The 54,897-nt window shown below is 72.9% G+C and carries 56 protein-coding genes (1 of these 56 only partly in view); 37 read left to right on the top strand and 19 right to left on the bottom strand.

Features of this window, described 5'->3' with window-relative positions; all coding sequences use genetic code 11:
• Nucleotides 1–1,226 carry the 5' portion of an alanine racemase gene (locus HPT28_RS10010; RefSeq protein ID WP_219090648.1) on the bottom strand. Its footprint begins 55 nt before the window's first position, so only the first 1,226 of its 1,281 coding nucleotides appear in the window; the start codon lies at nucleotides 1,224–1,226; the stop codon falls past the left edge of the window.
• 121 nt (nucleotides 1,227–1,347) lie between these two features.
• On the opposite strand from HPT28_RS10010, the gene HPT28_RS10005 reads away from it, so the two are divergent.
• From HPT28_RS10005 to HPT28_RS09920, 18 genes are all read left to right on the top strand, one after another.
• Entirely contained in the window at nucleotides 1,348–2,310 is a 963-nt protein-coding gene (locus HPT28_RS10005) for a serine protease (protein WP_219090647.1), read from the top strand.
• A 131-nt stretch (nucleotides 2,311–2,441) separates the two neighbouring features.
• Nucleotides 2,442–4,091: a hypothetical protein gene (locus HPT28_RS10000; RefSeq protein ID WP_219090646.1), complete on the top strand. Its 1,650-nt coding sequence runs from the start codon at nucleotides 2,442–2,444 to the stop codon at nucleotides 4,089–4,091.
• Nucleotides 4,088–4,522 carry a hypothetical protein gene (locus HPT28_RS09995; RefSeq protein ID WP_219090645.1) on the top strand — a complete coding sequence of 145 codons (435 nt, stop codon included), beginning with the start codon at nucleotides 4,088–4,090 and terminating at the stop codon, nucleotides 4,520–4,522. Before HPT28_RS10000 ends, HPT28_RS09995 begins: the two co-directional genes overlap by 4 nt.
• A gap of 10 nt (nucleotides 4,523–4,532) precedes the next feature.
• On the top strand, nucleotides 4,533–5,519 hold the full coding sequence (locus HPT28_RS09990) for a hypothetical protein (protein ID WP_219090644.1): 987 nt from the start codon (nucleotides 4,533–4,535) through the stop codon (nucleotides 5,517–5,519).
• Entirely contained in the window at nucleotides 5,494–6,912 is a 1,419-nt protein-coding gene (locus HPT28_RS09985; protein WP_219090643.1) for an Nramp family divalent metal transporter, read from the top strand. Before HPT28_RS09990 ends, HPT28_RS09985 begins: the two co-directional genes overlap by 26 nt.
• A gap of 111 nt (nucleotides 6,913–7,023) precedes the next feature.
• Complete coding sequence (locus HPT28_RS09980) at nucleotides 7,024–7,992, top strand: zinc ribbon domain-containing protein (protein ID WP_308119148.1); 969 nt, start codon at nucleotides 7,024–7,026, stop codon at nucleotides 7,990–7,992.
• A gap of 202 nt (nucleotides 7,993–8,194) precedes the next feature.
• Nucleotides 8,195–8,905 carry a Flp pilus assembly protein CpaB gene (cpaB, locus tag HPT28_RS09975; protein WP_219090642.1) on the top strand — a complete coding sequence of 237 codons (711 nt, stop codon included), beginning with the start codon at nucleotides 8,195–8,197 and terminating at the stop codon, nucleotides 8,903–8,905.
• Between the two features lie 8 nt (nucleotides 8,906–8,913).
• The gene (locus tag HPT28_RS09970; protein ID WP_219090641.1) at nucleotides 8,914–10,251 is read left to right on the top strand and encodes an AAA family ATPase; all 1,338 of its coding nucleotides are present in this window, start codon (nucleotides 8,914–8,916) and stop codon (nucleotides 10,249–10,251) included.
• A 120-nt stretch (nucleotides 10,252–10,371) separates the two neighbouring features.
• Nucleotides 10,372–10,704 carry a TadE/TadG family type IV pilus assembly protein gene (locus HPT28_RS09965; protein WP_308119147.1) on the top strand — a complete coding sequence of 111 codons (333 nt, stop codon included), beginning with the start codon at nucleotides 10,372–10,374 and terminating at the stop codon, nucleotides 10,702–10,704.
• On the top strand, nucleotides 10,701–11,099 hold the full coding sequence (locus HPT28_RS09960) for a TadE/TadG family type IV pilus assembly protein (RefSeq protein WP_219090640.1): 399 nt from the start codon (nucleotides 10,701–10,703) through the stop codon (nucleotides 11,097–11,099). The genes HPT28_RS09965 and HPT28_RS09960 overlap by 4 nt, the downstream gene beginning before the upstream one ends.
• Nucleotides 11,100–11,135: 36 nt before the next feature.
• Nucleotides 11,136–12,473 (top strand): CpaF family protein, encoded by a 1,338-nt coding sequence (locus HPT28_RS09955; RefSeq protein ID WP_219090639.1) that lies wholly within the window; start codon nucleotides 11,136–11,138, stop codon nucleotides 12,471–12,473.
• 10 nt (nucleotides 12,474–12,483) lie between these two features.
• On the top strand, nucleotides 12,484–13,422 hold the full coding sequence (locus HPT28_RS09950; protein ID WP_219090638.1) for a type II secretion system F family protein: 939 nt from the start codon (nucleotides 12,484–12,486) through the stop codon (nucleotides 13,420–13,422).
• 12 nt (nucleotides 13,423–13,434) lie between these two features.
• Nucleotides 13,435–14,322, top strand: a complete 888-nt coding sequence (locus HPT28_RS09945; protein WP_219090637.1) for a DUF5936 domain-containing protein — start codon at nucleotides 13,435–13,437, stop codon at nucleotides 14,320–14,322.
• 270 nt (nucleotides 14,323–14,592) lie between these two features.
• Nucleotides 14,593–14,772, top strand: a complete 180-nt coding sequence (locus tag HPT28_RS09940; protein WP_219090636.1) for a Flp family type IVb pilin — start codon at nucleotides 14,593–14,595, stop codon at nucleotides 14,770–14,772.
• Nucleotides 14,773–14,783: 11 nt separating this feature from the next.
• Nucleotides 14,784–15,374, top strand: a complete 591-nt coding sequence (locus tag HPT28_RS09935) for a pilus assembly protein TadG-related protein (RefSeq protein WP_219090635.1) — start codon at nucleotides 14,784–14,786, stop codon at nucleotides 15,372–15,374.
• 89 nt (nucleotides 15,375–15,463) lie between these two features.
• The gene (locus HPT28_RS09930) at nucleotides 15,464–15,994 is read left to right on the top strand and encodes a hypothetical protein (RefSeq protein WP_257578351.1); all 531 of its coding nucleotides are present in this window, start codon (nucleotides 15,464–15,466) and stop codon (nucleotides 15,992–15,994) included.
• Between the two features lie 4 nt (nucleotides 15,995–15,998).
• A complete protein-coding gene (locus HPT28_RS09925) occupies nucleotides 15,999–16,613 on the top strand; it encodes an OmpA family protein (protein WP_219090633.1) in 615 nt (204 codons plus the stop codon).
• 334 nt (nucleotides 16,614–16,947) lie between these two features.
• Nucleotides 16,948–17,274 carry a helix-turn-helix transcriptional regulator gene (locus tag HPT28_RS09920; RefSeq protein ID WP_219090632.1) on the top strand — a complete coding sequence of 109 codons (327 nt, stop codon included), beginning with the start codon at nucleotides 16,948–16,950 and terminating at the stop codon, nucleotides 17,272–17,274.
• Nucleotides 17,275–17,608: 334 nt separating this feature from the next.
• On the opposite strand, the gene HPT28_RS09915 is transcribed toward HPT28_RS09920, so the two are convergent.
• The gene (locus tag HPT28_RS09915; protein WP_219090631.1) at nucleotides 17,609–17,956 is read right to left on the bottom strand and encodes a hypothetical protein; all 348 of its coding nucleotides are present in this window, start codon (nucleotides 17,954–17,956) and stop codon (nucleotides 17,609–17,611) included.
• 237 nt (nucleotides 17,957–18,193) lie between these two features.
• Here HPT28_RS09915 and HPT28_RS09910 point away from each other — a divergent pair, with 237 nt between their 5' ends.
• The 3 genes from HPT28_RS09910 to HPT28_RS09900 all read left to right on the top strand — a co-directional run bounded on the left by HPT28_RS09910 (nucleotide 18,194) and on the right by HPT28_RS09900 (nucleotide 20,290).
• Nucleotides 18,194–18,757, top strand: coding sequence for an isochorismatase family protein (locus tag HPT28_RS09910; RefSeq protein ID WP_219090630.1), 564 nt, complete (start codon nucleotides 18,194–18,196; stop codon nucleotides 18,755–18,757).
• A 170-nt stretch (nucleotides 18,758–18,927) separates the two neighbouring features.
• Nucleotides 18,928–19,698, top strand: coding sequence for an SDR family oxidoreductase (locus tag HPT28_RS09905; protein ID WP_219090629.1), 771 nt, complete (start codon nucleotides 18,928–18,930; stop codon nucleotides 19,696–19,698).
• Nucleotides 19,699–19,819: 121 nt separating this feature from the next.
• Nucleotides 19,820–20,290, top strand: a complete 471-nt coding sequence (locus tag HPT28_RS09900) for a GNAT family N-acetyltransferase (RefSeq protein WP_306824604.1) — start codon at nucleotides 19,820–19,822, stop codon at nucleotides 20,288–20,290.
• On the opposite strand, the gene HPT28_RS09895 is transcribed toward HPT28_RS09900, so the two are convergent.
• Nucleotides 20,283–21,140: an alpha/beta fold hydrolase gene (locus HPT28_RS09895; protein ID WP_219090628.1), complete on the bottom strand. Its 858-nt coding sequence runs from the start codon at nucleotides 21,138–21,140 to the stop codon at nucleotides 20,283–20,285. The two genes, HPT28_RS09900 and HPT28_RS09895, sit on opposite strands and share 8 nt — an antisense overlap.
• Before the next feature lie 41 nt (nucleotides 21,141–21,181).
• Nucleotides 21,182–21,637: an Lrp/AsnC family transcriptional regulator gene (locus tag HPT28_RS09890; protein WP_219090627.1), complete on the bottom strand. Its 456-nt coding sequence runs from the start codon at nucleotides 21,635–21,637 to the stop codon at nucleotides 21,182–21,184.
• 93 nt (nucleotides 21,638–21,730) lie between these two features.
• On the opposite strand from HPT28_RS09890, the gene HPT28_RS09885 reads away from it, so the two are divergent.
• Nucleotides 21,731–22,273 carry a rhodanese-like domain-containing protein gene (locus tag HPT28_RS09885; protein WP_374226946.1) on the top strand — a complete coding sequence of 181 codons (543 nt, stop codon included), beginning with the start codon at nucleotides 21,731–21,733 and terminating at the stop codon, nucleotides 22,271–22,273.
• 30 nt (nucleotides 22,274–22,303) lie between these two features.
• Here HPT28_RS09885 and HPT28_RS09880 read toward each other — a convergent pair whose 3' ends face one another.
• Nucleotides 22,304–22,759, bottom strand: a complete 456-nt coding sequence (locus tag HPT28_RS09880; RefSeq protein WP_219090625.1) for a hypothetical protein — start codon at nucleotides 22,757–22,759, stop codon at nucleotides 22,304–22,306.
• 262 nt (nucleotides 22,760–23,021) lie between these two features.
• A complete protein-coding gene (locus HPT28_RS09875; protein WP_219090624.1) occupies nucleotides 23,022–23,405 on the bottom strand; it encodes a hypothetical protein in 384 nt (127 codons plus the stop codon).
• Between the two features lie 296 nt (nucleotides 23,406–23,701).
• Between HPT28_RS09875 and HPT28_RS09870 the strand changes: the two genes are divergently transcribed.
• The gene (locus HPT28_RS09870) at nucleotides 23,702–23,989 is read left to right on the top strand and encodes a plasmid stabilization protein (RefSeq protein ID WP_219090623.1); all 288 of its coding nucleotides are present in this window, start codon (nucleotides 23,702–23,704) and stop codon (nucleotides 23,987–23,989) included.
• 610 nt (nucleotides 23,990–24,599) lie between these two features.
• On the opposite strand, the gene HPT28_RS09865 is transcribed toward HPT28_RS09870, so the two are convergent.
• Both HPT28_RS09865 and HPT28_RS09860 read right to left on the bottom strand, forming a co-directional pair.
• Nucleotides 24,600–25,100, bottom strand: coding sequence for a GNAT family N-acetyltransferase (locus tag HPT28_RS09865; protein ID WP_308119146.1), 501 nt, complete (start codon nucleotides 25,098–25,100; stop codon nucleotides 24,600–24,602).
• 92 nt (nucleotides 25,101–25,192) lie between these two features.
• Nucleotides 25,193–25,561 (bottom strand): DUF192 domain-containing protein, encoded by a 369-nt coding sequence (locus HPT28_RS09860; RefSeq protein WP_257578358.1) that lies wholly within the window; start codon nucleotides 25,559–25,561, stop codon nucleotides 25,193–25,195.
• A 252-nt stretch (nucleotides 25,562–25,813) separates the two neighbouring features.
• Here HPT28_RS09860 and HPT28_RS09855 point away from each other — a divergent pair, with 252 nt between their 5' ends.
• On the top strand, nucleotides 25,814–26,542 hold the full coding sequence (locus HPT28_RS09855) for an A24 family peptidase (RefSeq protein WP_219090620.1): 729 nt from the start codon (nucleotides 25,814–25,816) through the stop codon (nucleotides 26,540–26,542).
• 191 nt (nucleotides 26,543–26,733) lie between these two features.
• Here the strand turns inward: HPT28_RS09855 and mgrA are convergent, their stop codons facing one another.
• The gene (gene mgrA / locus HPT28_RS09850) at nucleotides 26,734–27,798 is read right to left on the bottom strand and encodes an L-glyceraldehyde 3-phosphate reductase (protein ID WP_219090619.1); all 1,065 of its coding nucleotides are present in this window, start codon (nucleotides 27,796–27,798) and stop codon (nucleotides 26,734–26,736) included.
• A 124-nt stretch (nucleotides 27,799–27,922) separates the two neighbouring features.
• On the opposite strand from mgrA, the gene HPT28_RS09845 reads away from it, so the two are divergent.
• The 4 genes from HPT28_RS09845 (at nucleotide 27,923) to HPT28_RS09830 (ending at nucleotide 33,254) form a co-directional block, all read left to right on the top strand.
• The gene (locus HPT28_RS09845) at nucleotides 27,923–28,690 is read left to right on the top strand and encodes an isoprenyl transferase (RefSeq protein ID WP_219090618.1); all 768 of its coding nucleotides are present in this window, start codon (nucleotides 27,923–27,925) and stop codon (nucleotides 28,688–28,690) included.
• A 364-nt stretch (nucleotides 28,691–29,054) separates the two neighbouring features.
• A complete protein-coding gene (locus tag HPT28_RS09840; protein WP_219090617.1) occupies nucleotides 29,055–30,386 on the top strand; it encodes a PhoH family protein in 1,332 nt (443 codons plus the stop codon).
• A gap of 496 nt (nucleotides 30,387–30,882) precedes the next feature.
• Nucleotides 30,883–31,599: a transglycosylase SLT domain-containing protein gene (locus HPT28_RS09835; RefSeq protein WP_308119145.1), complete on the top strand. Its 717-nt coding sequence runs from the start codon at nucleotides 30,883–30,885 to the stop codon at nucleotides 31,597–31,599.
• A gap of 236 nt (nucleotides 31,600–31,835) precedes the next feature.
• Nucleotides 31,836–33,254 (top strand): AI-2E family transporter, encoded by a 1,419-nt coding sequence (locus HPT28_RS09830; protein WP_219090615.1) that lies wholly within the window; start codon nucleotides 31,836–31,838, stop codon nucleotides 33,252–33,254.
• Nucleotides 33,255–33,305: 51 nt separating this feature from the next.
• Here the strand turns inward: HPT28_RS09830 and HPT28_RS09825 are convergent, their stop codons facing one another.
• Nucleotides 33,306–35,093 carry an alpha/beta-hydrolase family protein gene (locus HPT28_RS09825; protein ID WP_219090614.1) on the bottom strand — a complete coding sequence of 596 codons (1,788 nt, stop codon included), beginning with the start codon at nucleotides 35,091–35,093 and terminating at the stop codon, nucleotides 33,306–33,308.
• Nucleotides 35,094–35,364: 271 nt separating this feature from the next.
• Here HPT28_RS09825 and HPT28_RS09820 point away from each other — a divergent pair, with 271 nt between their 5' ends.
• Genes HPT28_RS09820 through HPT28_RS09810 form a run of 3 tightly spaced genes read left to right on the top strand, consistent with a single transcriptional unit; the run spans nucleotide 35,365 to nucleotide 38,986 of the window.
• Nucleotides 35,365–35,889 carry a PadR family transcriptional regulator gene (locus HPT28_RS09820; RefSeq protein WP_219090613.1) on the top strand — a complete coding sequence of 175 codons (525 nt, stop codon included), beginning with the start codon at nucleotides 35,365–35,367 and terminating at the stop codon, nucleotides 35,887–35,889.
• Entirely contained in the window at nucleotides 35,886–36,599 is a 714-nt protein-coding gene (locus HPT28_RS09815; protein ID WP_219090612.1) for an ABC transporter ATP-binding protein, read from the top strand. Before HPT28_RS09820 ends, HPT28_RS09815 begins: the two co-directional genes overlap by 4 nt.
• Nucleotides 36,596–38,986: an FtsX-like permease family protein gene (locus HPT28_RS09810; protein ID WP_219090611.1), complete on the top strand. Its 2,391-nt coding sequence runs from the start codon at nucleotides 36,596–36,598 to the stop codon at nucleotides 38,984–38,986. The genes HPT28_RS09815 and HPT28_RS09810 overlap by 4 nt, the downstream gene beginning before the upstream one ends.
• 96 nt (nucleotides 38,987–39,082) lie before the next feature.
• On the opposite strand, the gene HPT28_RS09805 is transcribed toward HPT28_RS09810, so the two are convergent.
• Nucleotides 39,083–40,045: a hydrogen peroxide-inducible genes activator gene (locus HPT28_RS09805; protein ID WP_219090610.1), complete on the bottom strand. Its 963-nt coding sequence runs from the start codon at nucleotides 40,043–40,045 to the stop codon at nucleotides 39,083–39,085.
• Nucleotides 40,046–40,229: 184 nt separating this feature from the next.
• Here HPT28_RS09805 and HPT28_RS09800 point away from each other — a divergent pair, with 184 nt between their 5' ends.
• Entirely contained in the window at nucleotides 40,230–40,784 is a 555-nt protein-coding gene (locus tag HPT28_RS09800; RefSeq protein ID WP_219090609.1) for a peroxiredoxin, read from the top strand.
• 37 nt (nucleotides 40,785–40,821) lie between these two features.
• Complete coding sequence (locus tag HPT28_RS09795; RefSeq protein ID WP_219090608.1) at nucleotides 40,822–41,358, top strand: alkyl hydroperoxide reductase; 537 nt, start codon at nucleotides 40,822–40,824, stop codon at nucleotides 41,356–41,358.
• 70 nt (nucleotides 41,359–41,428) lie between these two features.
• Here HPT28_RS09795 and HPT28_RS09790 read toward each other — a convergent pair whose 3' ends face one another.
• The 4 genes from HPT28_RS09790 to HPT28_RS09775 all read right to left on the bottom strand — a co-directional run bounded on the left by HPT28_RS09790 (nucleotide 41,429) and on the right by HPT28_RS09775 (nucleotide 48,084).
• Complete coding sequence (locus HPT28_RS09790; RefSeq protein ID WP_219090607.1) at nucleotides 41,429–43,540, bottom strand: ATP-binding SpoIIE family protein phosphatase; 2,112 nt, start codon at nucleotides 43,538–43,540, stop codon at nucleotides 41,429–41,431.
• 539 nt (nucleotides 43,541–44,079) lie between these two features.
• A complete protein-coding gene (locus tag HPT28_RS09785) occupies nucleotides 44,080–44,796 on the bottom strand; it encodes a DUF402 domain-containing protein (protein WP_219090606.1) in 717 nt (238 codons plus the stop codon).
• Nucleotides 44,797–44,870: 74 nt separating this feature from the next.
• Nucleotides 44,871–46,256: an aspartate ammonia-lyase gene (locus tag HPT28_RS09780; RefSeq protein WP_219090605.1), complete on the bottom strand. Its 1,386-nt coding sequence runs from the start codon at nucleotides 46,254–46,256 to the stop codon at nucleotides 44,871–44,873.
• Nucleotides 46,257–46,389: 133 nt separating this feature from the next.
• Nucleotides 46,390–48,084: a fumarate hydratase gene (locus HPT28_RS09775; protein WP_219090604.1), complete on the bottom strand. Its 1,695-nt coding sequence runs from the start codon at nucleotides 48,082–48,084 to the stop codon at nucleotides 46,390–46,392.
• A 176-nt stretch (nucleotides 48,085–48,260) separates the two neighbouring features.
• On the opposite strand from HPT28_RS09775, the gene HPT28_RS09770 reads away from it, so the two are divergent.
• Both HPT28_RS09770 and HPT28_RS09765 read left to right on the top strand, forming a co-directional pair.
• Nucleotides 48,261–49,004 (top strand): DUF1707 domain-containing protein, encoded by a 744-nt coding sequence (locus HPT28_RS09770; protein WP_219090603.1) that lies wholly within the window; start codon nucleotides 48,261–48,263, stop codon nucleotides 49,002–49,004.
• A 122-nt stretch (nucleotides 49,005–49,126) separates the two neighbouring features.
• A complete protein-coding gene (locus tag HPT28_RS09765; protein WP_219090602.1) occupies nucleotides 49,127–49,498 on the top strand; it encodes a WhiB family transcriptional regulator in 372 nt (123 codons plus the stop codon).
• A gap of 40 nt (nucleotides 49,499–49,538) precedes the next feature.
• On the opposite strand, the gene glpX is transcribed toward HPT28_RS09765, so the two are convergent.
• Nucleotides 49,539–50,570 carry a class II fructose-bisphosphatase gene (gene glpX / locus HPT28_RS09760; protein WP_219090601.1) on the bottom strand — a complete coding sequence of 344 codons (1,032 nt, stop codon included), beginning with the start codon at nucleotides 50,568–50,570 and terminating at the stop codon, nucleotides 49,539–49,541.
• A 171-nt stretch (nucleotides 50,571–50,741) separates the two neighbouring features.
• On the opposite strand from glpX, the gene HPT28_RS09755 reads away from it, so the two are divergent.
• Nucleotides 50,742–51,311 (top strand): DUF4245 domain-containing protein, encoded by a 570-nt coding sequence (locus HPT28_RS09755; RefSeq protein ID WP_219090600.1) that lies wholly within the window; start codon nucleotides 50,742–50,744, stop codon nucleotides 51,309–51,311.
• A 97-nt stretch (nucleotides 51,312–51,408) separates the two neighbouring features.
• Here HPT28_RS09755 and HPT28_RS09750 read toward each other — a convergent pair whose 3' ends face one another.
• From HPT28_RS09750 to xseA, 3 genes are all read right to left on the bottom strand, one after another.
• Nucleotides 51,409–52,002 carry a malonic semialdehyde reductase gene (locus HPT28_RS09750; protein ID WP_219090599.1) on the bottom strand — a complete coding sequence of 198 codons (594 nt, stop codon included), beginning with the start codon at nucleotides 52,000–52,002 and terminating at the stop codon, nucleotides 51,409–51,411.
• Nucleotides 52,003–52,091: 89 nt separating this feature from the next.
• Nucleotides 52,092–52,394: an exodeoxyribonuclease VII small subunit gene (locus HPT28_RS09745; protein WP_219090598.1), complete on the bottom strand. Its 303-nt coding sequence runs from the start codon at nucleotides 52,392–52,394 to the stop codon at nucleotides 52,092–52,094.
• Between the two features lie 59 nt (nucleotides 52,395–52,453).
• Complete coding sequence (gene xseA / locus HPT28_RS09740) at nucleotides 52,454–53,668, bottom strand: exodeoxyribonuclease VII large subunit (RefSeq protein WP_219090597.1); 1,215 nt, start codon at nucleotides 53,666–53,668, stop codon at nucleotides 52,454–52,456.
• Nucleotides 53,669–53,804: 136 nt separating this feature from the next.
• Between xseA and HPT28_RS09735 the strand changes: the two genes are divergently transcribed.
• Nucleotides 53,805–54,785 carry a 4-hydroxy-3-methylbut-2-enyl diphosphate reductase gene (locus tag HPT28_RS09735; RefSeq protein ID WP_219090596.1) on the top strand — a complete coding sequence of 327 codons (981 nt, stop codon included), beginning with the start codon at nucleotides 53,805–53,807 and terminating at the stop codon, nucleotides 54,783–54,785.
• Nucleotides 54,786–54,897 lie beyond the last annotated feature (112 nt).

The raw sequence follows: 54,897 nt of genomic DNA, 5'->3' as shown, positions 1-54,897 counted from the left end.
ATGAGCTGCCACTTGTCGAAGACCGTGCACGGGTGGGACATGCCGAGCCCCACCCAGTCGCCCACGGCCAGCTCGGTGCCCTCCGCCACCCGCAGCCAGGCGTGCTGGTCCGACAGGGCCGTCACCGTCAGCCCGTCCGCCGGGCGCACCGCCCCGGTGTCCCCGTCGCGCACCAGCATCGGCCGGGGGAGGTGCAGGTCGTGCGCCGCGTCCCGCTTGCCGGCGTTGACGAACGCCTGTCCCGGCTCCGGACACGAGACGACCTGGGTCCACAGGGTGAAGGCAGCCCGCAGCCCGCCCTCGTCCGGCACCCGGTTGAACGGCGTCAGGACGCGGTAGTGCTCGTCGTCGTGCGACACGTACGCGCCCGAGCGCAGCAGCTTCACCACCGGGACCGACAGCGGCTGCCCGAACTCCTCCAGGACATCGGCCACCGCGTCGAACCAGGCGCTGCCGCCGGCACTGACCAGGACCTCGTCCACGCCCTCGAAGAGGCCGAGCCCGTCGAGGTACTGCGCGAGCGCCGTCAGCCGCCGCATCCACGCCGTCACCGACGCCACGTCCGGCTCCGGCATCTCGCCCTCGTACCCCGCGACGCCGACGAGCCGCAGGGCGGAGGACGCCGCGGCCGCCCGCGCCACCTCCACGCCCTCGGACTCCCGGCGCACGCCGGTGCGCGCACCGTCCGCCGCGCCCAGCTCGACGACGACATCGAGCCGCCGTCCGGCGCCGGCCTCGCGCAGCGCGGCCTCCATCAGCTCCACGCCCCGGACCGAGTCCACGTAGCAGACGAGCCGGAACTCCGGGGCGGCGGCGAGCTCACGCGCGACCCAGCGCAGCCCGGCCGCGTCCACGAGCTGGTTGGCCAGGAACACCCGCCGCACCCCGAAAGCCCGGCACACGCGCGCCTGCGCGACCGTCGCCACCGTGATGCCCCACGCCCCGCGCTCCAGCTGCCGGGCGAACAGCTGCGGTGCCATCGACGTCTTGCCGTGCGGCGCGAAGGCCAGCCCGTGGCGCTCGGTGTAGTGCTGCAGAGCGGCCAGGTTGTGTTCCAGCGCCTCGGCCGAGAGCGCCAGCACGGGGGTGCTGAAGCCGCCGTGGAAAAGGTTCCTCCGCTCCTCCGCCAGCGCCCCGACCGTCAGCCCCTCGGCGTCCGGCGGCAAGCCCTTGAACCGATGGTCGACGACATCGTCCCGCAGCGCCTTCAACCCGAAATCCACCATTCGGAAAGCCTACTCGCGGCCATCGTCACCGGTTCGGCCCAGTGGGGCGTGCCCACGCGTAACCCGTCGGCGGCGGCCCAGTTCCCCGTAACAGGGAGCAGGCCGGCATGGGAGACGGGCGATGACGCGTTCCGCACAGCCACGGAGTTCCGCGCGGGCCTGGTGTCCCGTGCGGGCCTGGTGTCCCCGGAAGCCGAGTCGGCGGCCCGGGCGCCTCGGCACCGCGGGCGGCGCGCTCCTGTGCGTCGCCGTCACCGCCCTCGGCGCCGCGCCCGTTCCCGCCGCGATCGGCCCCGGGTACACTCCGGCCGGCCCCGGGTCCTTTGGGCCGCCCCCGCCGGCCCCCGACTCGCCGGGCGGGCTCGCCGGAACCGTCGCCCTCAGCAACTGCTCGGGCGCCGTCGTCCGCCTGCCCCGCTCCCGCCCCGCCGACCCCGCCCTCGTCCTCACCAACGGCCACTGCCTGCCGGGGCCGGTGCCCCAGCCCGGTGAGGCGCGCGCCGACGAGCCCGCCCACCGCACCGTCACACTGCTGGACGTCGACGGGGACGCCCTGGGCGCCCTGCGTGCCGACCGGCTCCTCTACGCCACCGTCACCGGCACCGACGTCGCCGTCTACCGGCTCGCCTCCACCTACGGCGAGATCCGCGCCCGCCACGGCGCCGTCCCGCGCACCCTGGCCGCCCGGCGGCCCGCCCCCGGAACCGCCATCGAGATCCCGGCCGGCTACTGGAAGCACGTCTACCGCTGCGCGATCGACGGCTTCGTCCCGCTGCTGCGCGAAGGCCGCTGGACCATGGCGGACTCCATCCGCTACACCCCCGAGTGCGCCACCGTCGGCGGCACCTCCGGCGCTCCCGTCGTCAACCGCGACACCGGCCGGGTCGTCGGCGTCAACAGCACCGGAAACGACGAGGGCGGTCGCTGCACGGTGCACAACCCCTGCGAGATCGGCGCCGACGGCACGGTCACCGTGCGGCAGGGCACCAACTACGGCCAGCAGACCAGCGTCCTCACCCGTTGCTTCCGCCCCGGCGGCACCCTCGACCTCGACGCCCCCGGCTGCTCCCTGCCCCGGCCGTAGGCCGGCGCCTGGGAGCGGGGCGCATGCGCTTCTCCGTACGCCGGTTGACACCCCTGTGCGCCCCTGCACACCTGATCCTCTGTGACTAAGGTCATACGCAGTCAACTCGGGGGACGAGTCGGGGGACGCGTATGACGATTCCTGCCCAGGACACCGGTGACGGCGCCCAGCCCGCCGACACCCCACGTCGCCACGTCCACACCGAAGCCACCCGGCTGCTCTCCGGCGGCGTGTACCTCGACCACGCGTTCCGCACCAAGGTGATCGACGAGCTCGTCGCCCACGAGGACCGCCCCGTGCCGCCCTCACTCGGCGTGGACGTCGTCTCGGTGCTCCACCACGCCCTGCGCGCCCGGTCCCAGGAGATCGGCAAGGCCGTCGGGGTGCTCGTCGTCTGGGCCCTGTTCCTCGCCCTGACGATCGGCCTCGGCCGCACCGCCTCCGGCACCGTGGCCGACCTCGGGGCCTCACCGCTGGGTTTCTTCACCGTCTGGCCGCTGTTCTTCGCCCTGATCGGTCTGCTGTTGCTCCTCACCCGGCAGCCGCAGACGTCCAAGGCGCGGGTCGGGCGCCTGCTCGGCTGGCTGTTGATGGCCCTGTACGTCGTCACGGTGTTCCTGGCCGCGGTCACCGGGGACCCGACGGCCTGGGCCGGCCTGCTGTTGCCCTTCGCCCTGGCCCTGCCGCTGTGGGCCCAGCAGGTCGACCTCATGTCGCTCCTGCGCCGCGAGCTGACCGGCGAGGGGTTCCGCACCGCGCCGCCGCCCCGGCTCCCGGCGAGCGACCGGTACCGGCGTATCGAGGCGGCCATCACCGAGGAACAGCACTCACCGCTGACCGTCTACGACCCCTTCGAACCGTTCCTCGGCGCCGGGCTCCCGCACAACCCGTGGTCCCTCGCCCTGGAGCTCAAGCGGCAGCCCGGCAGCACGTCCAAGGAGCCGCTCACCCCACGCCAGGTCGTCGACCTCATCACCCCGCGGCTGACCGCCCTGCGGGACGCCGCCGGCGCCCGGCACAGCATGGACCGGATGCGCTCACTGGAGATCGAGGAGTTCGTCTACCTGCCCGGCGGCGTCGCCCGCCCGGCGGTCTCCCGGCAGGCCGAGCACATCCGCGAACACCTCGACGTCGCCGTCGACGAGGGCGGCGAGGGCCGCAGGTACTTCCTCCGCGTGCGCATCGGCGCCTGGCACGAGCAGGTCGTCGTCTCCGTCCTCGTCCGCGTCCACACCCAGGGCGGGATGCTGGTGCTGGAGGTCGTCCCGCACGTGCTGACCCCGGTGCGCAGGTCCTTCACGCGCATCGACGAACTGGCCGACCCGGCGCGCAACGACAACCGCCGGTCCGCCGTACGGGCCCTGGGGGACACCCCGACCGCCCTCTACGAGAGCCTGCGCACCCTCGGCTCCGCGCTCGCGAGCGCGTTCCGGCTGTGGATGCGCAAGCCGCACCTGTCCGTCTCCGACGGCCCGAAGACGTCCATCCGCGAGCTCGGCAGTACCCCGAAGCTCTCCCTCTTCCAGGAGATGGACGTCAGCCGCTACATCAAGACCGTGCAGGACCGGATCGCCAGCGGGGTCCGGGACGCCCTGCGCGCCTCCGGCTTCCAGACGGACGAGTTCCAGCAGCAGATCGTCCAGGTCTCCCAGGGCGGCGTCTACATCGGGGAGATGAGCGGCGGCGCCGTCGCCTCGGGCACGGGTGCCAAGGCCCGCGCCACCAAGTCCACCCTCACGCAGAAGTCCACCGAACCAGCGGCACGGGAGAGCAGCGCATGAACGGGGAAGCCGAGCGGGAGCCGACACCGGAGCCGCGGAACGTCCGGGTCTCCGGGGGCGTCTACGTCGGGAACATGAGCGGCGGCGCCGTCGCCGCCGGAGACGGCGCCCAGGCCGTCAACGACTCGCCGGGAGCCGTCGTCTCCTCCGGCGAGCACGCCCAGAACCAGGCGGGTCAGCAGGTTCTCACCGCGAGCCCCGAACTCCTGGCCGCCGTCCACGACCTGCGCCGGGACCTGCCCATGCTCGCCCCCGAGGCCGAGGGCGTGGCCGAGGTGGGGGAGAGCCTCGCGGAGCTGGAGCGCACCGGCCAGGCCGAACGCGAACGGCTCGGCCGCCTCCGCGAGCTGCTGCGTTCCGGCGGCAGCGCTGTGGCCGCCCTCGCCGCCGCGGCCCCCGTCGTCCAGGCCGTCCAGGCCCTGCTCGGCTGAGCGGGCAGCCGTGGCGTACTGGGACGAGGAACGCGGAACCTGGGTCACCGAGCCCGGGCCCGAGCCCCGGCCAGGGGCCGAACCCCGGTTCTCCGGTGGGCAGCCGCCGCCGATGCCGTCCGTGCCACCCGCGCGGCCCGCGGCGCCGCCGTCGCGCCCGCCCGGCCGCTCCGCGGAGCCCGCGGCGCCGGAACAGCCCGCCGAGACGCCCGCGGGCCGGGGCGAGCATCCGGTCGAGCCACCCGCCGGGCCGTCGGCGCAGCCGCCGCCGGTCGGCCCGTCGGTCGAGCTCGGTGAGCCCGAGCCTGTCGGCGCGCGGCCCGCACGGGGGCGGCGGGCACCGGTCGTGGCCGGGGTCATCGTCCTCGCCGTGCTGCTCGCCGTCGGCGGGGCCGTGTGGCTCGCGCGGGCCACCGGGAGCGAGGAGGACGAGCGGGACGACGCCCGGCCCCCGCGCCCGTCCACGACTTCCCCCTCCCCCTCCAACCCGTCCGACCCCGCCCCTTCGACGACTCCGCCCACGTCCTCGCCGCCGCCCTCCGGGGCCTCGGCCCCGCTTCCGGAGGGCTGGGAGTGGTTCCGCGACGTCCGCTTCGACGTGGCCGCCCCCGAGACGTGGCAGCTGCGGCGGGACGGGTTCAGCACCTTCATCGGCACCCCCGGTGAGCGCAGTCGCATCCAGGTGTTCACCCTGGGGTGGGACTCGCCGCAGGAGTCGATGGACGAGGCCCGCGCCATCGCCGAGCGGTTCGAGGGCTACGAGCGGGATGAGTCCGGGCTCGTGACGCCCAGCCGTGCCGACAGCGTGCTGCACGCCTACCGGTACGAGCACGACGAGTTCGGCCCCCGGATCAGCTTCGACGAGCGCTTCACCGCCGACAACGGCGCGCCCTACAGCCTCGTCACCTCCGGGCCCGTCGGCGAGAGCACCGAGATCGCGTGGGTACACCGTTTCGCGATGGAGACCTTCCGTGTCCACCCACCCAGCTTCGGCTGACGGCCCCGGCCCCGGCCCCGCGTCAAGCCCCGGTTCCGGCCCCGCGTCAGGCCCCGGTTCCGGCGCCGCGTCAAGCCCCGGTTCCGGCCCCGCGTCGGACGAGGCGGAGGGCCGGGTCCGCTGGCGGTCCGTCGGCCCCGGCCTCGTCGTCGCCGCCACCGGGATCGGGGCCGGGGACCTCGTCGCCACGCTCGTCGCCGGCAGCCGCTTCGGGTACACGCTGCTGTGGGCCGTCGTCGTCGGCTGCGCCATCCGCATCGCCTTCGCCGAGGGCGCGGCCCGCTGGCACCTGGCCACCGGCCGCACGCTCTTCGACGGCTGGCGCTCCCTCGGCTCCTGGACGCTCTACTACTTCGGCGGCTACGCCCTGCTGTGGGGCTTCGTCTACGGGGCGACGGCGATGTCCGCCGCCGCCCTGCCCCTGGCGGCGCTCTTCCCCGACACCGTGGACTTCAAGGTGTGGGGAGTCGGGACGGCTCTCCTCGGCCTCGTCTTCGTGTGGTTCAACCGGTACCGGGTCGTCGAGCGCGTCATGACGGTGCTCATCGGCACCATGTTCGTCGTCGTGGTGGTGCTGGCCGTCCGGGTCGTGCCCGACGCGGGCGCGGCGTTCGCCGGGCTGTGGCCCTCCATTCCCGACGGCTCCGTCGTCTACACGCTCGGCGTCGTCGGGGGCGTGGGCGGCACCATCACGATGGCCGCCTACGGCTACTGGGTGAACGCCAAGGGCTGGGACACCCCGGGCTGGATGCGGATGATGCGGCTGGACAACGCGACGGCCTACGTCACCACGGCCGTCTTCACCATCGCCATGATCATTGTCGGCGCCGAGCTGCTGCAGGCCACCCAGGCCACGCTGGACGGCAGCAGGGGCCTGCTGGACGTCGGCACCGAACTCGAGCGGCGCTTCGACCCGTTCACCGCCGACCTGTTCCTCGTCGGCTTCTTCGCGACCTCGTTCTCCTCGCTCGTCGGCGTCTGGCACGGCGTGAGCCTGCTGTTCTCCGACTACACCGCCCACCTGGGTGGCGCTGCGGGACGGTGGGCGGGCGGTCGCGCGGGCCGTGGCGCGGCCGGTGACGTGGGCGGTGCCCGCGCGGTGGCCTCCGGGGCCCGGGAACGCTCGCCCGCCTTCCGCTTCTACCTGCTCTGGCTCACGTTCCCGCCGATCGTGCTGCTCTTCCTCGACCGCCCCTTCGCCCTCGTGATCGGGTACGGCGTCCTCGGGGCGCTGTTCCTGCCGTTCCTGGCCGGGACGCTGCTCGTGCTGCTCAACCGGCGCGACATGCCCGCGCCCTGGCGCAGCGGCCCGCTCAGCAACACCATGCTCGTCCTGGCCGCCGCGCTGTTCGTCGTCCTGTGCGTCGAACAGATCCGCGCACTTCCCTGGTAGGGCTACTGCGGTGGCACGAGGAGCACATATGGTGAGGAACGGCCGCCGCGGCCGGTATCCGAGAGCGCCGCGCGGGGCGTGCGGAACGCGACCGACGACGGGCAGGCAGATGTGACGACCGCGATAGCCGTGACCAGCCCGGAGCTGGTGCTGCCGCCACCGGACCGGCAGACGCCGCCCGCCGCCGTCCTCCCACCGCCCGACCGCACTCCGCTCGACGCCGCGCTCGACCACACCCGTCACCTGCTCGACCAGCACGGCTACCTCGTCGTGCTCTACCCCGCCTCGGTCCCCGCCGCCGTCCGGCGGCGGCTGCACACCGTCCGCTCCGTCCTGGAGTCCGAGCGGATCGCGCTCGTGGAGTCCGAGCTGCCGCCGCTCGCGCTGGCCGTGCTGGTGCGGCAGCTGCGGCAGCTGTCGGCGACCGACCTCAGCCCCGGCGTGCTGGCCGCGGCCGTCCGGTTGCTGGCGCACTACGTCCACGCCGGCGCCGTCCTCACCTCGGTCGCCAAGCTGGACCGGGTGCCGGTCTCGCTGACCACGCACGCCAGGTCCTGGGTGCCGGGGAGCCAGTTCGCCGTCGTCACGGCCCCGGAGCCGCAGCTCGTCCGGCTCGGCCCGCACGCCGCACCGCTCAAGGGCCCCGACTACGTCACCCGGCTCACGACCGCCGCGGGCCAGCTCACCTCCGCCTGGCCCGCCGGCACCCTGGCCGCGCAGTGGCAGGTCACCGGCGTCGAACAGGCCACGCTGCCGCCCGACTCGGCGCGCTGGTGGGGCACCGGCAAGCTGGTCGAGTTCGCCGCGGCCATCCCCGACATCTCCGTCCTCTACCAGCTCATCGGCTCCGTGCGGCGCACCGTGTGCCACTGGTGCGGCCTCGAACTCATCGGTGACCGCTGCGCCTTCTGCGCCGCCCCGGTGCCCCCCGGCGAGCAGCGGCAGCCGAGCCGCCGCGCGCCGGCGGACTACGGCACCGGTCTTGACCCGCACGAGGACACCGGCCCTGGCGCCGTCATACCGCACGAGGCCGCGGTGTCGGACGTCGTCCCCTACGGACCGTCCCATGGGCAGACATGACGGGCCCGTAGACCGCACCATGCTGGTACAACCCCATAGCACCCCGGACCGGCCCGGACCGCCTCCTCAGCCCCTGACCCCCAGCCCTGACCCCCAGCCCCTGACTCTCAGCCCCCGGCCCCGGCCACCCGGCCTCCGGCCGGCAGCTCCGCCGAACAGCCCCCGCCCGGACTCGACCACGCAGCAGAGGTAGCCCCCCGATATGAACTCCCGCCAGCGCCGCGGCATCCTCCTGATGCTCCTGTCCACACTCGGCGCGCTCATCGCGTTCGTCGGCGTCCTCGCCGTCGTCAACGACGTGGAGTCCAAGGTCGGGCCCGAGGTGCGGGCCTACGAGGTGAAGAAGGACATCGAGCCCTACCAGGCACTGCGGGCCGAGCAGTTCACGGAGATCAGCATGCCCGAGCGGTGGCTGCCCGAGACGGCCGTCACCGACCTCGCGGCGATCAAGGGCAAGATCGCCGTCAACCCGCTGAAGTCCGGTTCCCTCCTGCAGCTCGACATGATCGCCGACCGCCCGGCCCTCGATACCGGGCAGCAGGAGATCGCCATCATGATCGACTCCGCCACCGGAGTCGCCGGGAAGATCACCCCCGGAGCCCGGGTCAACGTCTACGCCACGTTCCGCGGTGAGGGCGACGACCCCGACGTCTCCCAGCTCATCGTCGAGTCGGCCCGCGTCATCGACGTCGGCGAACTCACCAGCATCGAGGACACCGACGCCGACTCCGGACGTGCCCGCGGCACCTCCGAGGCCGTGCCCATCACCTTCGCCCTCGACACCCGCGGCGCCCAGCGCATCGCCTACGCCGAGTCGTTCGCCACCCACGTGCGGCTCGCCCTCGTCGCCCCCGGAGAGCAGAGCGGCATTCCCCAGGACGAACGCACCTACACGCTCGGCGAGGACAAGTGAGGCAGCCCATGCACCAGCCCGCCACGCGCGTCCTCCCCGCCGTGGGCGACGCCGACCTGGCCCACGCCCTCGCCGAGCTCCTCGGGCGCCTCCCCGCCGCCGACCCCCAGCCGCCCATCGGCAACTCGACGTCCCTGCTCGACCTGCTGGCCGCGCTCGGCTCCGAGTCCGTCGCCGGGCTCCCCGAGGTCGTCCTCGTCCACGAGCGCGTCGGCCCTCGCCCCGCCCTCGACGTCATCCGCGAGATCGCGGTGCGCTTCCCGGCCGTCGGCACCGTCCTCATCACCAGCGACCCCAGCCCCGCCGTCTACTCCGCCGCCATGGACAGCGGGGCCCGCGGCGTCCTCGCCCTGCCCATCGGCTACGAGGACCTCGCCGCCCGGGTCCAGGCCGTCGCCGGGTGGTCCACCGGGGTACGCCGCCACCTCGGCCCCGGCGAGGACCCGTTCGGCTCCGGGCCCGGCGGCACCCTCGTCACCGTCACCGGCGCCAAGGGCGGCGTCGGCACGACCCTCACCGCCGTACAGCTCGCCCTCGCCGCCCAGGCCTCCGGCCGCGAGACCGTCCTCGTCGACCTCGACCTCCAGACCGGCGACGTCGCCTCCTTCCTCGACGTCCAGTTCCGCCGCTCCGTGGCCGACCTCGCCGGCATCAGCGACCTCACCCCCCGCGTCCTCCAGGACGCCGTCTTCGCCCACGAGAGCGGCCTCGCCCTGCTGCTCGCACCCGCCGAGGGCGAGCGCGCCGAAGAGGTCACCGACCCCGCGGCCCGCCAGCTCCTCCACGCCCTGCGCGCCCGCTACGACGCCGTCGTCGTCGACTGCGGCGCCCACCTCGACGCCGCCGGCGCCGCCGCCGTCGAGACCGCCGACACCGCCCTGCTCGTCACCACCCCCGACGTCGTCGCCGTACGCGGCGTCAAACGGCAGGTGCGGCTGTGGGACCGGCTCCAGATCCGCAAGGCGGAGGACACCGTCACCCTCGTCAACCGGCACACCCGCGGCACCGAGATCCAGCCCCCGCTCATCGCGCAGATCTCCGGCACCCGCGTCGCCCGCACCACCGTCCCCGCCGCCTTCAAGGAGCTCCAGAGCTGCCTGGACTCCTCCCGCATGCACGAACTCGACAGCCGCGGCAGCGTCCGCCAGGCCCTGTGGGCCCTGGCCGGGGAGGTCGGGCTCGTCGGCGGCGAACGGCGCGGCGGCACCCAGCCCGCCGCCTCCGGCCGCTCCGCGCTCCTCCCCGCCCCGGCGTCTCCCGGCCCCTCACTCGTCCCGGCCGCCCGCGCCCGGGGCGCCCTCACCACCCGCCGACGCCGCCGGGGCGGCGCGGCCGGGGAGCGGTGAGCCGTGCCCGGCGGGGCGGGGCCGGTCCCGTGCGCGTGGCGGCCACGGGAGCGGCGCTTCGGGGGCGGGCGCTTCGGGGGCGGGCGTTTCCGGGAACAGCCTTCCCGAGACCGGGGGCAGGTGACGATCGAGTTCCTCGGCATGCTGCCGCTGATCCTGCTCACCCTGGTGCTTCTCTGGCAGTTCGCGCTCGTCGGCTACACCTACAGCCTCGCGGGGAACGCCGCCGACGAGGCCGCCCGTGCCGCGGCCGTCGGTGGCGACTGCGCCGCCGCGGGCACCTCCGACCTGCCGAGCGCCTGGAGCTCCTCGGCCTCCGTGGGCTGCGCCGAGTCCGGCGGGCTCGTCACCGCCACCGTCCGGCTGCGGGTGCCCGTGCTCTTCCCCGGCAGCGTCGCCTTCCCCTTCGACGTCACGGGCAAGGCCGCCCATGTGGTGGAGGAGGCGGAATGAGTCGGCCGCTGAGCTGCGGGCGCGGGCACGCACCTTCCCGGAACCGCTCCAGGGACCGAGGCCAGGCGGCCATCGAGTACCTCGGCTTCCTGCCCCTGCTGCTCCTCATCGCCCTCGCCGCCGTCCAGCTCGGTCTCGCCGCCTACACCGCCCAGCAGGCCGGCACCGCCGCCCGGACCGCGGCCCGCTACGTCTCCCAGGACGACGAACGCGCCGCCGCCGACGCCGGGGAGGCCGCCCTCAGCGGCTGGCTCGCCGACGGCGCGTCCTTCGCCGAGGCCCGCGCCCCCGGGGAGGTCACGGTGACGGCCACCGTCGACATCCCCTCCGTCATCCCCTTCGTCGACTTCGGCAGCGCCACGAAGTCGGCCACCATGCCCCGCGTCCGCGACTGACCGACCCACCGCACGAGCCGGAAGGAGAACCCCGCCGTGAGCCTCAAGGCCCGCATCGCAGCGCCCGAAGCCACCGCCGACCGGCCCGAGGAGAGCCACCTCGTCGGCACGTTCCGGGCCAAGCTGCTGGAGGAGATCGACCTCGCCGAGATGTCCTCGCTGACCGCCGCGGAACGCCGCACCCGGCTCGAACGCGTCCTCGGCCACATCATCAGCCGCGAGGGCCCCGTCCTGTCCACCTCCGAACGCGCCCTGCTCATCCGCCGTGTCGTGGACGAGGCGCTCGGGCTGGGCATCCTCGAACCGCTCCTGGAGGACCCCTCCATCACCGAGATCATGGTCAACGGGCCCGACCACGTCTACGTCGAACGCGCCGGCCGCGTCGAACGCCTCCCGCTGCGCTTCGCCTCCGGCGACCAGCTCATGCAGACCATCGAGCGCATCGTCTCGACCGTCAACCGCCGCGTCGACGAGTCCAACCCCATGGTGGACGCCCGCCTGCCCACCGGGGAACGCGTCAACGTCATCATCCCGCCGCTCGCCCTCACCGGCCCGACGCTCACCATCCGCCGCTTTCCCCGCTCGTACACCCTCCACGAGCTCATCGGCCTCGGCACGCTCGACGAACCGATGACCGTCTTCCTCGCCTCACTCGTCCGGGCGAAGTTCAACATCATCGTCTCCGGTGCCACCGGCTCGGGGAAGACGACACTCCTCAACGCGCTCTCCGGGCTCATCCCCGACGGCGAACGCATCATCACCGTCGAGGACGCCGCCGAACTCCAGCTCCAGCAGCAGCACGTCATCTCCCTCGAATCCCGTCCGCCCAACGTCGAGGGCAACGGACAGATCACCATCCGCGACCTCGTCCGCAACTCCCTGCGCATGCGGCCCGACCGCATCATCGTCGGCGAGGTGCGCGGCGGCGAGACCCTCGACATGCTGCAAGCCATGTCCACCGGTCACGACGGCTCCCTCGCCACCGTCCACGCCAACAGCACCGAGGACGCCCTCATGCGGCTCCAGACCCTCGCCTCCATGTCCGAGGTCAAGATCCCCTTCGAGGCCCTACGCGACCAGATCAACAGCGCCGTCGACGTCCTCGTCCAGCTCACCCGGCACCCCGACGGCTCCCGCCGCGTCACCGAACTCGCCCTCCTCGACTCCGCGGGCCGCGAGGACTACCGCATCACCACCGTCGCCCGCTTCCAGCACCGGCCGATCGAGGCTGACGGCGTCGTCCGCGGCCACTTCACCTACCACCCCGTCCCACGCCGCGTCGCCGACCGCCTCTACCTCAGCGGCGAAGCCCTCCCGCCCAGCTTCGGCGTCGGCGACTCCGAACTCGAACTCGCCACCCGCGCCGCCCGCTGAGGACTCCGCCGTGACTCTCGACCAGCTCATACTGCTCACCCTCGGCGCCACGCTCGTCGCCTGCGCCCTCGCCGTCGCCGGGCTGCGCACCTACGCCGCGGGGCGCGCCCAGCACCAAACCCTCGTCGAACGGCTCAGCCAGACGCCCCCCGTGGCCGGCGGCGACCGCCGCTTCGCCGCCCTCGACCGCCGGCTGCGCCGTACCGCCCCCGGCCGCCGCCTCGAACTCCGCCTCGCCGCGACCGGGCTGGACCTCACCCCCGGCGAGTACACGGTCTACGTGGCCTCCGCCGTCGCCGCACTGTGGCTCGCCGCCCAGTCCCTCCTCTCCCCCTTCTTCGGCCCCCTCGCCGCGGTGCTGGGCCTCGGCGCGGCCAACGCCTTCCTCAACTGGCAGCGGCAGAAGCGCATCGACAAGTTCATCAACCAGCTCCCCGAACTCGCCCGCCTCCTCGCCAACGGCACCCAGGCCGGGCTCGCCCTGCGCACCGCCATCACCATGGCCGCCGAGGAGATGGACGCACCGGCGGGGGAGGAGCTCACCAAGGTCTCCCACGCCCTCGGCGTCGGCCACTCCCTCGACGACGCCCTCGGCGAGCTCGCCGCCCGCCTCCCCTCCCGCGAACTCGTCGTCCTCGTCACCACCCTGGTGCTCTCCAACCGGGCCGGCGGCCAGGTCGTCAGCTCCCTGCGCAACCTCACCGAGACGCTGGAACAGCGCAAGGAGACCCGGCGGGAGGTCCGGACCCAGCTCTCCCAGGTCATGATGACCGCCTACGCCGTCCCCCTCATCGGCCTCACCGTCCTGCTCATGATGGACCGCGCGGGCTCCGGCGTCCTCGACCGCATGACCAGCACCTTCGTCGGCCAGGCCGCCGTCGTCCTCGCCTTCTCCCTCTACGCGGCCGGATTCCTCGTCATCCGCCGCATGTCCCGGATCGACGTCTGAGGCCCACCACCCATGACCCTCCTCCTCGCCGCCCTCGCAGCCCTCTCCCTCACCGGGCTCGCCTACGGCATCCGCCTCTACCGCGCCGACGCCAAGCTCCCCGCCGACCTCGCCCTCGCCCTGGAAGTCGGCGCCTCCCGCACCACGCCCGTCGGCTCCGCCCTCGACCGCCTCGGCATGCGCTGGGCACCCCTCGTCCTCCGGCTCATGGGCCCCCGGCGCGTCGACGCCGTCCGGCGCCGCATCGACCGCGCCGGCAACCCCGGCGGCCTCACCCTCGACCGCTACGCCGCCCGCCGCGCGGTCTACGGCTTCCTCGGCGCCTTCGGCGCCCTCGCCATGCTCACCCGCGGCCAATGGCTCCTCGCGGCCCTCATGGTCGCCTTCGGCCTGTTCTGGGTCGAGGTCGGCATTGCGGCATCCATCCGCATCCGCCGCGCCGAGATCGAGCGCACCCTGCCGGACTTCCTCGACGTGCTCGCCGTCGTCGTCTCCGCCGGCCTCGGCTTCCGCCAGGCCCTCGACCGCGTCGCCGAACGGTACGAGGGCCCGTGGGCCGACGAACTCCGCATCACCCTGCGCCAGATGGACATGGGCGTCAGCCGCCGCCAGGCCTTCGAGGACCTCCGCCGCCGCAACGACTCCGAACAGGTGGCCCTGTTCGTCACCGCCCTCCAGCAGGGCGAGGACCTCGGCGCGCCCATCGTCGACACCCTCATCGCCATCGCCGCCGACATGCGGCGCACCGACGCCCAACTGGCCCGCCGCCGAGCCGCCCGTGCCGTCCCCAAGGCCACCCTCGTCATCACCACCGTCATGGTCCCGGCCACGCTTATCCTGCTGGTCGCCGGTCTCTTCCTCGGCACCGAAACCGAGTTCAGCCGCATCACGGGGGAGTGAGGGGTGAGTGAAGTGGCCTTGACACATTACGAGTTCCCACACAATTCGCCGCACCCCCTTCGCGTGCGCAACCCGTTGTGGCAGAGTCACTCTCTGGAGCGAACCCTGACCACGTCACCGCGTACCCCCGACGGACCGCGAGGAGGCCATGTCCCGTGCCGAACCATGTGACACCGGCCCCCCGTGACGGTCTGGGCCCCGCCCCGCCCCCGTCCCGCTCCACAGCCCGACCTCACACCCCCGCGCCCGACCCCGGAGAGGGAGAACCCCATGCCCCGCCTTCCGCTCTTCAAGCCCCGCCCCGACGATCGCGGCCAGACCGCGATCGAGTACCTCGGCATCCTCGCCGTCGTAGCCGCGATCATCGTCGTGCTTCTGACGACGGACTTCGGAACGGAGATCGCCAATGCGATCGGCGACCAGATCTCGAAGGTCACCGGGGGCAAATAGCGGCTCGCTCCATGGGGGGTGATCGAGGTCAAGCCTTTCCCGTGTACATCACTGTGGTCGCAGGGTTGCTGTTCCTGGCTGTGGCCTATTTTGCGTTCGGGCAGGCTGCCGTCAGCCGCAACGGTGTACAAGGAGCTGCAGATGCCGCAGCCCTCGCTGCGGCGTACGACACACGGGACCAGTTGGGCGAAGCACTTCTGGACAGCGTTGCGAATCCTGATGATTGGAAGGACCTGCTCAATGGGCACATAGTCGGTCTCCAGGATCCCTGTGCCGCAGCCCGCCAGTTCGCGGAGAGCAACGGCGCGGATGCTCTGGTGTGCGAGGTCTCGCCATGGCCCCCGCAGAGTGTCCGGGTAGAAGTGAAGGCGCTGGACCCGGTGGGTGACACCGTCGTGCCTGGCACAGAAGGGACTTTCGCGACGGCGAATGCGCGAGCGCTCCTCGAACCCCGTTGCGTACTGACGTCGGAGTCCGACGCGGAAGGTGATCCCGCTCCGATCGAACTGGACTGCGATGGCGATTCGGTCACAGTTGATCCTGAGGCAGGTGACTCCTTGCCCGACCTGGACATCATGTTTTCCGTTCGGCTCATCGATTGAAGTTCACTCCACCGAAGGATTTGTCACCAATGAGTTCTCGGCACACTGAGCGCACGGCCTACCGAAGCGCCGTGGCTACAGCGGTGACCATGGTCGCCCTGTTCACGCTGGCCGCGTGTGGCGGTGGCGGAGACGACGACGAGGCGAACCCATCCGCGCCAAAGAAGTCCAGCGCAAGCAGTAGCGCCAGCACGGACGCAGGGGATGATGAAGTCGACACCAGCAAGGTGATTGGCGAGCTCAAAGGTGCCAACGGGATCGAGATCGCTGTTCACTCCGCCGTGCGCGACGCCGGCGGGTTCGTCACTGTGAGTGGGACGCTATACAACAAGGGCGACCGAACATTCCGTGCCGCTGAGTGGCGATCCGAGGAGACGGCCATCAAGTCCAAGTCCTCAATCGCAGGTGCCACCTTGATTGACAAGTCGGGCAAAAAGCGCTACATGGTTCTCCGGGATACTGACGGTCAATGCTTGTGCACGACGGGGTTGGCGGGTGTCCAGCCGGGCGAGAGCAGGCCCGTCTTCGCTCAGTTCCCTGCCCCGCCTGCCAATGTCGCAGCGGTGGAGTTCCATGTGCCGTCAATGTCTCCCGTGACGCTCGAACTCACGGAGGGGTGAGCATATGACCGTGCGGCGCGGCCCAGTGACATCCGCGGCGTTGGCGACGCTCACCGCCGCCGCGCTCACCCTCACGCTGGCTCCCGGGGCGAGCGCTGACGGGCCCTACGGTTCGGCCAACGACAAGCCGCCGGTACGCATCGACGCCAACTCGCCGCAGCTGCGGATGCGCGACGGCGCGGCACTCGCGGAGCCTCGGGTCATCGACATCGTTCAGGTCGTCGAGGACGGCTCGGGCGAGGAGCGGCGCGAGGACTCGAACGAGAAGACGAAGTTCACGCTTCAGGCGGAAGTTCTCTTCGGTATGGACAGTGCCGAACTCAACGCCGAGGCGAGCGCCCGCATCAAGGACATCGCGGACGAGATCAACGAGCAGGGCTCGACCGAGGTCAACATCTACGGCTTCACGGACAACCTCGGCTCCTATGACCACGGCGTTACGCTCTCCCAGGACCGGGCCGAGGCCGTGCACCGCGAGTTGGCCAAGCATCTCGACAACCCGGGGATCACCTTCAACATCCGCGGCTACAGCGAGGACTACCCGGTCGCGTCCAACGCCACGGAGGAAGGCCGGACAAAGAATCGACGGGTGGAGGTCTCGTTCCCCCGCAACGAATAAGCTGAGCGTAGTAGTGTAGTTACTCTGAGCCGGTTCGTTTACCTCTCCCCCGTGGCGGACCGGCTCAGGCCTATCTCGACCTCGGCGTGAACGGTCGTCAAGCTCCCAGCTCGAACCAGACGACCTTCCCGTCCGTCGTCGGCCTGAGGTGACCGGGAGCAGGGGAGATCGTCATGCGTGGTATTTCCTCTCGGAGACGGCGAGATGGCTACCCGTTCCGGTGGCCCGCCGCCCCACCGCGCGGCGGCAGGGCGGTGCACTTCCTCCACGGTGCCACGGTGCCACCGTCCGTGAGTGACCTGATGCCGGTTGGCGCCGAAGCGGAGGAGGTCAGATGCCGGCGCGAGAGGCACCGACGGTCCGGCAGAGGAGGCTTGGCGCTGAGCTGCGAAAACTGCGCGAGCGTGCTGGGTCGTCGGCTACGGAAGCTGGCGCACTGCTCGGAGTGGGTCAGTCCCGCGTAAGCAACATGGAGCTTGGGCGTATCGGAGTGAGACCGGAGCGAGTCGAAGCCTTCGCGCGCGTCCACGGCTGCGGCGACGTCGCCCTACTCCACAGCCTGAAGGCGATGGCGGACGACCGGACGCGGCAGTGGTGGAACGAGTACCGAGGGATGCTTCCGGCCGCACCCTTGGAGCCGCTGCTCCCTATACAGCCGTGATCCCCCGAGGCCTGGCCTCCCTGCTCGCCGGTGTGCGCTCGGGCCCGTCGCCCGAGTGGGGCGCGCAGGCGCGCCGATACCTGCCGGGTGGCGGACGGTGACGACGATCGCGCGTTCCCGCCGCGCTCGCCACGGCCCTGGCGGAGCCCTTCGACTACGACGGCGGCGACGGCGTGGACTTGGAGCCTTTCGAGGGCTTCGCTTCCGTCGCCGACCACCGAGTGGTTCCGCGCATGGACCGGCGGCAGCGAGCTCACCGGAGACGCGTTCCGGGGCTTCGGTGTGAACCTCCGCCGTTGAGCGGGCGAGTCGCATGGCGGCCGTAGGACTGCTCTCACCGCGCCTCGCCGCGCGCACCCAGGCGCACCACGAACGACCTGTGCACATGGGCCGCCATGGCCGCGGTGGTGGACGTGGTGGCGAGAGCGAGTACCCCGAGCAGCTCCGGCCAGGTGCGGTACGCGGCGCAGGCGCCGGGGTTGCGCCACCGGTCCGGTTCGCGGTCGAAGGCCTTGACGAGAGGGGCGTCGCATGTGGCCTTGCGCGCCTCGTCGCTCGGTGTGTAGGGCACGAGCATCAGCCAGGCGAACCACACCCACAGCACAGACGTGAGGCCCCAGAGCATGCGGGTGCGGCTTTCGGCCCGCAGCTTCTCCCCGTCGAGTTGTCGCCCTGTGCTCACAGCCGCTCCCCTCCCCCTGGTGGCCAGGGGAGCCTAACGAACGTGGTGTACGGGATTCGGCGGTGGCTCCTTGCCTACGTGCCCTTGGCTGAAGGGGCGGTTGGGGCCGGCTGTCAGTCCGCCCGCGTAGTGTGAAAGTCCATTCGATGCTCGAGTGGGGCCGGGGTCGCTGTTCGTACGGGGGCGAATCGGCCGGGCTGCGGGACCACGTCCCGTGACGACGAACAGGAGCTCTTCATGACGACCCTGACCGATCGGCCGAACACCGCGTTGCTCGTCATCGACGTCCAGAACGGTGTGGTGGCGGACGCCCACGACCGTGACGGAGTCATCGCGAACATCAACACGCTCGTGGGCAAGGCCCGCGCCGAGGGAGTTCCCGTGGTGTGGATCCAGCACGCGGACGACGAGCTGGAGCGGGGCAGTGAGCCCTGGCAGTGGGTGCCGGAGCTGGACCGCGACGAGGCTGAGCCGCTCGTGCACAAGTCCTACGGTGACGCGTTCGAGGACACGACGCTGGAGGCGGTGCTCGCCGAGCGCGGGGTGGGCCGACTGGTCGTGACGGGCGCGGTGACCGACGGGTGCATCCGCGCGACGATCCACGGGGGCTTCGTCCGCGGGTACGACGTGACGCTGGTCAGCGACGCGCACACCACGCAGGACTTTCGCGAGTACGGCGCACCCGAGCCGGCCCAGGTGATCGCGCACACCAACCTGTACTGGCAGTTCCAGTCCGGGCCCGGCCGCCGGGCCGTGACCGCCGGCACCGCGGAGGTGGCCTTCACGGCGGTGGCTGACTGAACCGGCCGTGTGGGGTGACGGCCCCGCCGTCACCCCACACGGTGCCGCTCCCTCGGCGCGCCGCGTGTGGTCTCCGCTGTGACGGGGCAACGCCGTGGCGGTGTCACAGTTCGCGGGGGCGCGCCGTCACCCTTGGGTCAGGACGGCGTCGGTGCGCGGAGGGCGGCACGGTGAGCGGCAGGATTCTGGTCACGGGGGCGACGGGCACGCTGGGGCGGCCGCTGGTGGAGCGGCTGTTGGCGGACGGAGCCGCGGTGCGGGTGATGAGCCGGCGGGCGCGTCCGGCGGGGGACGGGCGGCCGTGTGAGTGGCGGGTGGCCGACCTGGAGACGGGGGAGGGGCTGGACGCGGCGGTGGCCGGTGTCGACGTCGTCGTCCATTGCGCCATGCACCAGCGCAAGGAAGCGGCGCACACGCGGAGGCTGCTGGACGCCGTGAGGGCGGAGGGGCGGCGGCCGCACATCGTCTACGTCTCCATCGTCGGCGTCGACCGCGTCCCGTTCTCGTACTACCGGACGAAGGTCGAGACGGAGCGGCTGATCGAGTCCTCCGGGCTGCCGTGGACCGTGCTGCGGGCGACACAGTTCCACGAGCTGGTCGCGGGGGTGACGACGGCGCAGCGCAGGCTGCCGTGCGTCTTCGTCGGCAAGGGCGTCCCGTGCCAGCCTGTGGAGGTGCGGGAGGTCGCGGCCCGGCTGGCGGAGCTGGCGCAGGGGGAGCCCGCCGGGCGCGTGCCGGACGTGGCGGGGCCCGAGGTGCGTTCCTGGTATGAGCTGGCGCGGGCGACGACGGCGTCGTGGCCGCGGCATCGCCGCATCGTGCAACTGCGGTTGCCGGGGAGGACGTTCCGGGCGTTCGCGCAGGGTCATCACACCGCGCCCGACCGGGCCGTCGGGACGGTGACGTTCGAGGAGTTCCTGGCCGCCCAACGCCAGCGGTGAGCGGGGATCGGGCTTCCCGCGCGGCGACGAGGCCGCGCGGGAGGGGGGGTGGGGTTGGGGCTGCGGGACGTGGTGGCCGGCGACGTCGAGGCGTAGGTCGGGACGCGGTGTGATCCCGGTGATGACGGCCGAGCTGGGCGGGCCGGTGCCGCGCGAGGGGATGGGGGAGAAGGTGCGGCGGGACGCCGGGGACGCGGCGGCGGACGTGGGCTGGTTCACGGCCGTCATCCCGGCCGGGGCGGGCCCCGATGCCGTGGCGGGGCTGGTGATCCTGGTCACGCGTGACCACGGCTCACACGGGCGGATCTCGGAGATCGGCTGGATGGAGCTGCCGGAGTTCCGGGGCCGCGGGCTGGCCAGGCGGGCGACGCGGACGCTGCTGGAGCGAGCGCGTGACGACGGCGGTTGGGGGCGCGTTCACGCGTTCCCGGCGACGCCGAACGGACCGTCGAACGGCGTCTGCCGCGGGCTCGGCTGCACGCTGGTGGGCCGGACGGAGGGCACGTTCGGCGATCGTGTGCTGCACAGCAACCAGTGGATGATCGACCGCGGGACGGCCGCGTTCAGCGGCCCTCCGGCCGAGGTCAGTTGAGGAACGCGGCCACGGTCGACGCGAACGGTGCCGGGTCGTCCAGCCAGGGGAAGTGGCCGGCGCCGGGCTGGACGACGACCCGGGCGTCGGGCAGCAGTTCCGCGAGGCGCTCGACGGCGGCGGGCGGACTGGCCACGTCGAACTCCCCGGCGAGGAGGAGCGCGGGCCCGGGCAGGGCCGCCAGCGCGCGGCGTGTGGTTTCCGGATCGAAGGAGGCGTCGCTCATGAACACCCCGGCGGCCTCCTCGTGCCGCTGGTCTTTCCCTGCCGCTTCCAGGGCCCGGGCGGCATCGTCCCAGCGCCCGTACTTGAACGGGGTGATGCGCTGCCAGTCCTCGGGGGCGGCCTGCCCGGTGGCGACCGCCTGCAGGCCGGCCCAGGCGTCGGCGAACCAGGGCTCGTCCTCGCGGAGGAGGGCGACCTGCCGGCGCTCCTCGGCACTCGCGTCGATCCCGACGGCCGCCGCGTTGGGCGTGACCAGGACGAGCCGCCCGATCCGCTTCGGGTGGCGTTCCGCGTAGCGTGCGGCGAGGTTGGCACCGGCGGAGTGGGCGAGGAGGTCCAGCCGCTCCAGGCCGAGGTGCTCGCGGAGGGCCTCGACGTCGTCGGCCTGCCGGTCGCAGCGGTAGGTCGAGGGGTCCTCGGGCCGGGCGGACTCGCCGGTGCCGCGCAGGTCCAGGAGGATCAGCCGCCGTCCGGCCGCGGCGGCCAGGCCGCTCAGGTCGCCGAGGTAGGCGGCGTCCCGCATGGGTCCGCCCGGCAGGCAGACGAGCGGTCGGCCCTCACCGTGGACGTGGTAGGCGAGCCGGGTGCCGTCGTCGGCCGGGAAGTGTGCGGGGGAGGCGGTCATGCCGGTGATCTTCGCACCCGTCCGACGGCCCGGCAATCGGGTTACGGTCCGACGGCGGTGACCGCCCTGCGGGGCAGCGGGCTCGAATAGACGACGCTGGTGGTGACGGCGCCCAGGGTGGCGATGCGGCCGGTGACGCGTTCGAGGTGCCGCATGGACGCGGCGAGCACCTTGAGGACGAAGCAGTCCTCGCCCGTGACGTGGTGGGCCTCGACGATCTCCGGGGTGACGGCGACCAGGTCGTGGAAGGGCTTGTAGTTGCCGGTCGGGTAGGCGAGGCGGACGAAGGCCATGATGTCGAGGCCGAGCGCCTCGGGGTCGACGACGGCGGAGTAGCCGGAGATGGCGCCGCGCTCCTCCAGCCGGCGCACGCGCTCCGTCACGGCGCTGGCCGACATGTTCACGGCCCGCGCGAGTTCCGCGAAGCTGGCGCGGCCGTCGCGCTGGAGGGCTTCCAGAATGCGCAGGTCAGTGTCGTCCAGGGAATCAACGGTCATGCGGCATGATGGCCGAGGAATCCCCTCCCAGTCCAGCGCGATGCCGGTGGATCTCGGTTCCGGGTCGGCTGGTGTGCCCATAGCGTGATGACCATGACGACGCACCCCATCACGACGCACCCCATCACGACCCGGTCCGCGACGGCCGCGGGGCCGCAGGACCCCGTCCGTCCCGCGGCGGGCGCGGCGCTCGGCACGCCGCCCGCCGCGCCCGCCGAGGCCGCCGCGTTCTTCGCGGCCCGCCTCGCCTTCCAGGCCGATGTCGCCGACGTCCACGCCTCGTTGGAGAGCGGCGACCCCGGTTTCGTCCTGGTCGACTCCCGGTCGGCCGAGGCGTGGGAGCAGGGCCGCATCCCCGGCGCCGTCCATCTGCCCACGGCCGGCATTCCCGCTCGTGCGGCCGACGTCCTCGACCCCGCGGTCCCGGTGATCGCCTACTGCTGGGGTCCCGGCTGCGACGGCGCCACCCGGGCGGCCCTCGCGCTGGCCCGGCTCGGATACCCGGTGAAGGAGATGATCGGCGGCTTCGAGTACTGGACGCGCGAGGGCTTCGCCGTCGAGACGGCGACGGGGACGCGGCGTGCCGCCCCCGACCCCCTCACGGCCCCGGCCGGCGCCGCCTCCTGCGGCTGCTGAGCATGCTCGCGGCCGGCGTCGGTGCGCGGCTCAGCAGGGGTGGCCCTGCCGACGCAGCCAGTCGCACTGGGTCTCGCCGCTCGTGGGGCCGCCGTCGTAGGCGCGCGGGTCCCGGTAGCCGGGGCCGACGGGCTCGTGTGGCTCGAAGACTCCGTCGCCGTCCAGATCGCCGCCGTCCGGGGTGATCTCGGCCCCGGGCGGCATGGTGCAGTGGGGGCGGTCCGCGGGGTCCGTCGTGCACTGGTCGGAGGCGGCGGGGGTGTCGGGTGCGGCGGGGGCGGGCGGGGCGCTCTCGCGCAGGGCAGCGGCCTGGGCGAGCAGGGCGCTCGCGGTGTCCGCGTGGCCCGGGCTCCAGGACACCGGCCGTGCGGCGGCCCCGGCGGGTGCCTCCGCGGCCCCTTCCGTGGCGGAGCACGCCCCGAGTGCGAGGACGAGCGCGCACGCGGGCCCGGCGACGACGGCGGTACGCAGGCGGCTTGCGAGCATCTCGACCCCCGGGGTCACATGGGCAAGATCGCGTGAGTGGCGTATGTCAGGTTATGCCGGATATCGCCTGTTGTACACCCCGGAGTTGCGCGGCCTGTGCCCGCTGAGCGGGCCCGCCCGGGCGACCCGGGGGTTCGGGTCGGCCCGGGGCCGGCACCGGCCGTCCCCTCCCGGCCGGCCGGTGCGCGCCGACGCCGGTGGGCGTCGGCGCCGGTGGGCGTCGGCGCCGGTGGGCGTCGGCGCGATCAGGGTGACGGGGCGGTCAGTCCTCGGGGCCGACGGCCTGGTCGACCGGGTCCGCGTGCTCGTCGCCGCTGAACGCCGGAGGCCAGACGACGAGCGTCGCCTGACCCTGTCGGGTCAGGTCCGGGTCGTCCACGGTGACGAGTTGGCCGGGAAAGGCCCGTTTGAGGGCGAAGGAGTCGGCCTGGGTGAAGGTGCCGCGCAGGACGAGTGCCTGGCCGACCGCGTACACCGAGCGGGTGCCCGGCGGCATGGGCCAGTCGCCGTCGAGGAGTTGCGGGGGCGACTGCCCCTCCCCCTCCGGGGGGCCCTCGCGAAGGTACTCCGCGAACCGGTTGGCCGCGTCCTGCGCCCGGCCTAAGCCGGATCGGTCCCGACTGCCTCGTCCGTCATGTGCGTTCATGTTCCCCACCCCGGTAGAACGTTCATTCTTTATTGCTGCGAGTAAAAGTTAGATCGTTTGCGTACGCGACATCAAGGGATTACTGATGGCTGCTTTAGGCCAGATTGGCAAGGGTTGTGCACGGCGTCCAATGACTTTGCTCTGTGAATATGCCGCCCCCGATTGCCCGAGGCGGGAGGCGTTTGGGCGCCGCCGTGCGGAAGTGGTGACTCAGGGATATTTTGTGCCCGTATGCCCGGATTCGGCGGCCTTGCTGTGGAACCGGGACCGGCCCACGGACACGGAGGAAGACCACGGTGGCCAAGACACCCAAGCGGGAACGGCAGTACGAGCACATCAAGGAGAGCGCGAAACAGCGCGGCGGGCGTGACGCCCGCCGCGCGGAGGAGATCGCCGCGCGGACGGTGAACAAGGAACGGGCGCAGGCGGGGGAGACCCGGGGGTCCTCCCGAGGCGGCCAGCGCTCGCGACAGGGCGCCTCGGAGCGGACGAAGGACGAGCTGTACGAGGAGGCCAAGCGGCGGGACATCAAGGGCCGTTCCTCGATGAACAAGGACCAGCTGCGCAGCGCGCTGGGCCGCTGACCAGCGGTCCCGTCGGCGCGCCGGGCGACTGCTGGGCCCGCGGGCCCAGCGGCCGCCGGGCCCGCGCGCCGAGCCGTTGCCGAGCCCCGGCCCGGCCGTCCGTACCACGGCGGCCGGGCCGGGGCCGTGCGCGTCCTCGGCACCGCACCGCGCGGACACCCGGCGCCGGGGATGCGTGAGCCCGTGGCCCGACGGGCACCCGAGACGACGGAAGGCAGCCAGCCCCCCAAGGCCCGGCCGGTGCGTCCGGGCGACTGGAGGTAGCAGTGAACGCCGCGACAGCCGTGCCCCGGACGCCGACGGCCGCCGTCCCGAGGCACCCCGAGCCGGTGCCGCCCGCACCGACTCCCGGACCGGGGCCGGGCGGCCCGGAACCGGGCCCGATCCCCGCTCCCCCTCCCGGCCCCGTCCCCATCCCGCCGGAGCCGCCGGTTCCGGAACCGCCGCAGCCGACACCCGCCCCGGGGCCCACGCCCGAGCCGCCCGCACCGGAGCCGGAGCCACAGCCCTCACCCGCCTGAGCACCGGCGGCCTCCGAGGCGCCGGGCCGCGGGCGGGACGCCGAACGCGGCCGCCCGCGGACTCCGCACAGAACGACGCACGGCCCGCCCTACGCGGAGTGCGCCGACCGGTCCAGCCGGTTGACGACGACGGGCATCCCGAAGAGCGTGTCCTCCCGGAAGCGGCGGTAGCCGAGCCGCTCGGCGACACGGAAGGACGGCGCGTTGTCCGGGTGGATGTTGCAGGTGAGATAGGGCTTGCCGCAGCGGGCGAACCCGAAGTCCACACAGGCGCGGGCCGCCTCCGTCGCGTAGCCGTGGCCCCAGGCGTCGCGCCGGAGCGTCCAGCCGACCTCGACCTCGTCGAACTGCTCCCAGTGGATCAGGCCCACCCGGCCGAGGAACTCCCCGGTGTCCTTCCGCTCGACGGCGAACAGGCCGTAGCCGCGCTCGGCCCACTGGGCCACGAAGTGACCGACGCGCTCCCGCGTGCGCTCCGCGTCGAACGCGGGCAGGTAGCGCCCGACCTCGGGGTCGGACTGCATCTCCACGATGCGGTCGGCGTCGTCGGAAGTCAGCGGGCGCAGGAAGAGCCGTTCGGTGGTGATCACGTGCCCGAGGATAGGCGGCCGCTCGGACGGCGGGGCCGAAACGGAACGATTCATCGCAGGCCAGACGGGGCGCGGAAGCCGGGCCGCCCGGGTCAGGGACCGATCGGGAGGGGCTCCACCCGCACCACGGCACCCGGCACGAGCCCCCAGCCGGCCATCGAGCACGCCGCGGACTCCAGGACGTGCCGGGCCCGCGGCCGGGGCAGGCCGACGCGCCCGGGCCGCATCGTGCGCACGGCGAGCACCCGCAGGTCACGGCCCAGATAGGCGACGTCGATGGGGAACCGCATGCCGAGGGTGTGGACGCCGCCCGCCGGGGTGAGGAGCAGCGCGCCCTCGACGCCGTCCCGGCCGAGCAGCCCGCGACTGCGGGCGCGCAGGGTCGCGGCGACCTCCAGCGGGATGGTCACCCCGCCTACGTGCAGGAGGGCGGGGCCGTCGGCCGCCGCCGCGGGGGGCAGGCTCACGGCTGGTCAGACTAGCCGCTGTGGCGGCCGAGTTCTGTCCGTCGGGATCGGCGACCCGGCCGAACGGTCCCCGTACCGCCCTCGCCCGACGACTTCGCCCCTCGCCCCGGGCGCCCGGTGCCGAACCCGGGGCAGCCGACCCCGGCCGCCGACCCCGGGCGCCGACCCCGGAGGCCGGCTCGGGCCACCGACCCCGGCCGCCGGATCCGGTCCTCCGCGGGACCGCCGCGTCCGTAGGCTCGGGTCGTGGCCGAACTGATCGTGGTGTTGCTCGCCGTCGCGTACGGCGCCGTGGCCGGACGGCTCCTCGTCCGCCCCGCCTACCGGTTCGCCGTCCCGGCGGGGGAGCCGTGGCGCGATCGCTGCCCGGACGGCCACCCCGTCGTGGGGTGGCTGGGCGACGGCCGGTGTCCTGGCTGCCCCGGCGCCGCCTATGGCCCGGCACCCCTGCGGCTCGTGCTGCCCACGGCCGTCGCGTGCGGCGGGCTCGCCGCCGCCGTCGGCACGCGGCCGGAACTCGTCGTCTGGCTGGCCCTGACCCCGGTGGCCGCCCTGCTCTGCGCGGTCGACCTGCGCGTGCACCGGCTGCCGGATCCGCTCACGCTGCCGCTGGCCACGGCCTCGGCAGCCCTGCTCGGCCTCGCCGCCCCCCTGCCCGGAGCCGGCGGGACGTGGCCCGGTGCGCTGCTCGGCGGTCTCGCCCTGGGGGTTGGCTATTTTGTGCTGTTTCTCATCAATCCCCGGGGTATGGGCATGGGCGACGTCAAGCTGGCGATCCCCTGCGGTGTCGCTCTTGGGTGGTACGGCGCGCAGGCCGTGCTGGTGGGCACCTTCACGGCGTTCGTGCTGGGTGCGGCCTATGGGGCGGCCCTGGTCCTGGCGGGCCGAGCAGGGCGGAAGACCCCTCTGCCGTTCGGGCCTTTCATGATCGTCGGAGCCTTCGCGGGGGTGGCCGGAGGTGGACTCGCCCTATGAAAAAACGGCAACGATGCGCGGATCACGGCCGGGAAGGGGCTATGGTGGAGACCCCCCCTCGGGCCGGTCCGTATCCCCCCCACGGACCGGCCCGCTTTTCGTTCCCGGTGGGTGTCCGTGTGGCCGGGGCCGGGGGTTGTCCCCCCGGCGTGATGGAGTCCCCCGCGGACCGGCCCGCTTGTCCTTCCGGCTCAGCTCTCGCTGCTGCGGGCCCACAGGTTGGTGCCCGGCGCCGAGACCGCGTGGGTGTCGATCTCCGCCAGCTCCTCCGCGCTCAGCGGCGGGGCGCCCAGTGCCGCGACGTTGGCCTCCAGCTGGGCCACGCTGCTCGCGCCGATGAGGGCCGAGGTCATCCGGGGGTCGCGCAGGACCCAGCACAGCGCCAGCTGGGCGAGGCTCTGGCCGCGCCGCTCGGCGATGCCGTTGAGCGCGCGCAGGCGGCCGACCACCTCGTCCGTCAGCAGGCCGGGGTCGAGCGAGGTGCCGCGGCTGGCCCGCGAGCCCTCGGGGATGCCGTGGAGGTACTTGTCCGTGAGCAGGCCCTGGGCGAGCGGGGCGAAGGCGATGCAGCCCATCTCCGCGTCCTCCAGGGTGTCGAGCAGGCCGTCCTCCTCCGTCCAGCGGTTGATCATGGAGTAGGAGGGCTGGTGGATGAGCGGGCGTACCCCCATCTCGCGCAGGAGGCCCACCGCCTCCCGGGTGCGCTGGGTGTTGTAGGAGGACAGCCCGACGTAGAGCGCCTTGCCCTGCTGGACGGCGGAGGCCAGGGCGCCCATCGTCTCCTCGAGCGGGGTGTCGGGGTCGAAGCGGTGCGAGTAGAAGATGTCGACGTAGTCCAGCCCCATCCGGCGCAGCGAGACGTCCAGGGAGGACAGCAGGTACTTGCGGGAGCCCCACTCCCCGTACGGGCCGGGGTGCATGAGGTAGCCCGCCTTGGTGGAGACGACCAGCTCCTCGCGGTAGGGGCGGAAGTCCTGGCCGAGGATCTTGCCGAAGTTCAGCTCGGCGGAGCCGGGCGGCGGTCCGTAGTTGTTGGCCAGGTCGAAGTGGGTGACGCCGAGGTCGAAGGCGCGGCGGAGGATGGCGCGTTGCGTGGCCAGCGCGCGGTCGTCACCGAAGTTGTGCCACAGGCCCAGGGAGACGGCGGGGAGCTTGAGCCCGCTCCGGCCGCTGCGGCGGTACTCCATCGTGTCGTAGCGGGAGTCCGCCGCCGCGTAGTGCTCGGTACTGGTCGTGGTGCTGGTCGTGCCGGTCATGCTCCTCTGACTATCACGGGCCGCCGACATCGCCCCGGAGCCGCCCGGGGCGCCCGGCTCCACTGACGGGCAGTAGGCTTCTCGCGGCGTGCGACGTGGGCAGTGGAAGGGGCGACGGGCTCGGATGAAGGAGAAGCTGCGCAATCTGGTGGTCCGCCTCTACTCACGCCGGGTGGAAGGCCATCTCGATCTGGCGCAGGTCCCCAAGCACATCGGCGTCATCCTCGACGGAAACCGGCGCTGGGCGCGGGCCTCGGGCGGCACGACGGTCGAGGGGCACCGGGCGGGCGCGGAGAAGATCCGCGAGCTGCTGAGCTGGTGTGACGAGACGGACGTCGAGGTCGTCACCCTCTGGCTGCTGTCGACGGACAACCTGGACCGGCCGGCGAACGAGCTGACCCCGCTGCTCGGCATCATCGAGGACACCGTGCGGCGGCTCGCGGGCGACGGACGGTGGCGTGTCCACCACGTCGGCAACCCCGACCTGCTGCCCGACCACACCCAGCGGGTGCTCAAGGAGGCCGCGGGGACGACGTCGCGGAACACGGGCATCCTCGTCAACGTGGCCGTCGGCTACGGCGGACGGCAGGAGATCACCGACGCCGTGCGCTCGCTGCTGGCGGACCGGGCCGACCGCGGTGAGACGCTGCCGCACCTGGCCGACACGCTCACCATCGACGACATCGCCGAGCACCTCTACACGCGCGGCCAGCCCGACCCCGACCTGGTGATCCGCACCAGCGGCGAGCAGCGCCTCTCGGGCTTCATGCTCTGGCAGAGCGCCAACTCGGAGTACTACTTCTGCGACGTGTTCTGGCCGGCCTTCCGGAAGGTCGACTTCCTGCGCGCCCTGCGCGACTACGCCGCCCGACACCGCCGCTTCGGCCGCTGACACCCCGGACCGACGCGGCCCCAAAGCGCGCCGGAGTGGCGTCGGGCGTGCGCCGGCCGGGGGCGGGCCCGCACGGCTGACCTCCCCGTTCACTCGCGGGTGTCGGGGAGTTCGTCTCGCCGTCCGCATATGCCAAGGCATGCGGACGGCGGCGCGGGGGAATACCCCTGGCAGGCCGACACCCAGACGGGGAGGTCGGCCCCGGGAGGCCCTTTGCCAGCCACGGACGTCGCACCGCGGGTGCGGGGACGCGGGGGGCCGGTGTCCGGCCCGCACAGGCAGCGGGCGGCCCGGCCTCGTTCCGCAGCGACCCGCGAACCGGCGGGCTCGCGCACCATCCTCTGCCGAGGGGGTTCGTCCATCCGTGGTGACCAGCAAGAAGCGCCGCGAGAACGACCGGCGCACCTATGTCATCGACACCAGCGTCCTGCTCGCCGACCCGGGGGCCATGGCCCGCTTCGACGAGCACGAAGTCGTGCTGCCCGTCGTCGTGGTCACGGAGCTGGAGGCCAAGCGCCACCACCCCGAGCTGGGCTATTTCGCCCGCGAGGCACTCCGGCGGCTGGACGGGTACCGGGTGCGGTACGGGAGGTTGGACGCACCCATCCCGATCGGTGAACTCGGCGGCACCCTGCGGGTGGAGCTGAACCACTCGGACACGGGTGTGCTGCCCGCCGGTTTCCGGCTGGGGGACAACGACTCGCGCATCCTGGCCGTGGCCCGGAACCTGCAGGCCGAGGGGTTCGACGTCACCGTCGTCTCCAAGGACCTGCCGCTGCGGATCAAGGCGTCCTCGGTGGGGCTGCTGGCCGAGGAGTACCGGGCCGAGCTGGCGATCACCGAGTCGGGCTGGACGGGCATGAGCGAGCTGACGCTGCCCGGCCAGGCCATCGACGAACTCTTCGATCCGGACTGCGCGGACACCGTCTCGGTTCCGCAGGCGGCGGGCCTGCCCGTGCACACGGGCCTGGTGCTGCAGTCGGAGAAGGGCAGGGCGCTCGGACGGGTCACGCCGGACGGCCGGGTCCGCCTGGTGCGCGGCGACCGCGAGGCGTTCGGCATCCACGGTCGCTCGGCGGAGCAGCGCATCGCGCTCGACCTGCTGCTCGACCCCGAGGTCGGGATCGTCTCGATGGGCGGCCGGGCCGGTACCGGCAAGTCGGCGCTGGCGCTGTGCGCGGGGCTGGAGGCGGTGCTGGAACGGCGGCAGCACAGCAAGGTGATGGTGTTCCGCCCGCTGTACGCGGTCGGCGGCCAGGACCTGGGCTACCTCCCGGGCACGGCCGACGAGAAGATGAACCCCTGGGCGCAGGCCGTCTTCGACACGCTGTCCGCGGTGACGACGCGCGAGGTGATCGAGGAGATCGTCGCGCGCGGGATGCTGGAGGTGCTGCCCCTCACCCACATCCGGGGGCGCTCGCTGCACGACGCGTTCGTGATCGTGGACGAGGCCCAGTCCCTGGAGCGGAACGTGCTGTTGACGGTGCTCTCCCGCATCGGTCAGGACTCGCGGGTCGTGCTGACCCACGACGTCGCCCAGCGCGACAACCTCCGGGTGGGGCGTTACGACGGCGTGGTCGCGGTGGTGGAGAAGCTGAAGGGGCACCCGCTGTTCGCCCACATCACGCTGACGCGTTCCGAGCGCTCGCCGATCGCAGCACTGGTGACCGAAATGTTGGAAGAGGGCCGTATCTGACCTGGCTTCGGACGGCCGTTCCGCGCGCGCAGCCGCGGGTGGATACGGCCGCGCCGGGGTGATTCCGGACAGGGGTGAGAAAGGCCGCGAAGGGGTGTGATTGCGGGCAAGGGGAATGACACGCCGTCAAAGGGTGGAGCAGCGTAGCCGGGTCACGCCCGGCTACGCTCGCGTTTCCACAAAGCCCCTGGTGCAAACGGGATGTGAGCTTTGCCACGTCGCTCGGAATTGCCATCGGCACCGCGCTTCCGGCAGGGTGTGGTTCCTGTCAGGCCCCGCATACGGCCAACCGCATCTCCAGGGGTGCCGCACCACACAACTCAACAGACATCACCGCCGTATGCCGCCCGAAGAACCACGCGGGCTCCCGCAGGGAGACCCCATCCGGGCCCGTACCTCCTGTGGCCATGTACGAACATGTACTGACGGAGGTCAGCGCCAGGGGCACGATTCTGCCCGCGGGGTCACCACCGTGGGCACTGTGGAAGGAAACTGTGTGACTGCTCGGATTTCGGTCCGGGGATTCGCCGTGGCGTCCGCCACCGCGGTCACCACCGTCGGCGCCGTCGTCGGTGTGGCCTCCGGGAACCAGCAGATCGGTGCGGAGCCGGTCGAGCTCGCCGCCTCCGACGCGACGCTGCTCGCCGACATCCCCGTCGACGGCACCACCCAGGTGCAGACCGCCTCCCTGACGCAGCAGGTGGACGTTCAGACGGACGCCGCCAACGACGCGGCCAAGAAGTCCGCCGCGGAGAGCGCGCGCAAGGCCGCCGCCAAGGAGGCCGAGGCCAAGAAGCAGGCCGCCGAGGAGGCGCGGAAGGCCAAGGAGGCCGCCGAGCGGGCCGCGAAGGAGCGCGAGGAGGCCCGGCAGGCCGCCAGCCGCAGCACCGAGCGGACCGACTTCCCGCAGCAGTCCTCGTACACCATCGCCGAGGTCAAGGCGATGGCGCAGCAGATCGTCGGCGGCGGCCAGTACCAGTGCTTCTCCAACATCGTGGAGCGGGAGAGCGGCTGGAACTACCAGGCGCAGAACCCGTCCTCGGGCGCCTACGGCCTGGTGCAGGCGCTGCCCGGGTACAAGATGGCCTCGGCCGGCGCGGACTGGCGCACCAACCCCGCCACGCAGATCAAGTGGGGCCTGAACTACATGAACGAGCGGTACGGCAGCCCGTGTGGGGCCTGGGAGTTCTGGCAGGCCAACCACTGGTACTGAGGAAGCCCCCGGCTCCGGCGGGAAGCCCCCCGGCTCCGACGCGGCGAGCGACACCCGGCGATGCCCTTCCCCTCTTCGGTGGGGGAGGGCGTCCTGCGTTTCCGGCGCGGTACCGCCCGCGCGGGGCCTCGGCGGGGAGGCCGCCCGCGCTGCCGCCCGGACGCAACCTTTCCGTCCGGTAACGTCGTCCCTCGGTGGGACAGGACGGGCCGGGTACGGGGGCGAAGGAAACACCAATGTCAGGACTTGAGCGGCTGAGATCGGGAGCGTCCCGGTTCGCCTCGCGGGTGGCGGAGTACCGCCACCGTGCCGAACAGGAGCGCGAGGTCATGGACCGGGAGCGCGGCCGGCGTGTCCAGCCGGAGCCGGTCGAGGAGGTGCCCCCGCCCCCGCCCGCGCCGCCCAGGCAGCCCGCGCCCGAGACGGTCATCCCGTGGGGCATCCGGGTCGCCTCCGAGGCGGGCTGGCGGATCCTCGTCCTGGCCGGGGTCGTGTGGGTGCTGATCCAGGTGGTCGGCGCGCTCAGCCTGGTGGTCATCGCGTTCTCCGCCGGGCTGCTCATCACCGCCCTGCTCCAGCCCACGGTCGCCCGGCTGCGGCGCATCGGCCTCGGGCGCGGTCTGGCCACGGCGACGACCTTCATCAGCGGCTTCGCCGTGATGGGGCTCATCGGCTGGTTCGTGGTCTGGCAGGTCATCGAGAACCAGGAGGACCTGACCCGCCAGGTGCAGGACGGCCTCGACGAACTGCGGCACGCGATCCTCGACAGTCCCTTCCAGGTGACCGAGGAACAGCTCAACGACTTCGTCGACAACCTCAACCAGTGGATCGGCGAGCACAGCCAGGACCTCACCAGCGCGGGTCTGGAGGGCGCGTCCTTCCTGGTCCAGTTCTTCAGCGGCGCGGCGCTGGCCGCCTTCGTCTGCCTCTTCCTCCTCTACGACGGCCGCCGGGTGTGGATGTGGTGCCTGAAGTTCGTACCGCTGAGCGCCCGGGAGGGCGTGGCGGGGGCCGGGCCGCGGGCGTGGGTCACCCTGACCGGATACGTGCGCGGCACGGTCATCGTCGCGATGATCGACGCCATCGGCATCGGCGCGGGCATCTGGATCCTCGGGGTGCCGATGGCGGTGCCGCTGGCGGTCATCGTCTTCCTCTTCGCCTTCGTGCCGTTGGTCGGCGCCGTGGTCTCCGGCGCGCTGGCCGTGGTCGTCGCGTTCGTCACCAACGGGCTCGTCACGGCGCTGCTGGCTCTGGGCGTCGTCCTGCTGGTGCAGCAGATCGAGGGCAACGTCCTCCAGCCGTTCATCCTGGGCCGCATGGTGCAGGTGCACCCGCTGGCCGTCGTGCTGACCGTGACCAGCGGTTCACTGCTGGCCGGCATCCCCGGCGCCGTCCTCTCGGTGCCGCTGGTGGCGGTGACCAACACGGTCGTCGGCTATCTGCGCTCGTACGCGGCGCAGCGACATCCGGAGGCGCACCGGCTGTACGGTTCGACGGCCTCCGACATGTCACCGGCCGTGCCGCCGGGGGGCGCCCGCGGTGAGCTCCAGCCCATGGGCACGCTGGACCCCGGTCAGGAGGCGGTGCACGAGCTGGTCGAGACGGAGCTGGGGCCGGAGGGCGCGCGCGCCGAGGACGAGCGCCGCCCCGACTGACCTCCGCCGGGACGGGCGCCGGCCTCCGGAAGCCTCTCGCCCGCCCGCGGATCAGTACGGGGACTCGTGGGCTTCGGCGAAGGCCTTGAGCCGCAGGGTGTCCGCTTCGGTCCAGCCCTCGGGCGGGAGCACGGCGGCCCAGCCCTCCACGGCGTTCGTACCGTAGCGGTGGCCGTGCGGCGCCTCCACGCCGTACGACATGCTCATGTCCACGGCCGTCTGCCAGAAGGTGACGAACGGGAACCAGTTCAGCTCCTCGGTGACGTCCGGGCCCAGCGGCTCCTCCAGCCACTCCGGCGGCTGGAGGGCGAGGTCGGGCGACCACCACACGATCGGGTCCGAGGCGTTCTGCAGGTAGACCACGCGCGGGAAGGCCCACTCGCCGTCCGGACGTCGCAGGTCGCGCTGCGGGTACTGGGCGAACCGCACATGCCGGCCGTCCTCGTACTCCGGGCGCCACACCGGGCTCCCCGGGTCCCGGTTCTCGGTGATCTCCGACCACACGGGGGAGTAGTTCGGCGGGCCCACCAGCAGCGCGCCGTCGGTCGTGGCCAGCATGTCGTCGAGGCCGTCGAAGGAGTCCTCGACGGCCGTCGCGCCCATGGACTCGCCGAAGACGACGAACTTGGGCCGCTCGGCCGCGGGCAAGGCGTCGAGCCGCTCCCGCACGGCCATGACCAGCTCACGGGTCGCCCGGCCTGCCTCCTCCCGGTCCACCAGGAAGGACACCCAGCTGGGCAGGTAGGAGTACTGGATGGCGACGATGGCGGTGTCGCCGTTGTAGAGGTACTCCAGCGGCTCGGCGGTGCGGGCGTCGATCCAGCCGCTGCCGGTCGTCCCGGCGATGGCCAGGACCTCACGCTCGAACGCGCCCGTGCGCTCCAGCTCGGCCATGGCCAGCGCCGTCTGTTCGGTGTAGCCGTCCGCCGCCGCCCGTCCGACGTAGACCCGGATCGGGTCCATCGACGGGCGCTCGGTGAAGGAGCTGATCTGCTGCCGGGAGAGCACGCTGCCGGTGAAGTTGCGGCCCTGGTACCCCAGGTCCTCCCAGCGGATCAGCGACTGCGGGCTGCCGGAGACGAACGGCGAGTCGGACTGGACGATGCCCTTGTGGGTGCTCCGGTCCGTGTTGGCCGCGATGTTCGAGGCGATGTCCACGACGCCGCGCTCGAAGACGACGTCCTTGGCGCCGAACGTCACGACCATGGCGCTGATGAGCAGCCCGGCGGTGACGGCGACGGGCCGGGGCACGAAGCGCAGCAGGAGGTCGATGAGCTTGCGGGTGCCGAGCCGGATGAGCCGGGCCACCAGGAGCAGGAGCGAGCACAGGGCGACGGCCAGCAGCGCGATCATCATCGAGTGCCAGGTGAGGGTGGGCGGCAGCTCCTGGAGCTTGCGCAGCTCCCGCTGCATGTCGGCGCTCTCGCCCAGCAGGAGGACCGTGAGGCTGAGGCTGAGGACCCAGTACGCCTGCCAGGCGTGAGCGCGCACCCGCAGCTGCACCTCCGCGCTCGGGCGCCAGCGCACGACGGCGGGCCCGATCCAGCTCAGCAGCGCGCCGATGCCGTAGCCGATGGCCGCGGTGATGCCGCCGATCACGCCCTGGAGCGCCCAGGGGCGGGGTACCAGTGAGGGGGTCAGGGACAGCCAGAAGAACAGGGTGGCCACGGTCGTGGCCGTGAGGTCCGGCCAGCGGCGCACCAGCCACGTCTCGTCGTGCCGGTCCCAGTACGGTCTGCGCGCGGCGTCCAGCGTGTGCCGGCCCGCGCGTTTCCACGCCGGCTCTGGGGGGCGGTCCTGACCAGGGAAAGGTACCCGCTCCCCCGCGGTGTCGAGCATCGAGGTCTCTCCCGGCTGTCAATCCCTGAGGTAAGCGACACGTTAGGTGATCGCCCTGTGCGATCCACGAACGTGCCACCGGAATCAGGGGTGAGTAGGGGCCACCCCTGCGGGTCCCCACCCCCAGTGATCGTCCCGTCGGTCTGTTTCCCAGTCTGCCGCGCGTGTCGTCGCCGGGCACGCGGTTTTGCCCTTCCGGGTGCCGACGGGCCGGAGGCGCTACTCAGGAGGTGTATACATCGCGTGTATACACCTGGTGTAGGGTCCTCCTATGTCAATCAGTCACACCCTCCTCGGGCTCCTGGAAGCGGGGCCCCGGCACGGCTACGACCTGAAACGCGCCTTCGACGCGCGCTTCGGGCACGACAAGCCGCTGCACTACGGCCAGGTCTACGCCACGATGTCCCGGCTCCTGAAGAACGGACTGGTCGAGGTCGACGCCGTCGAAGCGGGGGAGGGACCGGAGCGCAAGCGCTACGCGATCACGGACGCGGGCGTCAGCGACGTCGGGAACTGGCTGGAGCACCCCGAGAAGCCGGAGCCGTACCTGCAGTCGACGCTCTACACGAAGGTGGTCCTGGCCTTGCTGACCGGTCGCGACGCCGCCGCCCTGCTGGACACCCAGCGGGCCGAGCACCTGCGGCTCATGCGCGAGCTGACCCGGCGCAAGCGCGAGGGCGATCTCGCCGACCAGCTCATCTGCGACCACGCGCTCTTCCACCTCGAAGCCGACCTGCGCTGGCTCGAACTCACCGCCGCCCGCCTGGACCGACTCGCCCAGGAGGTGACGTCATGACCGCCGAACGCCTCAGCGGGCCGCTCCTGACGGCCGAAGGGCTGCACAAGACGTACGGCTCCACCCCCGCGCTCTCCGGCGCCGGCTTCAGCGTGCACGCGGGCGAGGTCGTCGCCGTCATGGGGCCCTCGGGCTCCGGCAAATCCACGCTGCTGCACTGCCTGGCCGGGATCGTCGTCCCGGACGCGGGCACGGTGCACTACCGAGGGCGCGAGCTGTCGGCCCTGTCCGACGCCGAGCGCAGCGCCCTGCGCCGCGGGGACTTCGGCTTCATCTTCCAGTTCGGCCAGCTCGTCCCCGAGTTGACCTGCACGGAGAACGTGGCCCTGCCGCTGCGGCTGGCCGGGATCGGTCGCAGGCAGGCCGAGGCGCGGGCCCGCGAGTGGCTGGAACGCCTGGAGGTGGAGGACGTCCGACACCACCGGCCCGGCCAGATCTCCGGCGGCCAGGGCCAGCGGGTCGCCGTCGCCCGGGCGCTGGTCGGCGGCCCGCGGGTCGTCTTCGCCGACGAGCCCACCGGGGCGCTCGACTCGCTCAACGGCGAGCGCGTCATGGAGCTGCTCACGGAGGCCGCCCGGGACACCGGCGCGGCCGTCGTCCTCGTCACCCACGAGTCCCGGGTCGCGGCGTACTCCGACCGCGAGGTCGTCGTCCGGGACGGCAAGGCCAGGGACACCACGGGTTCGGCCGGTCTGGCGGGAGCCGCGTGATCGCCCGCTGGCTCCGCGAACTCGCCCTGGGCGTCCGGTTCGCCGCGACCGGCGGGCGGGCCGGCTGGGCCCGGGCGGTGCTGACGGCGACGGGCGTCGGGATCGGGGTGACCGTCCTGCTCGTCGCGGCCTGCGTGCCCAACGTCGTCACCGCGGTCGAAGGCCGGTCGGACGCCAGGGAGCACGCCCACCCGGGCAGTGAGGACGCGGTGCCGAAGGCCGCGGACACGCTGAAGGTGGCGCGCGTCGACACGGAGTTCCGCGGGCGGAACGTGTACGGCCGGCTCGTCCAGCCGGACGGCGAGCCCTCGCGGGCCGTCCGCCCGCCCGGCGTGCGGGAGCTGCCGGGGCCCGGTGAGCTCGTGGTCTCGCCCGGGCTGAAGGAGCTGCTGGCGAGCGGGGAGGGGAAGCTGCTCGCCGAGCGGTTCGACGGCGCGCGCGTCGTCGGCACGATCGGTGAGGCGGGGCTGACCGGCCCGAGCGATCTCGCCTTCTACCGAGGCGCCGACACGTTCCTGGACCCCGAGGCGACGTGGGAGGTCGTCCGCGTCGACTCCTTCGGGCCGCAGCGGCCCGCCCAGGAGGAGGAGCTGCCCGCCGAGCTTGTCCTCCTCGCCCTTGTCGTGCTCGTCGTGCTGCTCCTGCCGGTGGCCATGTTCGTCGCCACCGCCGTCCGCCTGGGCGGCGAGGCCCGGGACCGGCGGCTGGCCGCCCTGCGGCTCGTCGGCTCGGACATCGCCATGACCCGGCGCATCGCCGCGGGGGAGGCCCTGTTCGGAGCCGTCCTCGGGCTGCTCCTGGGCGGCGGAGCGTTCCTTCTCGCCCGGGCCAACGCCGACCGGTTCTCCATCCTCGGCCACAGCCTCTTCCCGTCCGACATCCAGCCCTCCGGCGCACTCACGGCCGTGATCCTGCTCGCCGTGCCCGTGTGCGCCGTCCTCGTCACGCTGTTCGCGCTGCGCCGCGTGTCGATCGAACCGCTCGGTGTCTTCCGGGAGGGGGCGGACAGCGGACGGCGGCTGTGGTGGCGCGTCGCCCTCCTCGTCCTCGGCGGCCTCGTGCTGCTGGTGTTCGGCCCCAAGGTGCGGGGCTCCTCGGGCGGTTTCGAGGTCGGGATCGTCACCGGCGTCGTGCTGGTGCTCCTCGGCATCACCGCGCTGCTGCCGTGGGTGGTCGAGTGGCTGGTGTCCCGCGCGGGGGGCGGGACACTCTCCTGGCAGCTCGCCCTCCGCAGGCTCCAGCTCAGCAGCGGCCCCGCCGCCCGCGCGGTCAGCGGCGTCACGGTCGCCGTCGCCGGTGCCGTGGCCCTCCAGATGCTCTTCAGCCCCCTGGAGGAGCGGTACACGTCCTTCGCGGGAGAGCCCGGCGAACGGCAGGCGATCGTGGCGGCGGTCGGGGTGCGGGACGCCGACCACGCCGCGGCGGTGATGCGGCGCTTCGAGAGCGCGGAGGGCATCCGCTCGCAGCTCGGCTTCGTGCAGGCGGAGGTCACGGAGGAGGGGGCGCCGGAGCCCGACGAGGAGGGCTGGCGGCCGACGCTCTCCCTCGCCGTCGCGGACTGTGCCACGCTGCGGCTGATCACCGCCGCCGAGACCTGCGCGGACGGCGACGTCTTCCTCGCCGCGGGAACCGAGGGGGAGCCCGGTTCCGCAACAGCGCCCGCCGAGCGCCCGGTGGTCCAGCCCGGCGACCGACTGGACCTCCAGGCCGGAGGCCCCTTCGTCAAGGGCGGCCCGGAGCCGCTGTGGTGGGCGGTACCGGCCGACGCCCGCCCCGTCACGGTCGACGCCGGGACGCTGATGTGGACCGGGCACCCGCAGGTGCTCGCGACCCCGGGGGCGCTGGACGTCGGCAGCCTGAACTCGGCCGCGCTGAGTGTGATCAGTGACCCGGAGCCCGGCGCGGCGGACGCCGTCGAGCACGTGCGGAACGCCGCGGGCCTCGCCACCGCGCACAGCTTCGTCTGGGACACCCTCGACGAGCGGACCGCTCCGGAGTTCGCGCTCATCCGGACCGGGCTGTTCGTCGGCGCGGTGCTGGTCATGCTGATGATCGGCGTCGCCATGGTCGTCCAGACGATGGAGCAGCTACGGGAGCGCAAGCGGCAGCTGTCCGTCCTGGTGGCGTTCGGGACGCGGCGCGCCACGCTCGGGGCGTCCGTCCTGTGGCAGACGGCCGTCCCCGTCGTCCTCGGGCTGCTGCTGGCCTCGGCCGGCGGCCTGGCGCTCGGCCGGACGCTCCTGTGGATGGCGGACGTTGCCGCCGCCGACTGGCTGGCCTTCCTGCCGCTCGTCGGAGCGGGCCTCGTCATGGTCGCGCTCGTGACGCTGGCCAGCCTGCCGGTGCTGTGGCGGGCCATGCGGCCGGACGGGCTGCGCACGGAGTGACGCCGCCGCGGGGGCGCGGGCGCCGCGCCCCCGCGGCGGCGACGCGTGCGGGACTCGCCGGCGGAGGGGGCCGGCGAGCCCCGCACGGCCGTCCGGCTACGCGGCGGCCGAGACCTCCAGCGGGCGGACCGGCAGCGGCCGCATCGCCTCGCGCAGGGCGTCGGCGAGCGCCGTGAACTCCTGCTCGCGGGCCGTCCCCGTCCGCATGGCCAGCGCGATGCGGCGCCCCGGGGCCGGGTCGGCGAAGTGCCCGGTGGCCAGGTGCTCGTTGCGGGCCGTCTCCAGGCGCAGGGCGGTGCGCGGCAGCAGGGTCACCCCGAGCCCGCCCGCCACGAGCTGCACGAGCGTGGACAGCCCGGCGGCCGTCGTCGTCACCTCGCCCCCGGTCTCCCGGCTCTGCGGGCGGCCCGCCTCGCGGCACACCTCCAGCGCCTGGTCGCGCAGGCAGTGGCCCTCGTCGAGCAGCAGCAGCGGCAGGTCGCGCAGCCGCTCGCGGGGGATGCCCGCGCCGTCGGCGAGCTCGTGTCCGCGCTCCATGACCAGGACGAAGTCCTCGTCGAACAGCGGCAGCTCCCGCACACCCGGCACGCCCAGCGGGACGGCGAGGAGCAGCAGGTCCAGCCGCCCGGCGGCCAGGCCGTCCAGCAGGGAGGTCGTCTGCTCCTCGTGGACGCGCAGGTCCAGCCGGGGATAGCGCTCGTGGACGAGGTCGAGCACGGTGGGCAGCAGATACGGTGCGCAGGTGGGGATGACACCGAGCCGCAGCGTCCCGGTGAACGGCGTCCGGGTGGCCTCGGCCTCCTCCAGCAGCGCCCCGACGGCGTCCAGCACGGCGCGGGCGCGGACGGCGAGCCGCTCCCCGGCGGGGGAGAGGAGAACCCGGCGCGTGGTGCGCTCCAGGAGCTGGACGCCGAGGGTCTCCTCCAGCGCCGCGACGGCGCCGGACAGCGCGGGCTGGCTCATGCCGATCTCGGCCGCTGCCTCGCGGAAGTGCAGATGCTCCGCGACGGCGGTGAACGCCCGGAGCTGGGACAGACTGGGCTGACGGGCTTTGCTCATGTGACGTACTCGCTGAGGGGTTGACGGGGAGGGTGACCGGGCGACTGATAGCCCGATCCGATCAACGGCGCCGAGTGTAGCTATTTCCGCGATCAATAGGCCCTGTGGCAGGGTGTGAGATCCGTCCAACCCTCAAGAGGCCCCCCGCGATCCGGGGTGTGCCCTCACGCATCAAGGAGAGTCTGTGCTCACTGTCGGTGACCAGTTCCCCACGTTCGACCTGACGGCTTGTGTCTCGCTGGAGAAGGGCAAGGAGTTCCAGCAGATCGACCACAAGACCTACGACGGTTCCTGGAAGTGTGTCTTCTTCTGGCCCAAGGACTTCACCTTCGTGTGTCCGACCGAGATCGCGGCCTTCGGCAAGCTGAACGAGGAGTTCGCCGACCGTGACTGCCAGATCCTCGGCGTCTCCGGCGACTCCGAGTTCGTCCACCACGCCTGGCGCCGTGACCACGAGGACCTGCGGGACCTGCCCTTCCCGATGCTCGCGGACTCCAAGCACGAGCTGATGCGGGACTGCGGCGTCGAGGGCGAGGACGGCTTCGCCCAGCGTGCCGTCTTCATCGTGGACCAGAACAACGAGATCCAGTTCACGATGGTGACCGCCGGTTCCGTCGGCCGTAACCCCAAGGAGGTCCTGCGGGTGCTGGACGCCCTGCAGACCGACGAGCTGTGCCCCTGCAACTGGACCAAGGGCGAGGACACCCTCGACGCCGGCAAGCTGCTGGCCGGCGAGTGACCGCGATCCACGGCGACTGAGTGAGGCCCCTGAGCACATGGCACTGAACGACCTGAAGTCGGCGCTGCCCGACTACGCCAAGGACCTGAAGCTGAACCTCGGCTCGGTCATCGGCAACTCCGACCTGCCCCAGCAGCGGCTGTGGGGAACGGTGCTGGCCTGCGCCATCGCCTCCCGCTCGCCGAAGGTGCTGGCTGAGCTGGAGCCCGAGGCGCGGGAGAACCTCTCGCCCGAGGCGTACACGGCGGCCAAGGCCGCGGCGGCCGTCATGGCGATGAACAACGTCTTCTACCGCACGCGCCACCTGCTCTCCGACCCGGAGTACGGGAACCTGCGTGCCGGTCTGCGGATGAACGTCATCGGCAACCCCGGCGTGGACAAGGTTGACTTCGAGCTGTGGTCGCTCGCGGTCTCCGCCGTCAACGGCTGCGGCATGTGCCTGGACTCGCACGAGCAGGTGCTGCGGAAGGCGGACGTGGACCGCGAGACGGTCCAGGAGGCCGTCAAGATCGCCTCCGTCCTCCAGGCCGTCGGCGCGACGCTCGACGCCGAGGCGGTCATCGCTCAGGCGTGAGGCCCGCCCTGAGGCCCTGACGCACGGATGCCCCGGACCACACGGTCCGGGGCATCCGTGCGTCAGGGCCTCAAGGAACCGGCACCTCGAACCAGACGAGCTTGCCCGTCGACAGCCGGGTAGCACCCCAGCGCCGGGCGATGCGGTTGACCAGGTAAAGCCCGCGCCCGCCCTCGTCCGTCGCCCGCGCCTGCCGCAGCCGCGGCAGCTCCGGCACGTCGTCGCCCACTTCGCAGCGCAGGGCGTCGGTGCGCAGCAGCCGCAGTGTCACCGGGCGCTCGGCGTAGCGCACGGCGTTGGTGACGACCTCGCTCACCAGCAGCTCGACCGAGTCGGTCAGCTCCTCCAGGCCCCAGGCCGCGAGCGCCCGCCGGGCCAGCCTGCGGGCCTGCCCGGCCGTCTCCGGGCGCGGTTCCAGCTCCCACAGGGCGACGTCGCTCGGGGCGATGCCGTCGAAACGGGCGGCCAGCAGGGCGATGTCGTCGTCCCGGTCACCGGGCCCGACGATGTCGAGGACCTCGTCACACAGCGGCTCCAGCGGCGCCGCGCTGCCCGGACGGGTGAGCCGGCCGGTCTCGGCCAGCTTCTCCCGCAGCGTCTCGATGCCCGACCACACGTCCCGGTGCCGCGACTCCACCAGCCCGTCGGTGTAGAGCAGCAGCGTCGCCCCGGCCGGGGCGTCCAGCTCGACGGCGCGGAAGTCCACACCCCCGACGCCGATCGGGGCGCCGGGCGGTATGTGCAGCGTCTCCGCCCGGCCGTCCTGGTGCAGCATCACCGGCGGCGGATGGCCCGCGTTGGCCACGATCATGCGGTGTGCCACGGGGTCGTAGACGACGTAGATGCACGTCGCCATCCGGTCCTCGCCCAGCCGCTGCGCCTGCTCGTCGAGGTGGTGCAACACCTCCTGCGGCGGCAGGTCGAGCTGGGCCAGCGTCTGCGCCGTCGTGCGGAGCTGCCCCATGATCGCGGCTGACGTCGTGGAGTGGCCCATGACGTCGCCGACGACGAGGGCGACCCGGCTGCCGGGCAGCGGGATCGCGTCGTACCAGTCACCGCCGACCCGGGCCGACTCGGCGGCCGGGAGGTAGCGGCTGGCGAGCTGCACGCCGGTCGGCTGCGGCAGCCGGTCGGGCAGCATCGTGCGCTGGAGCTCGTCGGCGATGTAGGCCTCGCGCCCGTAGAGCACGGCCTTGTCCACGCCGAGGGCGGTGTGGGTGGCGAGCTGAGCGGCGACGAGCAGGTCGTCGCCCTCGAACGCGGCGCGCTCCGGGCGGCGCAGGAAGACGGCCGCCCCGATCACCCGGCGGCGCCCGCGCAGCGGGGCGAGCACGGCCCGGTCGCCCGAGGGCAGGTCCCGTTCGCGGCCCAGCAGCTCCTGGAGGGCGGCTCCGGCGGCCGGTGAGTCGCCGAACAGCGGGCGCACGCCGCGGAGCACCTCGGCCAGGGCCCCGCCCGCGCGGACCTCCGTGACCTCCGCCGTCCCGGCGGCCGGCTGCTCCACCAGCCCGGCCAGCAGCGGCAGAGCCTCTCCGGGCCGGGCGGCTTCCCCGGCGTGGTCCTCCCCGGTGCTCTGACCCCCGACGGTGCCCTGGCCCCCGACGGCGGTGCGGTCCTCGCCCGGGACGGCGGTCGGGACGTCCGAACGGTCGGCGTAGTCCGGCAGGCGGTCGGTGCGGCGCAGCCGGAGCCGGACCGGGCCGACGGGCCGCTCCTCGCCGACGGGCAGCGGGTCGCGCAGGTACACGAGGATGGCGTCGGCGAAGGCGGGCACCGAGGCCCGGCACAGGCCGAGCACCGTCTCGTCCAGGTCCATGCCGCGGGCGATGCGGCGCGTCGCGGCGCCGACGAAGCGCAGCCGGTCTCCGCCGCGCCGGGTGTGTTCGCTGTCCTCGGACTCGACGGCGGCGTCTCCGGGGCCCTTCGGGGCGGGGACGGGTGCCGACCCGGCGGGCACCGCGGTGACCCGCCCCGCGGCGGTCTCCACGGCGGTCTCCGCCGCGGCCTCCACGGGCGTCTCCGGGGAGGGATGCGCGGGCTCGCGCACGGGGCTGTCCTCGCCCGCCGTGTCGGCGGTGGCCCGCGCGTGCGGGATCGCCGACTCGGCGGGCCGGTGCGTGGGCGATCCGGCCTGCGACCGGCGGGGGGTGGTCGGGTGCTCCGTCACGCGTCGGGTTTCCATCCGTCCTGGGGGACACCGCCCGGCTGGCGACCGGGTGAGGCTGATTGCGGCTGTGCTGCTCGGTTCTCTCGGCGGGCCGGTGCTCGGTGTTCCGGGTGCGTCGACGACGTCGACGGTGAACCCGGGCACCCCGTTTCTCCGTTACCCCGATACCCGGATCATGCGGCCGGGGAACGGAAGCGGAAGATCGGCCTCCGGTATCGGGGGCGGGCCCGGACGAGTCTGCCGGGCGCCGGTCCGATGCTGCTCACGTGCGTTGGCTCCTCTCAAGGGTGCCCACCAAGTCGTTCCGAGCACAGGGGAGTTGCTGCGGTGCGTGATGCTCTGCGGTGCGTCCGGAGGAAGATCCTACGGTTGCGAGCCCGGAGCGTATCAAGGGGTCCCTGAGTCAGGGACGTTACGCGGTCGGGGCCTGGTTCACGCCGAGGTCATGCGGCATGTGGGTGAACAGCGCCGGGCCCGCGCCACGGCACCGGGGCGCGGCCCCGCGCGGCGGGGGAGGTCTGCCCTCTCCCGCGCGGGATCGCGCGCCCCGGCGCCTACGGCTGGTGGCGCGCCGGGCGCTCTCCGCCGCGCGCCGGACGGTCCCAGTCGTGCGGCAGGCGGGGAACCGGCCAGGACGGGTCAGGCCGCCAGTGCTCCCAGCCGTCGGTGAACGGCGGGCCCCAGGCGCGTACCGCGTCCGCGGCCGCCCGGCCGGCCGCGCGCACCCGCTCGGCCTGGGCGGCGTCCATGAGCCCGGCCTGCTGCGCCTGGGCGAACTCGTCCTCGTCCCGCCAGCGCCAGCTGCGGTCGGGGTGCACCTCGATGTCCAGGAAGTGGTCCTCCGAGTCCACCCCGTGGGACCAGCGGTGCCTCGGCTCCTCCAGGTTCACGTACCAGTTCTTGAACCGCCAGCCCGGCTCCCAGAACAGCCACACGGACCACGGGTCCCCGGGCCGGGCCAGCTTGAGCACGCCCGCCCCGAACCAGCGGCAGCGCGTGACGGTGCGCGGCTTGGTGTACCGCGTCGCCAGTGGCTCCCGGTGCACCGGAGTGCCGTCGGCGAGCTGCGGCTTGACGCACGGAGTCCCGGGAGCCATCCAGACCGCCAGCAGCTCCGGCGTGTCCTGGACGACGGTCACCGGACGGCAGATGTGCGGGTAGTCCTCGCCGTTGGCGCGGTACCGCCACAGGATCTGCTGCCCCGGGCTCCAGTAGCCGCCCGGGTTCCGACCGGTTTCTCCCTGCGCCGTTCGCTCCGTGTCCGCTGTCATTCACGGATGGTACCCGGACGGTCGCAGCGCGGCCGGGACCGTGGCCCCGGCCGCCGGCACCCCCGAAGCGCCCCTCAGGGCCGCGTCATGCGCAGCACGTCCAGCGCCTCGTCCAACTGCTCCTCCGTCAGCAGCCCGCGCTCGACGTAGCCGCCGTCCAGCACCGCCTGCCGGATCGTGACGCGCTCGGCCAGCGCCCGCTTCGCCACCTTCGCGGCCTCCTCGTACCCCAGGTACCGGTTCAGCGGGGTGACGACGGACGGCGAGGACTCCGCGTACTCCCGGGCCCGTTCGACGTTGGCGGTGATGCCGTCCACCGTCCGGTCCGCCAGCAGCCGGCTCGCGCCCGCCAGCAGCCGCACGGACTCCAGGACGTTCCGCGCCAGCACCGGCAGCATGACGTTGAGCTCGAACGTGCCCGAGGCACCCGCGGTCGTCACCGTGACGTCGTTGCCCACCACCTGGGCGGCCACCATCAGCACCGCCTCGGGGATCACCGGGTTCACCTTGCCCGGCATGATCGAGGATCCCGGCTGGAGGTCGGGCAGGTTGATCTCGGCCAGCCCGGTCCGCGGGCCCGAGGCCATCCAGCGCAGATCGTTGGCGATCTTCGTCAGGCCCACCGCGACCGTGCGGAGCTGCCCCGAGGTCTCCACCAGGCCGTCCCGCGCGCCCTGTGCCTCGAAGTGGTCCCGCGCCTCGGTGAGGGGCAGTCCCGTCATCCGTGCCACCTCGGCGATGACGGCCGCGGAGAAGCCGGGCGGCGTGTTGATGCCGGTGCCCACCGCCGTCCCGCCGAGGGGCAGTTCGGCGAGGCGGGGCAGCGAGGCGTGCAGCCGCTCCACTCCGTGCCGCATCTGTGCCGCGTATCCGGCGAACTCCTGGCCCAGCGTCACCGGGGTCGCGTCCATGAGGTGCGTGCGCCCCGACTTCACCACGGAGGCGAACTCCGCGGCCTTGCGCTCCAGCGCGTCTGCCAGGTGCTCGAGCGCGGGGATCAGGTCCTCGGTGACGGCGGCGGTCGCGGCGATGTGGATGGAGGAGGGGAAGACGTCGTTGGACGACTGGCTGGCGTTCACATGGTCGTTGGGGTGCACCGGCGCGCCGAGCCGCTCGCCGGCGAGAGTGGCCAGCACCTCGTTCATGTTCATGTTCGACGAGGTGCCCGAACCCGTCTGGAAGACGTCCACGGGGAAGTGGTCGTCCCAGCGGCCGTCGGCGACCTCGCCCGCGGCCGCGACGATCGCCGCCGCCATCTCCTTGTCGACGACGCCCAGCTCGGCGTTGACCGTCGCCGCGGCGGCCTTGATCCGGGCCAGCGCCTGGATGTGCGCCCGTTCCAGCCGCTGACCCGAGACGGGGAAGTTCTCCACCGCGCGCTGGGTCTGGGCGCGCCACTTGGCGTGGGCCGGTACCTTGACCTCGCCCATGGAGTCGTGCTCGATGCGGTAGTCGCTCATGGGCCGAGCGTATGCCGCCGATCGCGCGCCGGGCGCGCTTCCGGCCACCTGCCGGAGGCGCGCTTCCGACGACCGCGCCACGCGTTCCGGCCGCCACGCCGGAGGGGCGAACCCTCCGGCGTGCGGCGGCGGATCAGCCCCGGACGGGGATGGACGTCACGAACGGCTGGGAGGGGCCGGGGTCGGTGAAGAAGTCGTTGCCCTTGTCGTCCACGACGACGAACGCGGGGAAGTCCTCGACCTCGATCTTCCAGACCGCCTCCATGCCCAGCTCCTCGTACTCCAGGACCTCCACCTTCTTGATGCAGTCCTGGGCCAGCCGGGCCGCCGGGCCGCCGATGGAGCCGAGGTAGAAGCCGCCGTGCGCGGCGCACGCGTCGGTGACCTGCTTGCTGCGGTTGCCCTTGGCCAGCATGACGAACGAGCCGCCGGCCGCCTGGAACTGCTCGACGTAGGCGTCCATGCGCCCCGCCGTCGTCGGGCCGAAGGAGCCGGACGCGTAGCCCTCGGGCGTCTTGGCCGGGCCCGCGTAGTACACGGCGTGGTCGCGCAGGTACTGGGGCATCTCCTCGCCCGCGTCCAGCCGCTCCTTGATCTTGGCGTGCGCGATGTCGCGGGCGACGACCAGCGGACCCGTCAGCGACAGCCGCGTCTTGACCGGGTGCTTCGTCAGCTCCGCGCGAATCTCGTCCATCGGCCGGTTGAGGTCGATGCGGACGACGTCGTCATCTGCGGACTCGGCGCCGGCCAGCTCCTCGCCCGTCGTCTCCGGCAGGAAGCGCGCCGGATCCCGCTCGAGCTTCTCCAGGAAGACGCCCTCGGCGGTGATCTTGGCCTTGGCCTGCCGGTCGGCCGAGCAGGAGACGGCGATCGCCACCGGACAGGACGCACCGTGCCGGGGCAGCCGCACCACGCGCACGTCGTGGCAGAAGTACTTGCCGCCGAACTGCGCCCCGATGCCGATCTCGCGCGTCAGCTCGAAGACCTTCTTCTCCAGCTCCACGTCGCGGAAGCCGTGACCCGCGGGGGAGCCCTCGGTGGGCAGCTCGTCCAGGTAGTGCGCGGAGGCGTACTTGGCCGTCTTCAGCGCGTACTCGGCGCTCGTGCCGCCCACGACGACCGCCAGGTGGTACGGCGGGCAGGCGGCCGTGCCGAGCGAGCGGATCTTCTCCTCCAGGAAACGCATCATCGCGCCCTCGTTGAGCACCGCCTTCGTCTCCTGGTAGAGGAAGGACTTGTTGGCGCTGCCGCCGCCCTTGGCCATGAACAGGAACTTGTACGCGTCGCCGTCGGTCGCGTACAGCTCGATCTGCGCGGGCAGGTTGGTGCCGGTGTTCTTCTCGTCCCACATGGTCAGCGGGGCCATCTGCGAGTAGCGCAGGTTGAGCTGGTCGTAGGCGTCGAAGACGCCGCCGGACAGCGCCCGCTCGTCGGCGCCCTCGGTGAGCACGTTCTGTCCGCGCTTGCCCATGACGATCGCGGTGCCGGTGTCCTGGCACATCGGCAGCACGCCGGCCGCCGCGATGTTCGCGTTCTTCAGCAGGTCGAGCGCGACGAAACGGTCGTTCGGGCTGGCCTCGGGGTCGTCGAGGATCTTCCGGAGCTGGGCCAGGTGGTCGGCGCGCAGGAAGTGCGCGATGTCCTTCATGGCCTCGGCCGCGAGCGTACGCAGCGCCTCCGGCTCGACCTTCAGGAAGGTGCGGCCGCCCGCCTCGAAGGTCGAGACCCCCTCCGTGGTGACCAGGCGGTACTCGGTGGGGTCCTCACCCGTGGGCAGGAGGTCCGTGTAGGAGAACTCTTCGGTCTCCGGACGGGGACGGGCAGCCATGTAGACGGGTTCCTCTCTCGACGACGCGGCGACTCGACGGCTTCGGCAAGCGCGCCTCACAGGGTAGAACGCGTGGGGCGCCCCGATCCTGTGAGGTTGGGCTCAGCCCGCGGGCCCCGTGCCCTCACCCGGTCGGGCTCTCGCGATCTATCGCGATACTCGCTACGCTGCGGGATGTGGACGACGCAGCGCTCAGCAAGCGGGCCACGGCGGGGGCGGCGCCCGCCGACCCGGCCCGGCCCGTACCCGAATCCCCGGTCCGCGCCTCGGACGCCGAGCGGGACCGCACCGCGGCCCTCCTCGGGGAGGCCCTGGCCGAGGGCCGGCTCACCGCCGAGGAGCACGCGGAGCGGGTGGGGGAGGCGTACGAGGCCCGCACCCGGGAGGGGCTCCGGCGCCTGCTCGCGGATCTGCCCGCCGGGCGCCCCTACCCGGCTCACGTGCCGTATCCGGCGCACGCGGCGCATCCGGCGCATCCGGCGCACGCGGCGCACGCGGCGCATGTGACGCGTTGGGCGCGCACCCTTCCGGGCCCGCCGCACAGCGCGCTCGGCCGTGCGCTGGTCGCCGTCTTCACCGCCGTCGTGCGCAGGGGGCGCTGGCGCGTCGGCCGCGGCCTGCACGCCTACGCCGTCTTCGGCAGCGTGGAGCTCGATCTGGCGGAAGCGGTCTTCGAGCGCCAGGAGGTCGTCGTGGCGGCCTTCGCCCTGTTCGGCAGCGTGGAGATCACCGTCCCGGAGAACATCACCCTGCGGGAGGCCGGGTCGGGCGTCATGGGCGCCTTCGAAGTCGAGCCCCTCGCGGCGGACGACCCCCGGGCACCGGTGGTCGTCGTGCGCGGGCTGGCCGTGTGCGGAGCGGTCCAGGCGGCCGCGAAGCGAGGCATACGCATACGCGACTTGCGCTCGAGTGGCGACTGAGCGCATAAGCGCGCGCACAGCGGGTAGAGCTCCGGGCATCGCCTCTCGCACGGCTCCCAGTGAACTCCCGTGCGCCAGAGGGCTGATCAGGGTGCTCCCATCGCCGTCGTCAGGAGTAGACAGTGCCGCGAACGCAGCATCAGTCTCCGCAGGCAGCCGTCCTCCCCCAGCAAGGTCGCGTAGCGGAACGCGAGCAAGCCGGCCCGTGGCACTCGGAGGCGGTCTGCCGCAGAGATGAGGCCGGGCTCTTCTTCGCCCCGTCGAAGGAGCCGACGGCCGAACGGCTGGCCCGCGAGCAGGCGGCCAAGTCCGTGTGCGCACGCTGTCCGGTCCTCGTCGAATGCCGCGAGCACGCCCTGGTCCAGCCCGAGCCCTACGGCGTGTGGGGCGGGCTGACGGCGGCCGAGCGCCGGGTCGTCCTCGCCCGGCGTCGCCGCCGGGATGCCGCCGGGCAGCCCGACGCCGTCCCCGCCCAGGTCCGCCGCATCGCCTGAGCGGCGAGCGGGGGAGCCGGAGCGGGGAGGCCCGAAGCGGTCAGATCGCGCGGTCGAAATCGATCGCGCTGTACGCGCGCAGCTTGGCCAGTCGGTGCGTGGAGTCGATCTGCCGGATCGTTCCGGACTTCGAGCGCATCACCAGGGACTGGGTGTAGGCCGTCTCCGCCCGGTAGCGCACGCCGCGCAGCAGGTCGCCGTCGGTGATGCCGGTGGCCACGAAGAAGACGTTCTCGCCGCTCACCAGGTCGTCCGTGTGGAGGACGCGGTCGAGATCGTGGCCCGCGTCCAGCGCCCGCTGCCGCTCGGTGTCGTCCTTCGGCCACAGCTTGCCCTGGATCGTGCCGCCCAGGCACTTGATCGCACAGGCCGCGATGATGCCCTCCGGCGTGCCGCCGACGCCCAGCAGCAGGTCGACGCCGGTACCCTCCCGCACGGCCATGATGGCGCCGGCCACGTCGCCGTCCGAGATGAACTTGATGCGGGCCCCGGCCTCCCGCACCTCCCTGACGATGCCCTCGTGCCGCGGCCGGTCCAGGATGACGACGGTCACGTCCTCGGGCGCACAGCCCTTGGCCTTGGCGACCCGCCGCACGTTGACCGAGGCCGGGGCGTTGATGTCCACGTACTCAGCGGCCTCGGGGCCGGTGGCCAGCTTGTCCATGTAGAACACCGCGGACGGGTCGAACATCGCGCCCCGCTCGGCGACGGCGAGCACCGACACCGCGTTGGCCATGCCCTTCGCCGTCAGCGTGGTGCCGTCCACCGGGTCGACGGCGACGTCGCACTCGGGGCCGGTGCCGTCACCGACGCGCTCCCCGTTGAACAGCATCGGGGCCTCGTCCTTCTCCCCCTCGCCGATGACCACGACGCCGTTCATCGAAACCGTTGACACCAGGGTGCGCATGGCCTTCACGGCCGCACCGTCCGCGCCGTTCTTGTCACCGCGGCCCACCCAGCGGCCCGAGGCCATCGCGCCGGCCTCGGTGACCCGGACGAGCTCCAGGGCCAGGTTGCGGTCAGGCGCCTCGGGGCTCACCTCGAGCGGGGACGGGAGATGGTTTTCCGGCATCGGAACGCACCTTTCCACCTGGCCGGCCGGGAGGAGCCGCAGGCAGTCAAGACGGGAGAGGGTACGTACGACCTTATCCGGAGAGCGCCATGATGAGCAGAGGGCCCCACGCATGAGCGGCGGACCGTGCAGCGGGGCCCCGGGTCCGGGCATCGGCGCCCATAGGGGACGATGGAGGGCGTGGCAGCAACGCGTGGCTTGAAGACCGTCAAGGACATGGTGCTCTCGATGGCCCTGATCGGCCTGGGAGCCTGGTTCCTGTACCTGTTCGTCCCGCACGACGAGCAGCAGGACCCGGTGAAGCCCCTCCGCAGCTACCGGGCCGAGTTGATCACGGCCGGGCGGACGGCCTCCTACCCCGTGCTCGCCCCGGTGGGGCTGGACGAGGGCTGGCGGGCCACCTCGGTGAGCTTCGACCGGAACAGCGACTACGGAGCCACCTGGCACCTGGGCTTCCACGACGCCGACGTCGAGTACGCGGCCGTCGAGCAGAGTGACGGCGACCCGCGCCTCTTCGTGGCCAAGGTCACCCACGACGCCGTCGACACCGGTGCCACGACCGAGGTGGACGGCGAGGAATGGGCGCGCTACGAGGGCGACAAGTACGACGCGCTGGTGCTGCGCGAGGGTGAGTTCACCACCGTCGTCACGGGGACGGCGGACTTCGCGCGACTGGCGGAACTGGCCGCCGCGCTGGAGCCCCACGAGCCGGAGTCGGCGCCCTCAGTCTCGCCGGAGTAGTCACCCCGGGCCGGGCCCGCCGGAGCATCCCGGCGAGCCCGGAGTCCCGGAGTCGGACCCTGAGGCGTCCGACGTGGTGGACGTCTCGGCGCGGACGTCAGAGCGTGGTGACGGCGTCCCGCGCGGACAGCCGGGGAGCGCGCGGCCGGTAGGCGTCCGGGCCGGGGCGCCCGATGTTGACGACCATGAGCGCCTTCTGCCTGCCGTCGCCGAAGAACTCCTTGTCGACGCCCGCCGCGTCGAAACCGGTCATCGGGCCCGCGGCGAGCCCGGCCGCACGGACGCCGAGGATGAAGTAACCGGCCTGGAGCGTGGCGTTCAGCGTGCCCGCCTGCTCCCGCGCCGCACGCTCGGCGAAGACGGCGTCCTTGAGCCCCGGCATGGCGGGGAACAGCTCGGGCAGCCGCTCGTGGAACTCCAGGTCGACGGAGAGGATCGCCGTCAGCGGCGCGCTGCGCGTCTTGGCCTGGTTCCCCTCGGCCAGCCGGCGCACGAGCCGCTCGCGGGCCTCGGCCGAGCGGATGAGCGTGATCCGCAGCGGGGACTGGTTGAACGCCGTCGGCGCCAGCTTCACGAGGTCGTAGACGGCCTCGATCTGCTCCTCGCTCACCGGCTCGTCGGTGAAGGTGTTCGCGGTGTGCGCCTCACGGAACAGCAGGTCCTGGGCCGTGGCGTCCAGAGCGAATGTCATGTCCGTCCTTGGGTTCGGGGTCGTACGGGACTCTCCGAGCATAAGGATGAACGTTCAACGACTATTCCGTGCGTCCCATCACGCCCGGACTACTCGCGGTCCTCGCTCGCGGTCTCCTCCCCGTTCCCCGGGCCGCCGCCCGCCCCGGCGGACTCCGCACCCTCCTCGGCGTCCCCCGCCAGCGCGGCGTCCAGCCTGGCCCGCGCCCCCGCCAGCCAGCCCCGGCAGATGCTCGCCAGCTCCTCGCCGCGCTCCCACAGGGCCAGCGACTCCTCCAGCGTGGCGCCGCCCGCCTCCAGCCGCCGCACGACGTCGATCAACTCGTCCCGCGCCTGCTCGTAGCCCAGCGCCGCGTCCCCGCCGGTGCCCGCGCCCGTCTCCGTGTTCGCCATGACCCCAGCCTAAGAGCGCCCTCCGACACCCGAAGACCACATCCGGCACCGCCGGGGCGCTAGCTCCCGGGCGTCACCGTCACCGCGAACTCGCCCTCGGCCACCCGGGCCCGCAGCGCCTCGCCCTCGGCGACCTCCTCGGCGTCCCGCACCACCGCGCCGTCCTCCCGCTGCAGCACCGCGTACCCGCGCCGCAGCGTCGCCGCCGGGGACAGCGCGACGACCCGGGCACGCGTGTGCTCCAGCTCGGCCCCCGCCCGGTCCAGCACGTGGCCCAGCGTGCGGCGGCCGCGCAGCAACAGCTCCTCCACCTGGCCCGCCCGCTCCTCGACCATCCGGTGCGGACGCGCCAGCACCGGGCGGCTCACGCAGTCCGCCAGACCGCGCTCCTGCGCCTCCAGATAGGCGCCGAGGCAGCGCCGCGCCCGGTCCCGCAGGCGCTCTATGCGCTCGTGCTCCTCGCCCACGTCCGGCACGACGTCCTTCGCCGCGTGCGTCGGCGTCCGCGAGCGCAGATCCGCCACCAGGTCCAGCAGCGGAGTGTCCGGCTCGTGCCCGATGGCCGAGACCACCGGCGTCGAGCACTCCGCGACCGCCCGCACCAGCCGCTCGTCCGAGAACGGCAGCAGGTCCTCCACGCTGCCGCCGCCCCGCGCGACGATCACCACCTCCACCTCCGGCGCCGCGTCCAGCTCCCGGACGGCCGAGATCACCTGCGGCACCGCGTGGACCCCCTGCACGGCCACGTTGCGCACCGCGAACCGCACCGCCGGCCAGCGCTGCCGCGCCGTCTCCAGCACGTCCCGCTCGGCCGCCGAGGCCCGCCCCGTCACCAGCCCCACCACCCGGGGCAGGAACGGCAGCGGCTTCTTGCGCTCGGCCGCGAACACGCCCTCCGCCGTCAGCGCCTTCTTGAGCTGCTCCAGCCGCACCAGCAGCTCGCCCATCCCCACCGGGCGGATCTCCGCCGCCCGCAGCGAGAGTTGCCCGCGCGGCGCGTACCACTCCGGCTTCGCGTGCACGACGACCCGCGCGCCCTCACCGACGACGTCCGCCACCCGGTCGAACACCTGGCGGAAGCACGTCACACTCAGGGACATCTCGTGCGAGGGGTCGCGCAGCGTCAGGAAGACCACCCCGGCACCCGGACGGCGGCTGAGCTGGGTGATCTGCCCCTCCACCCAGACCGCCCCCAGCCGGTCGATCCACCCGCCGATCATCCGCGACACCTGCGCCACCGGGATGGGCGCCTCGGGCGACGTGTTGAGAGCCATGCGCGCGACCCTACCGGCCACCGCCGACAGCCCCCGGACCCCACGACACCCGTGCCCGGCCCCGAGGTCCCGCACCCGAGGTCCCGCACCCCGACGCGCCCTCAGCCGGCCCGTCGTGCGCCCGTACGATGGGCGCATGAGTGCTGAGACCGCCCGCCGCGTCCTCCTCGCCGCCCCCCGCGGGTACTGCGCGGGCGTGGACCGAGCCGTCATCGCCGTCGAGCAGGCCCTGAAGCAGTACGGCGCACCCGTCTACGTCCGACACGAGATCGTCCACAACAAGTACGTGGTGAAGACGCTCGAGAAGAAGGGCGCCATCTTCGTCGAGGAGACCTCCGAGGTACCACCGGGCGAGATCGTCATCTTCTCCGCCCACGGCGTGGCCCCCGAGGTCCACCGCGAGGCCGAGCGCGGCAAGCTCGCCACCATCGACGCCACCTGCCCGCTGGTCACCAAGGTGCACAAGGAAGCCGTCCGGTTCGCCAAGGACGACTACGACATCCTCCTCATCGGCCACGAGGGACACGAGGAGGTCATCGGCACCACCGGCGAGGCACCCGAGCACATCACCCTGGTCGACGGGCCCAAGGACGTCGAGAACGTCGAGGTCAGGGACCCGGAGAAGGTGGTGTGGCTGTCCCAGACGACGCTCTCCGTCGACGAGACCATGGAGACCGTCGACGCGCTCCAGCAGAAGTTCCCGGCGCTCATCAGCCCGCCCAGCGACGACATCTGCTACGCCACCCAGAACCGGCAGACCGCGATCAAGCAGGTCGCCGCCGAGTCCGACCTCGTCCTCGTCGTCGGCTCCAAGAACTCCTCCAACTCCGTCCGCCTCGTCGAGACCGCGCTCGCCCACGGCGCCAAGGCCGGGCACCTCGTCGACAACGCCGGTGAGATCGACGCGTCCTGGCTGGAAGGCGTCACCACCGTCGGCCTCTCCTCCGGCGCCTCCGTTCCCGACGTCCTGGTCGAGGGCGTCCTCGACTGGCTGGCCGAACGCGGATTCGCCGACGTCGAGGTCGTCCAGCCGGTCCGGGAGCACATCGAGTTCTCCCTGCCCAAGGAACTGCGCCGCGACCTGCGCGCCGAGGCCGCCCAGAAGGTCTCCGACTGAGCCACCGCCCGGCGCCGGGGCCCACGCCCGCGCCGGGCCTCACTCCCGCGCCGGGCCGCCCCCGGCGCGGGACCGCCGTCAGGCCGAGGGCCGCCGGGACCGCGGCGGCCCC

The sequence above is a fragment of the Streptomyces sp. JJ38 genome, assembly GCF_019303475.1.
In the GTDB taxonomy this organism is placed as follows: domain Bacteria; phylum Actinomycetota; class Actinomycetes; order Streptomycetales; family Streptomycetaceae; genus Streptomyces.
This window is presented reverse-complemented; position numbering and strand designations above follow the sequence as displayed.

Bases quoted from the DNA above. Each gene is read 5' to 3' on its own strand.
- HPT28_RS10005 (WP_219090647.1), top strand. From the start codon at position 1,348: ATGACGCGTTCCGCACAGCCACGGAGTTCCGCGCGGGCCTGGTGTCCC.
- HPT28_RS10000 (WP_219090646.1), top strand. From the start codon at position 2,442: ATGACGATTCCTGCCCAGGACACCGGTGACGGCGCCCAGCCCGCCGAC.
- HPT28_RS09995 (WP_219090645.1), top strand. From the start codon at position 4,088: ATGAACGGGGAAGCCGAGCGGGAGCCGACACCGGAGCCGCGGAACGTC.
- cpaB (WP_219090642.1), top strand. From the start codon at position 8,195: ATGAACTCCCGCCAGCGCCGCGGCATCCTCCTGATGCTCCTGTCCACA.
- HPT28_RS09970 (WP_219090641.1), top strand. From the start codon at position 8,914: ATGCACCAGCCCGCCACGCGCGTCCTCCCCGCCGTGGGCGACGCCGAC.
- HPT28_RS09960 (WP_219090640.1), top strand. From the start codon at position 10,701: ATGAGTCGGCCGCTGAGCTGCGGGCGCGGGCACGCACCTTCCCGGAAC.
- HPT28_RS09945 (WP_219090637.1), top strand. From the start codon at position 13,435: ATGACCCTCCTCCTCGCCGCCCTCGCAGCCCTCTCCCTCACCGGGCTC.
- HPT28_RS09940 (WP_219090636.1), top strand. From the start codon at position 14,593: ATGCCCCGCCTTCCGCTCTTCAAGCCCCGCCCCGACGATCGCGGCCAG.
- HPT28_RS09935 (WP_219090635.1), top strand. From the start codon at position 14,784: ATGGGGGGTGATCGAGGTCAAGCCTTTCCCGTGTACATCACTGTGGTC.
- HPT28_RS09930 (WP_257578351.1), top strand. From the start codon at position 15,464: ATGGTCGCCCTGTTCACGCTGGCCGCGTGTGGCGGTGGCGGAGACGAC.
- HPT28_RS09925 (WP_219090633.1), top strand. From the start codon at position 15,999: ATGACCGTGCGGCGCGGCCCAGTGACATCCGCGGCGTTGGCGACGCTC.
- HPT28_RS09920 (WP_219090632.1), top strand. From the start codon at position 16,948: ATGCCGGCGCGAGAGGCACCGACGGTCCGGCAGAGGAGGCTTGGCGCT.
- HPT28_RS09910 (WP_219090630.1), top strand. From the start codon at position 18,194: ATGACGACCCTGACCGATCGGCCGAACACCGCGTTGCTCGTCATCGAC.
- HPT28_RS09900 (WP_306824604.1), top strand. From the start codon at position 19,820: ATGACGGCCGAGCTGGGCGGGCCGGTGCCGCGCGAGGGGATGGGGGAG.
- HPT28_RS09895 (WP_219090628.1), bottom strand. From the start codon at position 21,140: ATGACCGCCTCCCCCGCACACTTCCCGGCCGACGACGGCACCCGGCTC.
- HPT28_RS09890 (WP_219090627.1), bottom strand. From the start codon at position 21,637: ATGACCGTTGATTCCCTGGACGACACTGACCTGCGCATTCTGGAAGCC.
- HPT28_RS09885 (WP_374226946.1), top strand. From the start codon at position 21,731: ATGACGACGCACCCCATCACGACGCACCCCATCACGACCCGGTCCGCG.
- HPT28_RS09880 (WP_219090625.1), bottom strand. From the start codon at position 22,759: ATGCTCGCAAGCCGCCTGCGTACCGCCGTCGTCGCCGGGCCCGCGTGC.
- HPT28_RS09875 (WP_219090624.1), bottom strand. From the start codon at position 23,405: ATGAACGCACATGACGGACGAGGCAGTCGGGACCGATCCGGCTTAGGC.
- mgrA (WP_219090619.1), bottom strand. From the start codon at position 27,798: ATGACCGGCACGACCAGCACCACGACCAGTACCGAGCACTACGCGGCG.
- HPT28_RS09845 (WP_219090618.1), top strand. From the start codon at position 27,923: ATGAAGGAGAAGCTGCGCAATCTGGTGGTCCGCCTCTACTCACGCCGG.
- HPT28_RS09830 (WP_219090615.1), top strand. From the start codon at position 31,836: ATGTCAGGACTTGAGCGGCTGAGATCGGGAGCGTCCCGGTTCGCCTCG.
- HPT28_RS09825 (WP_219090614.1), bottom strand. From the start codon at position 35,093: ATGCTCGACACCGCGGGGGAGCGGGTACCTTTCCCTGGTCAGGACCGC.
- HPT28_RS09820 (WP_219090613.1), top strand. From the start codon at position 35,365: ATGTCAATCAGTCACACCCTCCTCGGGCTCCTGGAAGCGGGGCCCCGG.
- HPT28_RS09815 (WP_219090612.1), top strand. From the start codon at position 35,886: ATGACCGCCGAACGCCTCAGCGGGCCGCTCCTGACGGCCGAAGGGCTG.
- HPT28_RS09805 (WP_219090610.1), bottom strand. From the start codon at position 40,045: ATGAGCAAAGCCCGTCAGCCCAGTCTGTCCCAGCTCCGGGCGTTCACC.
- HPT28_RS09795 (WP_219090608.1), top strand. From the start codon at position 40,822: ATGGCACTGAACGACCTGAAGTCGGCGCTGCCCGACTACGCCAAGGAC.
- HPT28_RS09790 (WP_219090607.1), bottom strand. From the start codon at position 43,540: ATGGAAACCCGACGCGTGACGGAGCACCCGACCACCCCCCGCCGGTCG.
- HPT28_RS09785 (WP_219090606.1), bottom strand. From the start codon at position 44,796: ATGACAGCGGACACGGAGCGAACGGCGCAGGGAGAAACCGGTCGGAAC.
- HPT28_RS09780 (WP_219090605.1), bottom strand. From the start codon at position 46,256: ATGAGCGACTACCGCATCGAGCACGACTCCATGGGCGAGGTCAAGGTA.
- HPT28_RS09775 (WP_219090604.1), bottom strand. From the start codon at position 48,084: ATGGCTGCCCGTCCCCGTCCGGAGACCGAAGAGTTCTCCTACACGGAC.
- glpX (WP_219090601.1), bottom strand. From the start codon at position 50,570: ATGCCGGAAAACCATCTCCCGTCCCCGCTCGAGGTGAGCCCCGAGGCG.
- HPT28_RS09755 (WP_219090600.1), top strand. From the start codon at position 50,742: ATGGAGGGCGTGGCAGCAACGCGTGGCTTGAAGACCGTCAAGGACATG.
- HPT28_RS09750 (WP_219090599.1), bottom strand. From the start codon at position 52,002: ATGACATTCGCTCTGGACGCCACGGCCCAGGACCTGCTGTTCCGTGAG.
- HPT28_RS09745 (WP_219090598.1), bottom strand. From the start codon at position 52,394: ATGGCGAACACGGAGACGGGCGCGGGCACCGGCGGGGACGCGGCGCTG.
- xseA (WP_219090597.1), bottom strand. From the start codon at position 53,668: ATGGCTCTCAACACGTCGCCCGAGGCGCCCATCCCGGTGGCGCAGGTG.
- HPT28_RS09735 (WP_219090596.1), top strand. From the start codon at position 53,805: ATGAGTGCTGAGACCGCCCGCCGCGTCCTCCTCGCCGCCCCCCGCGGG.